Below are 56,791 nucleotides of genomic sequence, written 5' to 3'. Positions count from 1 at the left end.
GCCGTCGGGCACTGGATAGACGGAGACGTGGTGCTTCCACGCCGCGAAATACACCACGTAGTGCCCGTCGAGCGTGATGGTGGGGATACCGTAACTGATCCGGTCCGCGGCTCCGGGCACTGCTGCCAGGGCCCGCCGTCGGATCTCGTGAAGGATGGTTTGCACGTCGCCGGGCTGCGCCGCGATGTAGTCGTCCACCGTGTCAAAGTGCTCTGCCATGCGCTTCCTTCGCTCCGCTCCGTGCCCCGCCGTTCAGCGGGTCTTGGACCCAGCTTGCCCCAGCGCGCATCGCCCCTGCCAGAGGGCATCGAAGCGAGGTTCGGGCCGACTCCGACCCTCGCTCACATATGTCGGGTTTTGGCCGGACGCTCGCTCACATATATGGGGTTTTGGCCGGACGCTCGCTCACTTGATCTGATGGAACGTTATGGACGGTGGCGAGTTTGCCCGACCATTCGCGATTCCTCGATGCGAGAATGGGGGAGGCACCGCGGTTTTGCAGGCGGGTCCACCACCAGTGCTAATACAGCGGGGCGCCGTGCTAACTCCGGCCGCCTGCGCGAACCACTACGAACGGACAAGCGATGACGTCAGCATCAGAATCCCAGACCCTGAGTAAACCCGCGCCTCGTTTCGCGTCAATTGGCTCTCCATACTTTGGCATCATGCTGGCATGCATGGCTGTCGTCCTGATCCTGTCCAACATTGGCGCTGCCAAAGGCGTCGTCTTCGGTCCGATCATCACCGATGGCGGATTCTTCCTCTTTCCGCTTGCCTACATTCTTGGCGATGTGATGAGCGAGATTTATGGATTCAAGGTTGCCCGTAAAGCAATCATCACCTCGTTCGCACTGTCAGCATTCGCGTCGCTCTGCTACTGGATCATCATCGCGCTCCCCGGTTTCAATGACGATTACGGCAATGCCAAGCAGGCTGCCATCGAAGGCGCACTGGGACCGGTTCCCCAGATCGTCCTTGCTTCACTTCTCGCGTTCCTGGCCGGCCAAACGATCAACTCCTTGATCCTGGTCAAGATGAAGGCCCGTTCGGGTGAGAGAACCCTCTGGGCCCGGCTCATGGGTTCATCCGGGGTGGGCGAATTCGTGGACACGCTCATCTTCTGCAGCATCGCGGCCTCGGTCATTGGCATTACGGACTTCGGAAGCTTCGTCAATTACGTGCTGGTTGGCTTCGTGTACAAGGTCGGTGTCCAATACATCCTCGTGCCCGTGACGTCCTTGGTCATTGGCTGGATCAAGAAGCGCGAGCCTAGCTACTGGGCCTGAGCAGGTAATCCGGGAGGCGGGCCGCATATGTGAGCGCGCGTCGGGTCGGGAGGGCATTTATGTGAGCGAGCGTCGGGCCGGGATGCGGTATATGTGAGCGAGCGTCGTCCGTCGGCTCAGGGGAACCGCAGGGAAGTCCGGTAGTTTCAGAGGATGAAGCTGGGAAAAGCCGTGCTGACGGCCGAGAATCTTGTTGCAGGCTATGGCGAGCATGCAGTGTGCGGACCGCTCGACGTCGAGGTTTTCCCCGGGCAGGTGCTCGGGATGGTGGGCGAAAACGGTGCCGGCAAGTCCACCCTGCTGCGCACCATGATTGGCGCGCAGGCCGCCATAGAGGGCGATGCGCACGTGCTTGGCTTGATGCCGGACGACCGCTCGGCCCTCTTTCGCAGCAAGGTCTCGGTGCTGCTGGATGAGGATGCCTACTTCGATTCACTCACCGTTCGCGAGCACCTTTCCTTGGTGGCCCGTGGGCATGGCCTCACCAACCCCGATGCGGCTGTGGAGGAAGAGATTGGCTTTTTCGAGCTTCAAACCGTGGCCGATGCATTCCCCGATCAGCTTTCCTCGGGACAGCGCCGGAAGCTCCTCCTGGCCTCGGCATTCATCCGCCCCGTCGAGCTGCTGGTCCTCGACGAACCCGAGCAGCGGCTCGATACCCGCATGCGCGGCCTCCTGGCGCAGCGGATCGCGAAGACTGCCAAGAAGAGTGCCGCCGTCGTCATGGTCACGCACGATGCGGATGTCGCCCAAGCGGCGTGTACCCGGGCGGTAATAGTCGACGACGGCGGTGCGCGCGTGGTAAGTACGGACGAGGCTGTGGCGAGGATTCGCCGGTGAGCATGTCCACTGCTGCCGTAGCGCAGCCGGAGTTCGTGGACTTCGACCCCGAGAGTGCCACGCGAAAGGTCATCCGCCCGCGCGGCCAGTCCTTGCTTTCCAGGCTCAACGAACTGTACATCCAGTTCCTGACGTTCGGCGTCGGCCTGATCTACGCGACAGGCCTCCTCAACGGGCTCACTGCCGCAGCAGAGCATGGCTTCGGCGGCCATCTGATTTCGGCCAGTTACGGCGTCGTCCCTGTTGAGTACGGTCTGCTTGTTGGGTTCGGGCTCTTGGCTCTCGCGGCCTATTGGGTGGCGGGCAGGCTCGGGCCACTGGCGATCACGGCGAATCAGCGGCACTGGTGGTACTCACTGGCTATCGACCGCGAGCCGCTTCTAGCCCGAGGATTGCGCCGCGCAGTCTGGGCTGCCGCCGTCGTCGGAGCCCTCACCACCATTCCGATAGCAGTCATCAGCGGCTCGACCGCAATGGTGTTTGCCGGGCGCGTCTTGGCAGGGGCGCTGACCGGTACGGCTATTCTCGCGTTGGCCGCGTTCGCCCAGACGCGTTCACGGGCATCGGCCGGGCAAGGCAGACCGATAAACTGGCTGCTGGCGATCGCCTCGGCGGCCCTCGGCGCGATGCTGTTCGGGACACTGCAGGGGAACTGGATCTTCGCGGTCGCCCCTGCTGTCGCTTTGGTTGCCGCGGCGCTCGGCATGCGCAACAAGCTGTCCAGCGTCCGCACGACTTCGCTGCTCAAGGCCGGGTCCGCGAGGGGACATGTCCAGGCTGCGCTGACGCTGATGGACACGGGGGAGCTCAGCGCCTCGCTGTCCAGCGGCGGCAAACGCAGCCGGGTCAAGCTCCCGGGGACGCCCAGCACCGCCGCGGGCGCGCTCTTCCATGCGGAGGCTACCGTGCTCGCCCGGCAGCCCGGGCGGCTGTGGCGCTGGGGCCTGGGTCTCGCCGTCGTTCCCTTGACTGGGCTGGTCCGGACGTTCGATTCGCCCGTCATCCTGCTTCCGGTGCTGCTTGCCGCTGCGATATTCTCCTCCACTGCGGCGGCCGGGCCGCTTTGGCAATTGCGCATGGCCCCGAGTCTCGACGCCCTCCTTCCGATTTCCAGGACAGCTTCGCGCTGGGTCCACGTCGCACTTCCGGTGGTGCTGATGGGGTTATGGACGACGGCGGCTGCCGGATTCTTCGTGCTGGCAGGCGGATTCCGGGTGGAACTCCTCGTCCTGGGTGCGGCGGCGGGAGGCGGTTTGGGCGCGGGGATGCTTCGACGCGCATTCCGCCAGCAGGAAGACCTGACCAAGCTGGTGTACCTCATGCAGCTCGGTCGGAGTGGACCCGCCATGCTCGGAACCAGGATCCGGGGCTACGTGCTGTGCCTCTTCGCCCTGGTGCCCTTGGCCTTGGGCATGCTCTTCAACGCCCCGGAAGTCCTGGTGACGCCCGCCGTCGTGCTCAACGTGGTGCTCCTGGTGATCGGCGTGACGACCGCGGACCGTCCCTGAGGCGCCCCTTGGCGCGAGCTCGGCGGGAGGCGGGGACCGACGAGACCCTACGAGTAGTACCGTCCCAGCGTCTCGGCCTTGAACTCGAAGAAGTCCCCGGATTCGATGGCTAAGCGGGCATCGTCCACCATCTTCACCACGAAGCGCTCGTTGTGGATGGAGATGAGCGTGGCCGAGACCATCTCGTGGGCCTTGTACAGGTGGTGGATGTACGCCCGGGAATAGTTGGCGCAGGTATAGCAGTCGCAACCATCCTGCAGCGGCCCGAAATCCGCCTTGTAGCGCGCTCCGGACAGGTTGTACCGGCCGGACGGAGTGTAAAAGGCCGAGTTGCGGGCCACCCGGGTGGGGGAGACGCAGTCGAAGGTGTCGGCGCCGTTTTCGATGGCCGTGAAGATGTCGTCCGGCTCGGAGATGCCAAGGAGGTGCCGGGGCTTGTTCTCGGGAAGTTCCTCGTTGCACCAACGCACAATGGTGCCGAGGTTCTCCTTCTCCAAGGCGCCGCCGATGCCGAAACCGTCAAACGGCATCCCGCCAAGGTCCCGGCAGGCCTTGCGGCGAAGATCCTCGTACTGCGCCCCCTGGATGACGCCGAACAGGGCTTGGTACGGCTTGCCCGCCCGGGAGGCTGTCAGCCGCTCATGCTCCACCACGCAACGCTCGGCCCAGCGACGCGTCCGCTCCAGGGATTCCTCTTGGTAGCCACGGGAGTTCTGCAGGGTGGTCAGCTCGTCGAAAGCGAACATGATGTCGGCGCCGATCTGGTGCTGCACCCGCATCGAGATTTCGGGCGAGAAGCGGTGCCGGTCCCCGTTCAAGTGCGACTTGAACCAGACGCCGTCCTCGTCCACATGGGCCAGCCGCTCCTTGCCCGGGGCCACGGCGTCGTCCGGACCGGACGTGTCCACGGAGGTCATGTCGATGACCTTCTTGAACCCCGAGCCGAGGCTCATGACCTGGAATCCGCCCGAGTCGGTGAACGTGGGCCCGTCCCAGTTCATGAACGCGCCGAGCCCTCCCGCCGCGTCCAGGATCTCCGGTCCCGGCTGCAGGTACAGGTGGTACGCGTTGGCCAGCAAAGCCTGCGCGCCGAGCGCCTTCATGGATTCGGGCAGCACGGCTTTAACAGTGGCTTTCGTCCCGACAGCGATGAATGCAGGCGTCTGGATCTGGCCGTGCGGCGTGGTGATAGTGCCGGTTCTGCCCAGGAACTCGCCCCGCTCGCCGACGCCGTGACGGCTGCCGCCGTCGGCGTTCAAAAAGCCCGACGACGGCCGGCGCGTTTCGCTGAGCCGCGCACCCACCTCGAAGGAAAACGCGGACTGCTGGGCAGTTGCGAGCGTGGACGGATCGGACTCGGGGCTAGACCCGGATTGAGGCACGGAGGAATCGGCTGGCACCGTTACAGTCTGCCAGCCCCGGAGCATGAATCGTCAGTGCGAATGCACCTCTGTGGGGTAGTTCTCAGCCTTCCAGCCGTCCCAGTGGGAGCGAATCGAGTCCAGGCTGGCCGCCCCTAGGTCGTAGGTAGAAGCGATGACGATAGTGCCGCCGTCGGGCCTTTTCTCCGGAATCACCGGCTGGTCAGCCACAATCAGCAGCCCATCACCATGCTCCGCATAACTGTGCACGGTGAGGCCCACCTGATGGTTGCTCCGGAACCAGACCTTGCCGGAGAGGGCCTCGCCCGTGGGCAGCGTCAGCGAGTATTCCTGCCCGGGAGCCGGGACCTCGGCCAGGCCGAGTTTCTGGATGCCTGAGCCGCGGCCGCCCGGCAGGGAAACGAAATGCGTGCGCCGGTGCCCGTGTGGATGATGTTCGAGGGCGAAGCGGAGTTGGTGCAGGAACGTCAGCCAGCCTTGGGTGATGTCCTCGTCCCACGCGGCCCATTCGGAATCGTGGTCCAAGGCTGCCCGCGTCACGCGTACCTCGGTGCCTCCGCTGACCGGGGTGAGCTCGAAGACGTCCCCGCCGTTCACGGTGAGGCTGGTGTGGTCGGGGCCCTCGACCACGTTGGTGGTGAAGTAGATCTGGTTGATTTCGTCGCCAAGCTCATCGGCCTCCCAGCCGTGCCACTGAGCCACGAGCGACGGTTCGCGCAGCGAAGTCCAAACTTGCTGCGCGTCGGCATTTACAACAACGCTCAGATTGTTCGTCATGGCCCGAATCTACCGCCGTTGGAGCGAACGCGACAGGTCTTGCGGAATCCTCGGAGAGCGCCTAAGCCCGCACTGCCTCGAGTTCGTTCGCGATCCGGTGATCGAGTTCCCCGAGGCCGATGGTGTTTGAACCGCCGTGCGCGCGCAGGAACAGCAGGGCTTCGAGCCGAAGCAGCCGCCATTCGCGCTCGGCGTCGCGGTTGCCGTTGTCGATGGAGCGGAAGATTTCCTTGTCGTACAGGTTCGGTTCGTTGAGCCCGCGCTGCCGGACTTTGGCGGCGATCCGGGCCTTGAACGGGTCTGTCTCCACAGTGTCCGGCGCCTGAAGGAGCTGATCGTAGACTTCGGCGCGTTTCGTTTGGCCGAGCTCACGGCAAATGAAGCTGGAAAGCGCGAGGGAACGTTCAACCGACATCCACCGGTCCCGGTTTCCGTCGTAGGGGAGCACGTTGAGGATATCGGCCACCGCGAGGGCGTGGTCGGGATCGCGCAGCTCGATGAAAAGATCGTGGGCCAGATCGCTCAGATCCCGAAGGCAGCTTCCCGACTTCGTGTTGATGCCCTTCACTAGGCGTTCGCTCAGCACCGCGACCCCATTCCTGCCAGGGTGCGTTTCGGCGGCGGCAGCCACGATGTTCTCGGGAGAGTCCGTCGCTTCCGGGATCAGCGCGAGCTGCGGGGGACCCGGCGCGCTCGGTCCGCTCACGGTGGGTGCCACCGCGGGCAAAGGAGGTACGACGACGGCGGGAGCCCCCTCCTCGGGCACGTCACCGCCGTCGGAGGTCACGACGTCGGGCGCGTCACCGGCGTCGGGGATACCGGCGTCGGGCGCGTCACTCGTGTCCGGCTCCGTCAGCGGGGCCGGACCTTCGGCGAGCGGCGTGTCGACGTCGTCCGGGATGGCGGCCGCTTCGCCCACCGGGACGCTGGATCCGATAGCGATCCGCACGCTCCCGCCGTCGAGCGTGGTCACGAGGATGAGCGCGGGCACGCCGAAATCGTCGCGTTCGAGCCCGATGTGCGTGATTTGCTCCGCGGGACCATCCCCAGGGAGGAAGAGGTAGTCCCCGATTTGCAGGGACCCAGCCTGCTTTTCACGGTACTGCTGGTCGGCCGGGCTGTGAGTCATCGGAAGTCCTTTGGTTCTCTTGGGGTCCGCCCAACAGTCTATAAAACCCCACCGGGCAAATCGGGGAGGTGGCTACTACCCGCCGCTTCTGTCAGCGCTGCTGCTACTGTCCGACGCCTGCGAAAGCCAGAGCCTGGCGCACCAGATTGCCGCGGCCACCGCTGAATTCCTGCTGCACGTCGTCGCTGAGGATCTCCTGAGGAGTCATCCACGTCAGCTCGAGGGCGTCCTGGCGAGGTTCGCACTCGCCTGTGACTGGGATGACGTAAACGAGGGACACGGCGTGTTGGCGGTCGTCCGTGAAGCCGGTCTGCGACGGCGCCGGGAAGTATTCGGCCACGGTGAACGGCACGGGACTGACGGGCAACTGCGGGAAGGCCAGCGGCCCGAGGTCCTTTTCCATGTGCCGCAAGAGCGCGGCCCGGATCGTTTCGCGGTACAGGACGCGGCCGGACACGAAGGAACGGACCATGGTGCCGTCGGCGTCGCCCTGCAGAAGGGTACCTACCTCGTTGACGAATCCGAGCGGATCGAGACGCACGGGAACCGCCTCCACGTAAACCATGGGGAGGCGGCCGCGGGCTTCGAAGAGGTCTTCATCGGAAAGCCAGCCGGAGTACGGGTCAGGGGTACGAACACTCATGGTTAAGTTCTACCCCATCCCATGCCGTTCCATGCCGTACGAATCAGACAGCCAGGATTGCGTCGAGCCCAAACCGGGAACGCTCGCTCAATTCTGGTGTCCAATCGGGCGACGCTCGCTCACCTATATGGGCAAAATCGGCATCCCTCGCTCAGATGATCTGAGCGAGCGTTTCCGGAAAGGCCGATATATGTGAGCGAGCGTCGGGGTAAGGCCGATATAGGTGAGCGAGCGTCGGGGTAAGGGCCCATATAGGTGAGCGAGGGTTGGGCATGTAGTCGGTGGGCTTTCGCCACAGCCTAGCTGGCACCAGAATGGGGCCATGGCTGTTGAACTTGAAGAACTGATCGTCAAAGATGCTGCCGAGTGGCGGTCCTGGCTCGAAAAGAACGGCGCCGATAGCCCTGGCGTGTGGCTCGTGCTGCACAAGAAGGGCGGCAACGTGACGGAACTCGATTACGCCGCTGCCCTGGATGAGGCGCTTTGTTTCGGCTGGATCGACGGCCAAGGCAGAAGGCGCGACGACGAGAGCGTCTTCCAACGCATGACCCGCCGCGGCCCCAAAAGCCCATGGTCCAAGCGGAACGTGGGGCACATTGCCCGTTTGGAAGCCGAGGGCAAGATGACTCCGGCCGGATGGGCCGCCGTCGACGGCGCCAAGGCGGACGGGCGTTGGGAAGCTGCCTATGTGGGCCAAGCGGACGCGGAAGTCCCGGAGGACCTCGCTGCCGCCATCGCCGCCGTTCCCGAGGCCCAAGCGATGTTCGATGTGCTGACCGCGGTCAATCGCTATTCCCTGATCTACCGCACCAACTCGGTGAAGAAGGCGGAAACGCGGGCCAGGAAGATCGCTGGCTTTGTTGAGATGTTGGCGCGGCAGGAGACGCCGTATCCGCAGAAGAAAAAGCCCGCGGTAGCAGAGTAGGACCTATTCAGGCTTCTCGGCGGACAGAGCGACGATCCAGCCTGGAGTGTCCTCACCGAGCCGCTTGTCGAGCAAGACCCTGGCCTTGGCAGCGGCGATCTGCACCTTGCGGTCCTCGGCACTCACCGAGGCGGGACGCTGCGAGGGGACGACAGCGCGGGTTTCGGACGCCGTGGCGGCTGCCATGAGCGCGTCGTCGGTGCCTACTTTGAGGAGCGCGAGTTCCTCCCGCGACGCGAGTTCGCTGTGGCCCAGAATTTCGATGGCCTTTTGGCCCATTTCGGCCTCGGAGCGGCTACGGGACAGGGACGCGTCGAGGGCCCATTGAGCGCGGCGCCACCACTCGGACCTGTCATCCGCCCGCGCCTTCTGCCGCAGGGACAGGAGGCCCACGATCGCGGCAACGATCGCCGCTACAAGGACAGCGAGCGGGCTGAGCGCGCCAACGATCTGCCACCATTCCGGCGGCCCACCGACCACAGTGACGGGTATCGGACTCGGGATCGGGTTCACAGCTCCAGACTAGGCCCCGGCACTGACAATTACTGGACGCGCGCGGCGGCTTCCAGCACCATCCATGCCTGCAGTTGGGTGGAGAGTTCGACGGCGGTGCCCACCGGATACGTCTCGGCCGCCGGACGCTGCGGTTCCGTCGAGAAGACGAGCCAGCCGTCGTCGTCGTACTTTCCGGAAGTCCCTTTGGCAGCGTGTGTACGCACCATCCGCCCCGCCCACAGCGCGCCCGCGGTATCGAGCACCATCTGGCGGGCGGTGGCGCGGGTGGCCGCGGGCAGCCGCACGTCTCCGGCGGCGAGGGCGAGGTAGCGGACGAGGATCCCGGCAAAGAGTCCGCCGTCGCCGGCGCCCTCGCCGCGAAGAACGAGCCTCCCCTGAGTGTCAGGCTCACGGACGGTCAGATGCTCAGCCACCGAGCCCACCAACGCGGCCGCGGGTGCCAGGTTCGCTTCTCCACCCAACTCCAACAAGGCGCCGAGCACCGGGCCTTGGTTGTAGGTGTAGACCTGTTCAGCGAGGACGAGCTTGCCTTCCTTGATCCAGGCGCCATCGAGGTATAGGCCGCGGGTGGATTCGAAGAGTGTGGCGTCGAGCCAGTCCAGGAGCCCTTGGGCCCGCTCCCGCTTCCCGGTCCGGGCGAAATACAAGGCCACCGGCGCAGTGGCCGGGGCGTTCTTGAAATCACGCTTCGTGCTCCAGAAGGTGCCGCCGCCCATGTCGTCCGTGGAGGCCGATTCGAACTGCGGAGAGAGGCTTTTCTGCATCCGGGCGTTGCGTCGTCGGCCAGGCTTCTGCGCCCGCCCGGCCAAGGAATCCAAGCGCAGGACGGCGAGGGCGAGCCACGCCATGTCGTCGTAGTAGCTGTTGACGTAGCGCAGGAAGTTGCGCAGCCGGATGCTGGCGACCACGCGTGAAGCGAGCTCGCCGGCGCTCGGGCGATCACCGCCGTCGAACCTTGATCCCGAGCCCAGCTCGCGCAACCCCGCGTCAACGAGGCAATCGACGTAGTGCGCCTGCCACCAGTAGTTCCACGGCTGAAACGGAGAATGGTTGGACGGCCGGACCGACGCCGCGAGGTGCGTTCCGGGGAGGAAGAGGAGGCGCCGTCCGAAATGCCGGGTGACCGAACGCGCGGCGTGGTCGGCTCGTGCGGCCCAGTCCGGAGTTCCGGAGGTGCCGGGCTGGGCATCGGGGGCGGACATGGTGACAGCCTAACGCGGGCCCGCTTGGCCGCAGGCCCTCCGGCAGTGCACAATCAAAGTGATTCAGTTAACATGCATTAACGGATTTTGGTTCTGCATCGAGGAGGATGGATGGACATCAAGGGCGCAGTTGCGTTGATAACCGGCGGGGCTTCGGGTTTGGGGGCCGCAACCGCAAGGCGATTGCTCGACGCCGGAGCGTCGGTAGTGCTGCTTGACCTCCACTCCTCTCTCGGCGAGTCCCTCGTTGCCGAGCTCAATGCCTCGGGAGCCGACGGAAGGGCCGTGTTCGTCCCCGCCGACGTCACGAACGAAGAACAAGTGCAGGCCGCCGTCGACGCCGCCGTCGCGCTGGGTCCCTTCCGGATCCTGGTCAACTGCGCCGGCGTAGCAACCCCGGGCAAAGTGCTCGGCAAGGACGGCGTGCTGCCGCTGGAGAACTTCAACAGGGTCATCCAGATCAACCTCGTGGGCACCTTCAACGTGATCCGCCTGTCTGCGGCCGCAATGGCCCGGAACGAGCCTGCGTCTACAGAGCTTGGTGGCGAGGAACGCGGCGTCATCATCAACACGGCCTCCGTGGCGGCTTTCGATGGGCAGATCGGGCAGCCTGCGTATGCCGCATCCAAGGGTGCTGTGGCCGCGATGACGTTGCCCTTGGCCCGTGAATTTGCGCGCTCGCTAGTACGTGTCATGGCCATCGCGCCGGGCATCTTCGAAACCCCCATGTTGGCCGGCTTGCCCGAGGACGCCCAGCTTTCCCTGGGCCAGCAGGTACCGCACCCCGCCCGACTTGGCCGTCCCGCCGAGTACGCCAACCTTGTGGCGCACATTGTGGAAAACGCCATGCTCAACGGCGAAACCATCCGCCTCGACGGCGCTATCCGGATGGCACCCAAGTGAGCCAGACGCACAAGCTGGCGGCCGCCTTCGAACATTCGGCCGGTTCTCTGCCCGACTTGCCTGGGGCGGACTTTTTCGACTTCGAATCTCTCCTCAGCGTCCAGGAACAGCGTAAGCTCAACGAACTCCGGGAATTCCTGGCCACGGAAATTGCCCCATATGCCAAGGACTGGTGGGACAAGGCCGAGTTCCCTGCGCACATCCTGCCCAAGCTTGCGGCCCTTCGCTTGAGCACCCCCACGCACCGCGGTTACAGCAACCTGTTCGCAGGGCTCGTGATCGCGGAAATGACCCGCGTGGACACCTCCATTGCGACGTTCTTCATGGTCCACCACGACCTTTTCATCGAGGCGCTTTACGAGTTCGGCTCCAAGGACCAGCAGGACCGCTACCTGGACGACGCCTCCAATCTGCGGACCACCGGAGCTTTTGCGCTCACGGAACCGGATCACGGTTCCGACGTGGCCGGTGGCCTGCAGACGGTGGCCCGCCGGGTCACCGGAGGAGTCGACGACGGCGGCGACTACTGGGTGCTGAACGGCGCCAAGCGTTGGATCGGCAACGGGACGTTTTGCGACCATGTACTGGTCTGGGCGCGGGACGAAGTCGACGGCGCTATTCGCGGCTTCATTGTGGACGGCACGCTGCCCGGGGTGACCCGCACCAAGATCGAGAACAAGATCGCCCTCCGCACCGTGCAAAACGCCGACATTGTCCTCAAGGACGTCCGGATCGCGGAGGCGGATCGTTTTTCCGGAATCAACAGCTTCGCCGACACCAACCACCTGCTGCGTGGATCGAGGCTCATGGTCGCTTGGCAGGCCGTAGGGCAGCAGTTGGCGGCGTTCGACGTCGCCCGGAAGTACGCGCTCGAACGGCAGCAGTTCGGCCGCCCGCTCGCAAAGTTCCAGCTCATCCAGCAGCAATTGGTGGACATGCTCGGAAATGCCGTGGCCAGCATGGGCATGATGGTGCGCATCGCACAGCTGCAGGAGGACATCTACACGGACAGCAAGGGAGTGCGGCACGGCGGAGCCCAAATGTCCCAGGTGGCCCTGGCCAAGGCTTACTGCAGCGCCCGGATGCGCGAAACGGTGGCCATGGGCCGGTCCATCCTGGGCGGGAACGGCATCGTGACCGATTACCGGATGGCCAAGATCTTTGCCGATGCCGAGGCGATCTACACCTACGAAGGATCGTTCGAGATCAACTCGCTCATCGTGGGCCGGGCCGTGACAGGGGTTTCCGCGATCGTTTGAGGGGCGCGCGGGACCTCGCTGAGACCGGGACCGCGGCGCCGGTCCGGGCCGGGCGCGCTGCCGAGCGAGCCATACCGGAGCTTGTTTCCCGTACCGGAGCTTGAAGCGCGGCGATGGGAAACAAGCCCCGGTCTGAGCCTGGGGCCTCAACCCCCGGACAATTGGTCCTCGAGATTGAAGATTTCCGTGAGCTGGACGAATCCTTGGTCGGGTGCCCGTGCGTCGTCTTCGAATAGCAGTGCCATTTCCGCCTGCCAGCGGGCATTCACATCAGTCAGCGCCATACGGGCCCGCGCCGCATCGAAATCGTCGCATTCCACGTAGCCCACCAGCAGCCCGTCGTCGGCCAGGAACAACGAATAGTTGTTCCAGCCGGCTGCCTTGAGTTCACGGAGCATCTCCGGCCACACAGCCGCATGGCGGCGCCGGTACTCGGGAATCCGGCTGGGTTTGACCGAGGAACGGAAACAGACGCGCATGTGGATTCTCCTATTTTCATGAATCGTTTCATTCGATGAGCGCAAGGTCGTTGCAAATCGCGCGGCTTACCGGGTGCCGGCCCGGAGCTGGCGGTATTCCTCGCGGGGAACCGGCGTCGCGTCCGGCGTGCCCAGCTGATTGAGGGGGATGCGGTACGTTTCCCGCGCCGACCAGGCGGCCACAGCGCCGATGATACAGATTCCGAAGCAGATGGACCCGATGATGAGCGGTACATTCGCGGACCCCGGTGGGGCGATCGCCGTGAAGATACTCGGAAGGAACGCGGTGATGACGAGGCCGATGTTCTGCGAGATGGCGAATCCCGTGACGCGGGTGCGGGCGGGGAAGAGCTCCTGGAAATAGCTGGCGAACGTTGCATTCCAGACCTGATAGAGCGTGCCCCACATGAGGATCGAGAGGATGATCGTGAGCAGTACATTGTTCTGGCTGACTGCGTACAGGTACGCGTAAGCCAGCACGCCGGAGCTCAACGAGCCGAAGATCATCAATGGCCGGCGGCCGAACCGGTCCGACAGATCTCCGAACAACGGGATGAGGGCCAGTGCGACGACGTTGGCCAGGACCGGGATCCAGAGGTAGACGGTGGTGCTCATGCCGACGCCGTATCCCGGCTGGGTAGCGTATGCCGCACCGAAGACTGCCACGGTGACTCCGACGACGTTGACCAGGGTCATGCAGACTGCGCGCAGCACGTCGAGACCGCTTTCCCGCAGCACGCGGACGATCGGCATCTTCGGGATCTCTTGGTGCGCCTTTTCTTCGGTGAAGATGGGGGTTTCTTCAACCCGGCGGCGGATTATGTACCCGGCGAACACCACGAGGGCGCTGAGGAGGAACGGAATGCGCCAGCCCCAGGATTTGAACGATTCACTGGAGAGCATGGCAGAGAGCGGAAGAAAGACCGCGGCGGCGATAATCTGTCCGGCCTGGGTGCCCTGGAGCGCGAAGCTTGCGTAGAACCCCCGACGGCCGAAAGGCGCATGCTCCACGATCATGGCGCTGGCGCCGCTCAGTTCGCCCGCCACGGCAAAGCCCTGGATGAGCCGGACGGCAACCAGCAAGACGGGTGCCAGAAGGCCGACCTGACCGTAAGTGGGCAACAGTGCGACGGCGAAGGTCGACGCGCCCATCATCAGCATGGCCAGGACCAAAACGTTCTTCCGGCCATGCTTGTCGCCCCACTGTCCGAGGACGAATGCACCAATCGGGCGGGCAACGTAGCCCACGGCGTACGTGCCAAGCGAAGCGATCAGCGCCACGGTCGGATTTCCGGCGGGGAAGAAAACGCCGGGAAAGACCAATGCAGCGGCCTGTGCATAGATGAACCAGTCGTAGTACTCGAGGGCGCTGCCGATCCAGCCGCTGGCTGCCGCTTTCCTCGTGGTGCTGGACTGTCGCGGTTCGATTGAACTTCGCTGCCTACTCGCGTCGATCTTCATATTGTCCTCCTTTGGACAAGTCGTTGGGGCCACTGGAAGGGCCTTCCCGTCTTTGGGTGTGGTTTCCAGTAGGAGGGCGGCGCCATCGCAAGGATCGGACTGAACTTCCGCTTGGTATGCGCTTTCCCATCTGGTAAGCGCTTTCCATAAGACACCCGCGCGGCCCCGCTGTCAAGGTTAAGTTGTTGTGCAGGTCACAATGGCGGGGGACTCTCGGCCCGGCGCGATCGTGCCATCCGTGGAGCCGCCGCGAACCTGTTTCCTACGTAGGATCGCAGCGGCCGCCGCGAACCCCAGGAACTAGGTCGAACCCGTGCTCCTGCGGAGGGTGACGCTGCCCGCGACGGCCGCCGGACCGCCGTCGTCGGAAAGGGTCGCAATGGTTGCCAGCCGTCCGATTTCCTCCAGCGGCAGGCTCACGGTGGAGAGCGCCGGCCGGAAGTCCCGGAGCCATTGGATGTCGTCGAATCCTGCGAGGCTCGCGTTGTGGGGGATCCTGAGCCCCTGGTCCCTCAACGCGGCTGCCACCCCGATGGCCATGACATCGTTGGTCGCGAAAATGCACAAGCGCTGTTCCGGTACCGGCTGGCCGGAGGCCTTGATCCGCCAGGCAAGCTCAATACCGGCGTCGAAGCCGCCGTTCCGGTTGAACGGGACGTGCACAACATCCGCGGCTGGCTGCCCGGCGTCGGACAAGCCTCGTTGGAATCCCGTGACGCGCTCATCCGAAGTGGTCAGCCCCTCTGGACCGGCCACAATGACGAACGGCCCTTTGTGGGTGCGCGCCAGATCCCGCGCCAGATCCCGCGCAAGTTGTTCGTTCGGGACGGCGATCGTGCGGTAGCTGTCCGTTTCGGCCACGCCCAAAATCGCTTGCCCTACGACGCCCACGCGCCCGCCGTTGCGGCAGTAGCGGTCCAGTTCGGCGGCTAGCTCGGTGTTCGCGCGGGCGTCTTCGGAGCGTGTTGATCGCGATCCTGCGATGACGATCGACTCTGCCCGCCGTGCAGCGAAGGCGGCGACGGCGTCCTTCTCCTCGGCGGGTGTGCCGTTGGTGGTGGCGAGCAGCACCATGCGGCGCTCCTGCCTTGCTGCGGCCTGGACGCCTTGCGCTATGGCGGAAAAATATGGGTCCGCGATGTCATGGACGATCAGGCCAATGAGCCCCGTGCTGGATTTCGCCAACGCCTGGGCCTGGGCGTTCGCGATGTAGCCCAGGGTGTCGGCCGCCTGCCGGACGCGCTCGGCGATTTCCGGGGCGGGCGTCCTCGCGGAACCATTGAGCACCCGGGAGGCGGTGGCGGGGGAGACGCCGGCCAGTTTGGCCACTTCGGACAGCGTGCTTGCAGTCACGGACAACTCCTCTTCAAAGCCTCAGTCTCGGGCACTTCCAGCGACATCCGATTATTGCAGTCCTAACTGGCCTTGGGAAAGCGATTGCCAGGCCCGTGGTGGCGTGTCATCATGAATGCATTGGGAATGCGCTTTCCCACCTCATTACTTTCCACCTGAAGAAGGACTCATGGGCTACGAAACAAAGACGATCCGAATCGCCATGAACGGCATCACCGGGCGGATGGGTTACCGCCAGCACTTGCTGCGTTCCATCCTCCCCATCCGCGACGCCGGGGGCTTCACCTTGGCAGACGGGACCCGCGTCCAGGTCGAACCGATCCTGGTCGGCCGCAACGAGGCCAAGATCCGCGAACTCGCCGAACTCCACAAGGTTTCCGAGTGGTCCACCGACCTGGACGCCGTCATCAACGACCCCACCGTCGACGTCGTTTTCGATGCGTCGATGACGAGCCTCCGCGCGGCGACGCTGAAGAAGGCCATGCGCGCCGGAAAGCACATCTTCACCGAAAAGCCGACGGCGGAGACACTCGAGGAAGCCATCGAGCTGGCCCGCATCGGCAAGGAATCCGGCGTCACGGCCGGCGTGGTGCACGACAAGCTGTACCTGCCCGGCCTGGTCAAGCTGCGCCGCCTCGTGGACGAAGGCTTCTTCGGCCGCATCCTCTCGATCCGCGGAGAATTCGGCTATTGGGTGTTCGAAGGCGACGTCCAGGCAGCGCAGCGCCCGTCCTGGAACTACCGCAAGGAGGACGGCGGCGGAATGACAACGGACATGTTCTGCCACTGGAACTATGTCCTTGAAGGCATCATCGGCAAGGTCAAGAGCGTCAACGCCAAGACCGCCACCCACATCCCGACCCGCTGGGACGAGCAGGGCAAGGAATACAAGGCCACGGCCGACGACGCTTCCTACGGCATCTTCGAGCTCGAGACCCCGGGCGGGGACGACGTGGTCGGGCAGATCAACTCCTCCTGGGCGGTCCGCGTCTACCGCGACGAACTCGTGGAGTTCCAGATCGACGGCACGCATGGCTCCGCCGTCGCGGGCTTGAACAAGTGCGTCGCGCAGCAGCGCGCCCACACGCCCAAGCCCGTCTGGAACCCGGACCTGCCCGTCACGGAGTCCTTCCGCAGCCAGTGGCAGGAAGTTCCCGCGAACGCCGATCTGGACAACGGCTTCAAGTTGCAGTGGGAAGAATTCCTGCGCGACGTCGTCGCCGGCCGGGAACACCGCTTCGGGCTGCTTTCCGCCGCCCGCGGCGTGCAGCTCGCCGAACTCGGCCTGCAGTCCTCGGACGAGCGCCGCACCATCGACATCCCGGAGATCGTGCTCTGATGACCACTCTTCTTCTTCCAAACCACGACGGCGGGACCCGCCTCTACAAGGTGCAGCCGGCCACGTCGTGGGCCAGGCCGACGGCGGCTTTGACGTCCCGGCGCGCCTACGCCGCGGCGCACGTGATCCCCGAAGCGACGGCCGACAACACCCCTGGTGCCCCCGCGCGCTTGGACTGGGACGCCACGATGGCGTACCGGCACGAGCTGTGGTCCTACGGCCTGGGTGTTGCCGACGCCATGGACACGGCACAGCGCGGCATGGGCCTGGACTGGGCCGCCACCCAGCAGCTCATCAAGCGAACCGGCGTCGAAGCGGCTTCCGTGGTGGCGTCCGGCAACGTGGCTACCGCCGGGAAGACCGTCAGGGACCTCGTCTCCTGCGGTGCCGGAACCGACCAGCTGGACCTGGACTCCGTCCCCGAGGGGCCCGCCGGAATCAAGGCCGTGCTGGACGCGTACCGCGAGCAGATCGCCGTCGTTGGCGAAGCCGGACCGAAGGTCATCATCATGGCGTCCCGGGCGCTGGCCAAGGTGGCAGTAAGCCCTGAGGACTATCTGCGGGTCTACTCCACGCTTCTCAGCGAGGTGGACCAGCCCGTCATCCTGCACTGGCTCGGGACCATGTTCGACCCCGCCCTGGCCGGCTATTGGGGATCGGACGACGTCGCCGAAGCAACGGAAACCTTCCTTGGCCTGATCCGGGACCACGCGGACAAAGTGGACGGAGTGAAGGTCTCGCTGCTCGACGCTTCGCATGAAGTTGCCCTGCGCGCAGCCCTTCCGGAGGGTGTCCGCCTGTACACCGGCGACGATTTCAACTACCCGGAACTTATCGACGGCGACGGCGCCCACCACTCGGACGCGTTGTTGGGCATCTTCGCCGCGATCTATCCTGCCGCTTCGGTCGCGCTGCAGAAGTACGACGCCGGCGACGCCGCGCACGCGCGTGCCATCCTGGACTCCACCCGCGAACTGGGCAAGCACATCTTCAGCGCCCCCACGTTCTACTACAAGACCGGGATCGCGTTCATGTCCTGGCTCAACGGCAAGCAGCCCGGCTTCCAGATGGTCGGGGGGCTGCATTCCGGCCGCTCCGTGGTCCACCTTGCACGCACCTTCGAACTCGCCGACCAAGCCGGGCTCCTGAGCGATCCGGCGCTGGCCGCCTTCCGCATGTCCGACTACCTCCGCATCAATGGAGTGGGCGCATGAGCGACTTTTTGCGATTGTCCGACTTTTCCAGATTGTCACTGAACAGCGCCACCACCAAGAAATGGACGCTCACCGAGGCTGTGGACGGTTGCGTCCGTGCCGGGATCCCGGCGATCGGGCCGTGGCGGGACATCGTCGCCGACACTGGTCTGGACAAAGCGGCCAAGCTGATCAAGGACGCCGGACTTCGTGTCTCGTCCCTCTGCCGCGGCGGCTTCCTCACAGCGGCCGACGCCGAAGGGCAGGCAGCCGCTTTGGCGGATAACCGTGCAGCCGTCCTCGAAGCCGTCGCGCTGGATACGCAGGAGCTGTTCCTGGTGGTCGGCGGACTCGCCCCGGGAGAGAAGGACGTCGTCGCGGCCCGCCAGCGCGTGGCCGACCGCCTTGAGGACCTGGTGCCCTTCGCCGTCGAACACGGGGTCCGGCTCGTGCTCGAACCCCTGCACCCGATGTACGCAGCGGACCGGGCTCTCATCTCGACCCTCGGCCAGGCGCTCGACCTCGCCGCACCCTACGACACGAGGGCGGTCGGCGTCGCCGTCGACACCTTCCATGTGTGGTGGGATCCGGAGCTGAAGAAGCAGATCCAGCGGGCCGGCCGGGAAAACCGGATCGCTTCCTACCAGGTGTGCGATTTCAACGTCCCCATCGCCGCCGACGCGCTGCTCTCGCGCGGCATGATGGGCGACGGCGTGATCGACTTCGCGACGATCGGCGCCTGGGTGCGCGACGCCGGCTACACGGGCGACATCGAAGTGGAGATCTTCAACCGGGACATCTGGGACGCCGACGGCGATTCGGTCCTGGAAACCATGAAGCAGCGCTACGCGGAACTCGTGCTGCCGTACGCCTAACGGCACGGCGGCGGTCTGAAGGGCGGGGCACATTGCGTGCCCCGCCCTTTCAGTGTGCCTATCCCGTGGCGGAGACCCGCCCGGCCACCAGTTTTGCAACCTCGCCCGGAGACAGCCTGCCGTCGACGATCCACACCGTGAAGGTGCGGACCAGGGAGTCGCCTGCTGCAAGCTCCACTGACCGGTCCCAGGCGAGGGCCGAACCCACTGCGGGGTAATCCGCCATCCGGACGAACCAGGGATCCTGCGCCGCAGCCGGAGCTGCGAACACCAGGGTGGCAGGGCCATCAGGAAAGTCCGCTGCCCAGGCCAGCCACGGTGACGCCGAGCCGTGGACTTCGGGCTCCCCACGACTTTCCGCTGTGAAGACTTCTGCCCCGGCGCACGCAGGCAAGCGCCAGAAGAAACCGCCGTAGCCGCTTCCGAGGGCGCCGTTTGAGCCGGGGCCGCCCAGTGAGGAGTCGACGACGGCGGTCAGTTCGGTTCTTAGCTCCAGTTGCCATGTGCGGTGGTCGAGCTGCCGGGAGCGGGTGGTGCGGCGTTCGCGGAGAAGTTCGGCGCCGTCCGGTGCCTGCCAGCTCAATTCCTGCTCCAGCAAGCTGGGCGCGTGAGTTGCGGAGACTTCAACGATGCGCCCATGGTCTTGGCGTTCTTCGTAACGGCCGGCAGCTCGGACGTACGTTTTGCCGCCCCAGAAATTGGTCCCGTTCACATCTTGCAAGGCGAATCCCGCGCCAAGGTGCCAGGGATGGTCCGCCGGGAGGTGATCGGTGACGGTGACTCCGGCGAGTGTGCGGACCGGGTGCAGATAGGGCCGCGGGGAGAGCCTCGCGGCCAGACCGGTGCCGCTCTGCAGGGTTGCCAAGACGACGGCGCCACCCGGCCCGGTTTCATCGGGCATGCTCAAAACCGTGTTTCCTGCGTCGACGGCCGGCCGCGCCCAAGGCAAGCCGAGTTCGCTGAAGGTGGCGTGCGCCGCCGTCGCGCGTTCCAGGGCGTCTTCGATTCCGTCGATCACGGCACGGGCGGCGTCACCGTCGCCCTCCCAAGTGACGTATCGCCCAGGGATCAGCGCCGGAGACTCTGCGGTGCGGATCGCCTCGAGGACCTGCATGAAGGCGCCGCTGTCCGCGAGGGGACTGATCAGCGGCGCCGCGGGGCCCGGCGTCGAGCGCTGCTGGTGACCATGTTCCAGCAGGTCTTCAGTGAGGTCTACCCGGCCGTATACCGTTTCGCGCTCCCCGGCGGCAGAGCTGACCGTGAGGCGGTCTTCGGTGTAGTGGAACACCGCCGTGCCTTCGCTGCCCTGCAGGGTGATGTACGGTTCCACGGACTCGGCGGCGCAGAGAGTGAGCGCACACGTGATGGGCAGGCCCGCGGCGGTGCGGATCCGGATCACCGAGGTGTCGTCGGATTCGATGTCGTTGGCTCTGTACAAGTCGGTTTCCACGGAGGCAAGATCGTCCACCGTCCGCGCCCCGGCGATCCTCAGGGCGGTGGCGATGGCGTGTGCCAAGGGGTTGGTTGCCACTCCGTCCACGACGTCGATGCCGTCCAGGCTGCGTCTGCCCGCCCAGCGCGAGCGTTTGTAATAGGCACGGTCACGCACCCAACGCCCGGTGGCCGAGATGCCCAGGAGCGTGCCGATCTCTCCCGCCGCAAGCAGTTCCTCAATGGCCGGGAGGGCCCGGGATCCGAGGCTTTGGAAGCCGACCTGGACGCTTCTGCCGGCCGCGGTGGCGGCTTCCTGCAGCTGATTGAAGTCGGCGAGGGAAGCCACTGGAGGCTTCTCAAGGTACAAATCGGCGTGGGGGAGCGTCGTGAGGGCGAGTTGCGCGTGCGTCTGGATAGGGGTGGCCACAATGACCAGGTCCAGCGCGGAGGTTCCCGCCAGGAGTTCGTCCAAGGTGCTGAATACCTCGGTTCCGGGCGGGAGGGCGCCGGGGGCAGGCGGATTCGGATCCGCGACGGCAACAAGGCGGACGACGCCGTTGGCCTGAAGCCTTTCGAGGTTCTGCAGGTGGTGCGCGCCGAAGCCGTGGACGCCAATAAGGGCCACCCTACTGGGCTCATGGCCGGGCTGTTTGTATTCTGCCGGGACGGGCGTGGACAGGGTGCCCATGGCTCTCCTCATCTGTCCCCGGAAGGCGGGGTAGCTGACGTCGGTGTCGGTTCAAAGGCGCTTGGTAAGCGCTTTCCAAGAAGAGTGTACCTTGGGCCGGGGGGAGATGTAACGCCCTGCGTTTAGACGATCCGGCCGGCCGGCAGTTTCTCCCCGGCCTCGACCGCGACGTCGATCGAATTTCCCGCCACGGGCATGGGGCATGTGCCATATGGGGTGAAAGCGCTCGGGTAGTTGATGGCGCGGTTGAAGTCGAGGACCACGGAACCGTCGGGCCGGGGGCGCGAGACGGCCAGCTTGCGCCATTCGTCCGTGGTGTTGCCGTTCGTCTCGTCGTGGAAGGTCACGGTGAGGGCTCCGAGCTTCTCGGCCTCGGCGTGCAGGCGGATCTCGTGGGGAAGTCCGGGCGCCCGGAAAACCACCTCGCCTACCGATCGGTGCACCCCATCCACCAAAGGATTGGCTGTCCCGATCGGCACATCCACGGGCTCGGGGTACGCCTCGAAGCGGCCTTCAAGCACCCAGTCCGGGTTGTATTCAAAGGTGGGAACGGCGTCGAACTCCGTCAACACCGGCGAGGAGTTGTCCCTCGTGCGGATGGCGTACTTGTCCGCGCGCATGGCCAGTTCCACCACAACCTCCGTGCCATCCGCGCCGCCGAACTGCACCCACATGAGCGATTCCTCGTCCTGGAGGGTGGCCGAAATCGTGCCGTCCACGGGAGCTCCCGTCTCCACGAGCGTGAGTCCGTCCGCCGCGCTCGCGGTGAGTGTCGCCGTCGTGCCGTCCGTAGACCAAAGCCCGGGGACGAGCTCGACGGCGGCAGGTTCGGATTCGAGCCACTGGAAGGAGGTGAGGCTCAGCCAGCCGTGGTCCGCCGCGAGCGCTGTGTTGCGGCCGGTGCGGAAACGCTGCCAACGTTCCAGCTGGGCGTTGCTTGCGGGGGCTGTTGCGCTCATGGTTCCTCCAGCGGCTTGGGCGGTGTTCGTTGGCTTAACCATGCACCCGTCGCCACCATTCCCGGAACCCAACTAACTAGCAGTAGATGTCGTCTTGACGGCTCATAACGACAACAACTGCTAGTCAGTTGGGCGGCCCGAGGCGGCCAGGGCGCGCAGGCGGAACCTGCGACAACATTTGAGACGGATTGCCACCCGTGTAAGGGCTGCGGGTAGGATTCCTTTGGAAATATTAGTAATCCGGCTCACAGTATCCAGCGCAGTGTACGGGCCACACCCAACGCCAGAAGGTATTTTTCATGGTTGACACTGCACATCTCAGCACCGACCTTGCCGCGGAACTGCGGGCCGATGTCCGCCGCGTCTCCACGCTTCTCGGAGAGTCGTTGGTCCGCCAGCATGGCCCCGAACTGCTTCAGCTCGTCGAGCAGGTGCGCCTGCTCACCAAGGAATCCAAGGAAGCCGCCCGCGGCGGCGCCGACGCCACAGGCCCGTGGAGCGCGCACGACGTCGTCGCCCAGGTCCGTGAGTTGCTCGCCTCATTGCCCCTTGAGGAAGCCACCGAGCTAGTCCGCGCCTTCGCCTTCTATTTCCACCTCGCCAACGCCGCCGAGCAAGTGCACCGCGTCCGCGGACTGCGCACCCGCCAGGAAAAGGACGGCTGGTTGGCCAAAGCAGTGGCAGAGATCGCCGATGAGGCCGGAACCCAGGCCCTGCAGGACGTCGTCAACGAGCTGGACGTTCGCCCGATTTTCACTGCGCACCCCACCGAGGCTTCGCGCCGTTCAGTTCTGGACAAGATCCGCAAGCTCTCGGACGTCCTGGCCGAATCCACCGTTGAGGGCACGGCCGCCCGCCGTCGCCAGGATCGCCAGCTCGCGGAGATCATCGACCAGATGTGGCAGACGGATGAATTGCGCCAAGTCCGCCCCACTCCGGTGGACGAGGCCCGTAATGCCATCTACTACCTGAGCAGCATCCTGACCGACGCCATGCCGGAAATGCTCACGGACCTTACCGAACTGCTGGGGGAGCACGGTGTTGTCCTGCCCGCGCAGAACGCCCCCATCCGCTTCGGTTCCTGGATCGGCGGAGACCGCGACGGCAACCCGAACGTCACCGCCTCCGTCACCCGCGAAATCCTGCAGCTTCAGAACCAGCATGCCGTGCGGATCAGCATCTCGATGATCGACGAACTGATTTCGGTCCTCTCCAACTCCACGGCCCTGGTGGACGCGGAAGAGGACCTCCTGGACTCGATCGCCGTCGACCTCAAGAACCTACCCGGCCTGGACAAGCGCATCCTTGAGCTGAACGCTCAGGAGCCGTATCGCCTCAAACTGACGTGTATCAAGGCCAAGCTCATCAACACGGGCCGCCGCGTGGCTGCGTCCACATACCACGAACCCGGCCGCGACTACGCCTCCACCTCGGAGTTGTTGGCTGAACTGGAACTGCTGGAAGCCTCGCTGCGGAAGCACTCGGCTGTGCTCGTGGCCGACGGCGCCCTGGCCCGGGTCCGCCGCGCGATCGCTTCCTTCGGGCTGCACTTGGCGACCCTCGACATTCGCGAGCATGCCGACTACCACCACGACGCCGTCGGGCAGTTGGTGGACCGGATCGGCGTCGGGACCCCCTACGGCGAGTTGAGCCGCGCCGAACGCTTCGAGCGGCTGAGCGCGGAGCTGGCTTCGCGCCGCCCGCTGTCCGGCCACCCCATCAAGCTCGACGGCGACGGCGACCGCACCTACGACGTCTTCCGCAGCATCCGCCACGCCCTCCAGACATACGGGCCCGACGTCGTCGAGACCTACATCATCTCCATGACGCGCGGCGCGGACGATGTCCTGGCTGCCGCGGTGCTGGCCCGCGAAGCAGGGCTGATCGAGCTGTTCGGCGCGGCTCCGTATGCCAAGATCGGTTTCGCCCCGCTCCTGGAGACCGTCGAAGAGCTGCGGGCCTCGGCCGAAATCGTTGACTTGCTGCTCTCCGATCCCTCCTACCGCGAGCTCGTACGGCTGCGTGGCGATGTCCAGGAGATCATGCTGGGCTACTCGGACTCCAACAAGGAATCCGGCGTCATGACCAGCCAATGGGAGATCCACAAGACCCAGCGCAAGCTGCGCGACGTCGCCGCCAAGCACGGCGTGAACGTCCGGCTGTTCCATGGCCGCGGCGGTTCCGTGGGCCGTGGTGGCGGGCCCACCTACGACGCCATCATGGCCCAGCCGAACGGCGTGCTTGAAGGCGCGATCAAGTTCACCGAACAGGGCGAAGTCATCTCGGACAAGTACTCCCTGCCGGAACTCGCCCGCGAAAACCTTGAGCTGTCCCTGGCCGCCGTGATGCAGGGGTCCGCGCTGCACCGCACCCCGCGCACCTCCGACGACGAGCGTGAGCGCTACGGACACGTCATGGAGATCATTTCCGACGCCGCGTTTGCCCAGTACCGTTCACTGATCGACGATCCGGACCTGCCGGCGTACTTCCTTGCCTCGACGCCTGTGGAGCAACTCGGATCCCTGAACATCGGCTCGCGGCCCTCCAAACGCCCGGACTCCGGTGCCGGACTGGGTGGGTTGCGAGCCATTCCGTGGGTCTTTGGTTGGACGCAGTCGCGGCAGATCGTTCCGGGGTGGTTCGGCGTGGGCTCAGGGCTGAAGGCAGCTCGCGAGGCAGGCAACACCGCCGAGCTTGCAGAGATGATGAAGCGCTGGCACTTCTTCCAGTCCGTGATTTCCAACGTGGAGATGACCTTGGCCAAGACGGACATGGACATCGCAGGGCATTATGTGTCCTCCTTGGTTCCTGAAGAGTTGCATCACTTGTTCAAGGCAATCCGGGCTGAGTACGACCTCACGGTTGCCGAAGTGGAACTCCTGAGCGGGGAAACCGAGCTCCTGGAAGCCCAGCCGACGCTCAAGCGTTCCCTCGAAATCCGCGACCAGTACCTCGACCCCATCAGCTACCTGCAGGTGGAGTTGTTGCGCCGCGTCCGTGAAGCTTCCATTTCCGGTGCCGAGATCGACGAACGCCTTCAGAGGGCCATGCTGATCACGGTCAATGGCGTGGCCGCAGGCCTCCGCAACACTGGATAGCTCGCACTTCCCTTCCCTCCGACCCTCGCTCACTTATGTGGGTCTTTTGGCGCACGCTCGCTCACATCATGTGAGCGAGCGTGCGGCCGGGAGGGCTTGTTTGTGAGCGAGCGTTGGGCCCCTCCGACCCTCGCTCACCTATATGGGTCTTTTTCCCGACGCTCGCTCACATCATGTGAGCCGGCGTTTCCGGGGGGAGCGCCACAGGTGAGCGAGCGTTTAGGGTGGAGGGATGCCGTCGTTCCAGACCAAGTTGAAGATCACCGGGCTCAAGCCGGGCAATCCGCCGGAGTCGGTTATGGCCGCAGCCCTTGAGGCCCTGGAAACGCGTCATCATGTCGAATCCAATCAGCTCGACATTGTTGGTGGCGTCGCCCAAATCAGCCTCCGCTTCCTGGTGGAGCCGCGCGACTACCCGGGCGAGAACAACGAGGCCCGCGCGTCGGCAGCCATGATGCGCGACGCCGTCGAACGCGTAGCGCTCACAGGGAACCTTTACGTGCTGCGCCGCAAACGGGGGAAATGGTCGCCGGTTTGAGCCCGACGCCGGGACGCGCCTAAAGGTGCGGCGGCTCGCCCGGCTCGTCCACCGGCGAACGGTCGCCCCGGCGACGCGTGACGATCACGCCCACCACGACGCCGATCACCAACCCCACGCCGACGCCGATCAGTGAGCTCGCCCAGAACGGAAGCTTCGTCGTCGAGCCCGCAAAGTAACCCAACCCGGCTTGCCACGTGGCCCACAACAGGCCGCCCAAGCCGGCGCAGAGACTGAAGCCGCGGGAGGAAACCTCGGCGATCCCGGAAGCGGCCGACGCAGCAAGCCGCCCACCAGGGATGAACCGGGCACCGATAATCGCGCCGTAGGTGGAGGAGCGCCCGGCCCTGGCGATGGCCCGGTGGATGCCCTGATGGACTTTGCGGCCCCAGGCCCAGCGGTCAAGGACGTGGCCCAAGCGGCGCTTGAAGAGCTGGAAAACTATCATGTCGCCCAACCACGACCCGCCGGCGGCCAACAGACCCACCAGCAACAGGTTGACCCGACCCTCAGCGGCCAGCGCGCCACCCGTGATCACCAGCATCTCGGACGGGATGGGCGGGAAGATCGCGTCGCCGACCACCATGGGGATGATCCAGGCGTAGATCGCGGCTCCCCAACCATCGGCGGTGGTGATGTCCATGGGCACAAATTACCCCACTTTGGTGCATCCGACGGAGTGTCGTGCAAGACTGGCGCCATGCGGCTCGAAATCCTGCAGGGTGACATCACCACGCGCGACGTCGACGCGATCGTCAACGCTGCCAACTCGTCTTTGATGGGCGGCGGCGGAGTGGACGGCGCGATCCACCGCGCGGCCGGCCGGGAGCTCCTGAACGCGTGCATGGAGGTGCGAGAGCGATACCCGCACGGACTGCCGGTGGGCCAAGCCGTGGCCACCCCCGGCTTCAAATTGCCTGCCCGATGGGTGATCCACACCGTTGGCCCCAACCGGCACGCAGGCCAGAACGATCCGGAACTGCTGGCTTCGTGTTTCCGCCAGAGCTTGAAGGTGGCCGCTTCCCTCGGGGCGCGTTCTGTTGCGTTCCCCGCAATCAGTGCGGGGGTCTACGGCTGGGACGCGCGCGAGGTCGCCACAGTAGCGCTCGACGTCGTCAGCGGGTTCGACGCCGAACACTCCAGTGGTCTGGAACTCGTCGAATTTGTTCTGTTCAGTGCGGAGACGACGGACGTGTTCCGGAGCGTGTTCGGGGCTTAGGAACAGTGGCGCGCACTTTCGCCCGCGGGGTTAGGCGGACTGCGCCTCAAGCACGGACTTCAGCTGTCCGAGCTGTCCGACTTCCACCTCCATGGTCTTGGTGATCATCGACCCCATGAGCTTCATGAAGCCCTTGGGTTGGAGATCCAAGGTAAAGCGTACGGTTGTGCCGCCGTCGTTGTCGTTCAGCGTGAAGGATCCTGTTGGGCGGGCCGGGCCGGCAATGACCTGGAAATCGAGTCGCTTGCCCGGCTGGGCCGCGGTGATCTCGTAGTCGCCGGCGATCGTGCGGCCACCGGGGCCTGCCATCGTCTGGGAGTACACGGCCCCCTGGTTGCCTGCTTCCCCGCTTGCGAGGGCGACGGTTTTAACTGTCGGACGCCACAGCGTATTGTTCAACCCGTTCGCCAAGAAGGCGTAGACGTCGTTTGCGGGGCGGTTGATCGAGACTTCGTTTTCAGCGTGGGCCATGTGGTTCCTTTTCGCGAGACCGAACTCCGCCCGCGGTCATCGGGCCGGCAAGACTGAGCATATACGCCCGATCCGGCGGGCAACGTGGAACCGAGCCGCTGTTTCCCCGCCCCGCGCTGGATACCGACGCTCGCTCAGATATGTGGGTTTTTGGCCGGGCGCTCGCTCAGATGTGACCCCAAGCTGAACATGTTCCTCATTTTGGTGAGCGAGGGTTTGGGGAAAGGGCGCCACTGGTGAGCGAGGGTTTCGGGAAAGGGCGCCATTGGTGAGCGAGCGTCCCGGGAAAGGGCGCCACAGGTGAGCGAGGGTTTGGAGGGGGCGTCAGGCGGGGTGGGCTTCGCTTAGCTCAAGGCGGCTCCGGTATTCCACGGACTGTTTGCTGATGGGGTCAACGAAGCGGATGCCGCGAGCGAGCAATTGCAGCGGCTTGGAGTAGTCGTCCGGGGCCTTGTCCAGGAGTTCGGGGTAGAACGCGTCGTTCACGATTCCCAGCCCGAGCGAAGCCATGTGCACGCGAAGCTGGTGGGTCTTGCCGGTGTGGGGCTCAAGCCGGTACAGCGCTCGGCGGGCGGCGCCGCCGTCGTGAGCGCCGCCGTCGTGAGCGCCGCCGTCGAACGTTCTCAGCAGCTCAATGCGGGTTTCTGCGTTGGGTTCGCCGTCGATCACCTCGGCGAGGAGGTAGCTGCGGGATTTTGTCATGCGATTGCGCACGACGGCGGGGAATTCGACGGCGGGAAAGCCTGCGGCGGGTGCCGCCGCGGAGACGCACTCGTACTCCTTTTGCACCTGCCGTTTTTCGAAAAGCACCTGGTACTTGCCGCGGGTCTCGGGGTTGGTGGAGAGCAGCAATACGCCGGCGGTCATTCGGTCGAGCCGGTGCATCGGGATGAGGTCCGGCAGGTCCAGCTGGTTCCGGAGCCGGACGAGCGCGGATTCCTGGATGTAGGTTCCGCCCGGAGTGGTGGGCAGGAAGTGGGGCTTGTCGACGACCAGGAGGTGCTCGTCCTGGTGAAGGATTTTGATCTCCACCGGCAGCCGGGTCTCAGGTGGGAGGGTGCGGTAGTACCAAATGAAGGTGTGTTCTTCGAGGGGGGTGCGGCGGTCAAGGGGCGCCCCGCCCTCGCCGACGATTTCACCGGCGTCGAACCTGTCCTCGATGCCCTGGGGGTCGATATGGCCCCAGCGGTGCATCATGTAGTCCATCGCGGTATCCCACGGCCCCTCGTCCGGAAGGCGCAGACGGGTGGCGTTGACGCCGTCGCGCACGGGAAGGGGGGATTGCATCACCGGTCCATTCTACCGGGGCTGCCTCAAGGCCCGTCGTGTCTGGCGCCCCATCGCCTGTAGGTGGCACACCCGCACGCTCAGTACGTTGTGCCGCCTGGCAAAATGACGGGCTTGATGGGCTGTTGGTTGAAGTTGAAGTCGTTCACCAAGTTGCCAAGTTGGGGGTTGTTCTCCCGGACATCCGGCCGGGAATCTGGCCGCCCGTCGGTGGCCGGGTCGAGGCGTTGGCCGTGGAGGAAGTCGTCTTCGATGAACTTGGCGTATGCGTCGTGGCTGAGGATCTGGTGGTCGATGTTGCCCTGTTTGGCGTAGGGGCTGATGACGATTCCAGGGACACGGAGTCCGTAGCCGTTTTGGTCCACGGTGGGCGGGGTGACGTGGTCGTAGAAACCGCCCCAGTCATCCCACGAGAGGAAAATGGCGGTGCTATTCCAGTCCGGGCCCGACATGACGGCATTGATGAGGCCCGTGACGTAGGCCTGCCCGGTGCTGATCAACGCCGGGGGGTGCTCGCTCACGGATCCGGTGGGGTCGATCCAGCTCACGGCAGGCAGCGTGCCCTTCTTGGCGGCGGTATAGAAGTTGGTGAGGGACTGGACGTTGCCTAGCTGGCCGTCCTGCTTCACGGTGTCGAAGTACGGTAGCGGATTCCAAATGCCCGGTGTCTTCGCGTTCTGGGCTACGGGAGCGCAGGATATGGCCGCGTCATCTTGGCAGTCGGGCTCGGTGCCGTTGAAGACGTAGTACGCCCAGGGCACGTTCTGTTTGTGCAACAGGTAGGTCAGATCGGTCCAAGCGTAGTCAGGCGGAGCAAGCAGATTGGCGGCGGCCAGCAGCTTTTGCTTGAGCGCTTCGGGGAAGGTTGCTTTGTCGATCGCGGCCTGGCAAGTCGTGTAGGAATCGGAGCCGGCACAGTTTTGCGTGATGAGTGTGTGCAGTTGCATGGCAATGTCCGGTGTGATCCCGGCAGCAGCGAGTGCATCCTGGCAGGCCTTGTTCTGCAGGCCGGCCCGGCATTTGCCGATGAGGGTGGACTGGATCGAGGTGGTAAAGTCCGGCGGACTGCCCGGATTCTGGAGGGCGTTTACGCAGGATTGTGGATCGCCCGCGCGGCTGCATTTGGCCGACCATTCCGAGACCATGTATAGGTGCTCGGGCAGGCTCCAGGAGGCGTTGGGTTCGAACATGTGGTCCTGCAAGGTGAAGTCCCTGGCATACGCCCAGTAGTTGGGCAGATCACGCGCGTCGTGGTAGCCCATCACGTCGCTTTGGTTGCCGCCCGCGCAGGCTGGGGCGTTCGGTGCGCAGTTGTTCGAGGCTTTCTCGGCCTGGGCGATGAAGCCGTCCATTTTCCCGCCGTCGATGTCCGCCGTGGCATTGCTCTGGCTGTGCGGGCCACCGGAGTTCCGGTCGGAGGGGTCGTAGTACGGTTTCACGCAGGATCCGCTGGCCGGATCGGGAACGCACACCGCGGGGGCACCGTTCTGCACAGGTATGCCGTCCGCTCCGGGGAAGGTGCCAAAGTAGCTGTCGAACGAGCGGTTCTCCTGCATGATGACGATGACATCTTGGATCTTCGAAATCCCTGTATCCACCGCGGACGTGCCGGCCCCAGCCGAGGCTGCAGCGGCGCCGGCGCCGGCGCGAGCCCCTGCCGCGGCGCCGGCCCCACCGCCGGCCCCAGTGCCGGCCGCCACCAACGTCCGGGACCAAAAGGCGCCGAAAAAGACGGTAGCGCCCACAAGTGCGATGACCGCGACGACGGACAAGGCAGCGAGGGCCGGACGCCGCAACGCCCAAGCCCGGATACGCCCTTTGCGACGCCTGAGTGGCCGATCGGCTCCGGACTCAGCGGGCGGACTGTTGAACGTCATCTTGCACCTCGCGGACAGTGATACCCGCAGGGTACTCCTTGGTTGACCGCTGCGGTACAGGCCGGTACGGCGTCCCGCAAGACGGCGCCAGCAACTTTCCGACGAGAAAAAAGTTATTGACAATAAAAGTTGTCGGTAGGCAGAATAGAGGCATGTTGGACATCGAAGTGATCGAGGATCCCGCCGCGGCGGAAGCGTCGCTGGACCCGATCCGCACCCGCATCCTGCAGGAACTGGCCGAGCCCGGTTCCGCCACGCAGCTGGCCGTTAAGGTGGGCCTGCCACGTCAGAAGGTCAACTACCACCTCAAGGCCCTCGAACGGCATGGACTCGTCGAGCTCGTGGAGGAACGGAAGAAGGGCAACGTCACCGAACGCGTTTTGCGCGCGACGGCGGCGTCGTACCTGATCTCGCCGGTGGCACTTGCGTCCGTGGCGCCGGATCCCCGACGCTTCTCGGACCGCTTTTCCGCCTTCTGGCTCCTGGCCCTCGCGGCCCGGACGGTCCAGGAGATGGGCAAACTGATAGGGGGCGCGGCCGCGGCCAAGAAAAAGCTTGCGAGCTTCGCGATCGACGGCGAAATCACCTTCCGATCGGCGTCGGACCGCGCCGCTTTTGCCGAGGAGCTCGGCGTCGCGGTGACGCGGCTTGTGGACAAATACCACGACGGCGGAACCGGTGCTTCGACCGAAACAGCGAGCGGCGCACGCAACCACCGGCTCGTCGTCGTACTCCATCCCGCACTCAAGACAAACACGCAGCACTTTCCAGAAAAGGAACAGGATAATGACTGACAACCGTGAATTCGAAATCGTGGCCGACACCGAACTGCCCGGCACTCCTGAACGGGTCTGGCAGGCTGTCACCCAGGACACCTCGGCGTGGATGTTTCCCACGGATCAGTGGCCGGCCGTGAAAACCGTGGACGAGTACCCCAGCCACCTTGTGACCCGGATGGACGGGCCGGACGGCTGGTTCAACCAGCTGGAGCACGTGCTCGAACCGCTCGACGGCGGCCGGGCCAAGCTGCACTATGTCCACAGCGGCATCTTCGCGGACAACTGGGAGGGGCAGTACGACGGCGCCAGCAAGCACACCGAGTTCTACCTGCACACCCTGGGCCAGTACCTTCAGTACTTTGACGGCAAGCCCGTGGTCTTCACGGATATCCAGGGCCCTGCGGCCTCGCAGACACCCGACGGTTTCGTGCAACTGAAGAAGGCCCTCGGCGTGGACGGCGTTGCGCAGGGTTCGACGGTTGAGGTGGACGTCGACGGCGTGGGCCGGCTGAGCGGAGAGCTCGACTTCTCCAACCAGCACTTCCTGGGCCTACGGACGGCCGACACGCTCTACCGCTTCTTCGGCCGCAACTCCTTCGGAGCACCCGTGGGCATGACGGTGCACGATTTCAGCGGCAGCAGCGATTCCGAATTGACCGCGAAGGCCTGGGGTGGGTTCCTGGAGAAGGTGTACGCCTAGAACTGCGACTCGCAAAAAGCTGGCCGACACGCAGATGGTCTGACGACTACGGAATTCCGGAGTCCTCAGGCCGTCTGCGCGTCGCACGGCAATTCGGGCGTCATTGCCAGCCTCGCGCCACGGCACCCAACGCCGCGTCGTAGATCCCTTCCCAATCGGTTCCGGGTTCTTCCATGTTCGCCAACTCCAGGCTGACCAGTCCGTGGACCTGTCCCCAGATGGACATGGCGATCATCGTGGCCTCGGCGGCGCGGACGGTCCCCGCTTTCTGCGCGGCGGTCACCGCCTCCATGAGGGGAAGCATGGCTTCCGAGGCGACTGCCGGCGTCGGGCTGCAGTCCACATAGCTGGCAAGTGCGCCACCAAACATGAGCCGGTACAAGGCCGGGTGTTCCAGTGCCCAGGAACGGTAGGCGAGCCCCAAGCCTCGGAGCCCACCGCTTTCGGCGAGCCGTTGCGAGTCGCCGAACGAGCGGAATCCGTCGTCGACGGCGGCCGTCAGCAATTGCGCCTTGCCGCCGAAAAGTGAGTAGACCGCCGTGGTTGAGGTCTGGGCGGCCGCGGCAACGTCGCGGAGAGTGACCCGCGCGGGGCCATCCCGGTCAACGAGTTCGGCCGTCACCTGAAGAAGCCGCTGCCGGACGAGCTGGTCATGAACGATGGGTCTTGCCATGCCTCCAAGTGTTTCATAACATTGTTTCGTAACAACGTTATTAAACTCAATGAGCGGAACTTGAGCTACCGTTCCCAGACCGAAGGATTCACATGGCACAGGAAATCTTCCCGGGACGCTTCACGGCGGACACTGGGCGCGAGTCGGTGACCGTTTTCCTCATCGGAATGCGGGCCAACCGTTGGTGGAAGATCGGCAAAGTGGCGCGCGTGGCATCGGCAATGCCCACCATGCTTCGCCATCTCGCAGCACATCCCGAGTCCGGAATGCTCGGCTGCGAACAGTGGTTCGGGCGTACCACCATGCTCCTCAGCTATTGGGAGAGCCCCGAGCATCTGAGGCGATTTGCGGCGGACAGGGACTCGCCGCATTTGGGGCCGTGGCGACGTTTCATGAAAGAAGTCTCGGGAAGCGGTGACATTGGCGTGTGGCACGAAACCTATCAGGTGCCGGCGTCGGGAATTGAGGCGGTCTACAACGGCATGCCGCAGTTTGGCCTGGCCAAAGCAACCTCGCATGTCCCGGTCGGTCCGGGCACCAACACTGCCAAGCAGCGCATGGGTGCCGGGCAACCCAACTGACTCGCATTTGTTGTCGTTCTGAGGGCTCGAAACGACAACAAATGCGAGCCAGTTGGGTGGGGGAGGGGCGACGGCGACGGCGGGACTTAGGCGACCGCGGCTGGCTCCTTGGGCGCTTTCAAGGTCCTCCTGAGTTGCGGCGATGCGTCGATCCGGGCTTGGGCATCTCGCAGTGCCAGCACCGCCGTCTCGAGCTGGGCCGGCGCTAGCGTGTACGGGACGCGCATGAAGTGCTCAAAAGCTCCGCCGACGCCGAAGCGAGGGCCTGCCGCCAATCGCACGCCGAAGTCCGGGGCGACGACGGTGAGCGCGGTACTCGACGGCGTGGGCAACCTGCACCAAGCAGTCAGCCCGCCGCGCGGCCGTTCCACGTGCCAATCAGGCAGGTGCTCGGCCAGTAGTCCGAGGAGCGCTTCCCGGTTCCGCCGCAGCTCGGCAAGCCTGGCGTCCAGCGGTTCGGTGAAGGCCCGGAGCAGCCGAGCCGCCGCCAATTGCTCGACGACGGGCCCGCCCAGGTCCATCGTCGTCCGGGTCTGCACGAAGCGGCTGATCAGGTCCTCTTCAGCACGGATCCACCCGGTCCGGAGCCCCGCCCAATGGGACTTGCTGAGCGAACCGATAGTCACCACCGCCGGACTGAACGCCGCGAGCGGCGAGGTGCTGACGGCGTCGAGGTTTAGCTCCCGCAGCGTCTCGTCCACCACGATGACAGTGCCCGTCCCTGCCGCCTCGCGGACCAGGCGGCGGCGCTGGAGGTTGGACATGATCCGCCCTGTGGGGTTGTGGAAGTCCGGCACGAGGTAGGCCATGGCCGGGCGTTGATGGCGCATCGCCGCCACCATGCCGTCGATATCCCAGCCGCCCGACGTAGGCTCCACTCCACCGCCCGACGTCGGCTCCGCGGCAGGCGGCATCGGCACCGGAACCGTGCGGGAGCCCGAAGCGCGGATTGCGTCGAGCGCGTTGGGGTAGCTGGGATGCTCTACGAGGACCTTCTGTTGCCGCCCGGCGAGGGTCCTCAGGATGATGTTCAGCGCGTGCTGGGCCCCGGAAGTCACCAGTATCTGCGCGGCCGTGGTGGGGACGCCGGCTACCGTGTAGCGGTCCGCGATGGCTTCCCGGAGCGGCGGGAGGCCTACCGCGTCGTAGCCAAAACCGGGCAACAGTGCCGGGAGGTCAATCAACGCATCGGCGAAAGCCCGGTGCACCACCTCACCCGTGGCCGGCAACGAAGCATAGGCGAGATCAAGAATCCCATCCGGAACGGCCAGTCCCGGTCCGCTGACGGGAACTGTCCGGTGCGGAATGCCCGTTCGGCCCCGGCTGCCCTGGCCACCGCTCAGGAATCCTTGCTCGCGCAAGCTGGCGTACGCGGCGGTGACAGTGGTCCGGCTGACGCCCAGGGTGACGGCAAGCGCGCGCTCACTGGGCAGCGCGACATCGAGCGGGATACGCCCGTCCATGACCAAAAGGCGCACGACGTCGGCAAGCTCGCGATAGGCGGGAGCGGCGCCGGTGTTCCACGGACCGAGGAGACGCGCCATGGCTGTGGGGTTCAGGGATCCGGGCATAAGACCAGTATTGCAAACTGGCTATGGAAAGCAATGCCAGTTTTCGGGAGCATTGTTTCATGATGACCCGCAGAATCACCCAGCTCCTGATCGGCCTCGCGATGTATGGGATCTCCCTGGCTATGTTCATCCGGGCCGGCCTTGGCCTGGATCCCTGGGATGTGTTCCACCAGGGCGTCTCGGGGAAGATCGGGTGGAGCATCGGCACCGTCGTGGTGGTTGTCAGCTTCCTGGTCCTTCTCCTCTGGATCCCGCTGCGGCAGATGCCCGGCTTCGGAACCCTCGCCAACGCCGTGCTGGTGGGTGTCTTCGCGGACATCGGCCTGGCCCTTATCCCTGCGTTCTCGCACCTGGGTGGCCAGATCGCCATGCTCGCCGGCGCCGTGGTCCTCAACGGCATCGCCTCAGCTTGCTACATAGGCGCACGCCTCGGCCCGGGCGCCCGCGACGGACTCATGACGGGACTTGCCCGCCGCACTGGCTGGTCGGTGCGCTTGTCCCGGACGTTGATCGAGGTTGTTGTGCTTGGCGTGGGCTGGCTGCTTGGCGGATCCGTCGGCGCGGGAACTGTTGTCTATGCCTTGGCCATCGGACCCCTGGTGCAGTTGTTGTTGCCTCTGTTCACGGTTCCGGAAAAGGCCCGTCAGACTGCCCCTGAAGCGGTTCCGGCCGTTCCGTGACGCGGGTTCTTCCTGGCGACTCGCTGATTTCCTGACGCCCTCGGAATTCCGGGGGCGTCAGGAAATTTCCGCAGCGTCAGCCGGGCGATTTGGGCTGGCACTCCGGGCAGAAGTAGATGGTCCGGTCTTCCAACCCCGACGCCGGTCCCAGCACTCCACGACGGATGGGCGTACGGCAGCGAAGGCATGGCTGGTTCTCCCGCCCGTACACCCAGTATCCGGAGCGGGGCGTTCCCCGGACTCCAGGGAACGCGGTGCCGCGCGTGATCCTTGGTCCCGGACCCAGATTGGCTTCGAGCAGGACCTTGGCGTCCGCGAGCATCCCCGCCAGATCCTTCACAGCAGATACCGGAGCGGCTGGATGCACCCCGGCCAGGAAACACGCCTCGCAACGGTAGATATTGCCGATACCGGCAAGGTTCCGCTGGTCCAACAGCGCGACGCCGACCGGTGTGTCCGGCGCGGCCCGGAGCCGACGAACGGCCTCTTCCGCGTCCCAGTCGGGCCCGAGCAGGTCCGGGCCGAGGTGCCCTACCACCCGGGACTCGTCCGGGGTCGGGATCACTTCCAGGATTCCCAAGGAGAAGCCGACGACGTCGGCCGTCGCCGTGCGGAGGACGCACCTGGCCGTGTGGCCGGGTTTCCTCCACCGGCCACCGGGGGCATAGACCTGCCAGCTTCCCTCCATTTTCAAGTGCGAATGGACGGTCAGCCCTCGCCGGGGTGGTCCGGCCTCCGGCGAACCACCCGCCCCGGCGCCCCGAGCGTCCGCCGAACCACCCGCCGCCGAGCCGGGCCCCGCGGAACCACCGTCCGCCGGCTCCAACAAGCGCATAAGTAAGTGCTTTCCCCGCGGCACCACCTCGGACACGGTCCATCCGGCCAAGTTAAGCGTGGCAAACCTGGGTACCCGGAAGTCCGAGGAGACAAGTTTCTGTCCAGCGAGGGCCTTGTGCAACTCCGCGGCGGCCCGCCAGATCGAGTCGCCCTCAGGCACGGATCCCCAAACCCTTCGGCGTGGAGTACGCCCCGGCAGCCGCAAGGGCAGAAGCCACAGGGGTGTCCAAGAGGTCATGGCCATTGACTTTCTCCATGATCAATTTGTCCACTGCCCCCCGGCGCACGACTCCCACAAGCGCCGCAGCGGCAGCCGCCAGGACGGCGTCGTCATGGCTGAAGGTCAGCAAGGTCTTCCCGCCGCGTTCGACGTACAAAACCAAAGCGCCGTCGACCATCACCACCAGGGCTCCTGCTTTCCGCCCAGGACGGTGACCCGATCCGGCGTCGACGGCCAGCGCGGGCCACGGGAGGGCCGCACCGTACGGGTTGGCGGGATCCGTTGCGGCAAGGGCCAAAGCGAAAGGCTCGGCTTTGGCGAGTTGGGCATCTTCGGTGAAGGAACGCAAACGGTCCACAGTCGCCGGCACTGCAAACTGGGCGGCTCCGAGGTGCTCGATGAAGTAGCCGCGGCGGCAGCGTCCGGCTTCTTCGAGGCGCGCGAGGACTTTGTACATCAGCCCGAACCCGCCCACGATGTTCTCCACCATGACGGAGCCGCGGGTCACTACGCCGTACCTGTCGAGGAGGAGTTCGGCGGTGCCACGCGCATGGATAGTGGGGTCTAGCTCAGGAGCCGGCAACGCCGACCAGCGGCCAACGGCCAGCGGGGGAGTCGGAGCTGTTCCGGTGACCGAGCCGTAGCGGCCGCCCGTGAGTCCCGGCGACCCCATCAAGCCCGTGCCATGCGAGCGGCCGAGCCTGCTCATGCGCAGGGATCTTGCCCGCGGCGGCCGGGCTGGCTGCTTGTGCGCCGTGCGGCCGCCGGCAATCATCGCGCGGACAGGGGCGAAGGTATCGCCAGTGATGCGGCCAGCCCAGACAAGATCCCACAGGGCAGCCACCACGGCGTCGTCGCTGAGGACAGCATCCATGCCGCCCGCAACCTCGGTGAGTTGCCGGAAGAAATAGGCGCCCCCACCGCTCTGCAGGTACTCCAGAAGGCGGAGCTGGGCATCGCCGGGCTCGAAATCAGGGTCCGGGTTGAGCGTCAGTTCCGCGGCTTCGGCCACATGGAGGCTGATCCACCCGTCGTTGCCCGGCAACGAGCCGGCCCCGGACCACAAGACTTCGCCAGCGGCCATGAGCTCGTCCAACATGGCCGGCTGGTAGTCCGAGATCCGGCTGGCCAGCACCAAAGGCTCCCACGCCGACGCCGGAACAGGCACGCCGGAGAGCTGATCGACGGCAGTCATGATGCCGTCGAGCCCTCGCAGTGCCGGGGCGCCGCTGCCTCCAGAAGAACCAGGGCGGCCGGCAGAGGGCGCGGACACGTTTTGCCAAGAGGGCAGGAACCTGCCGTACGCGGCAGCATCCACCGGCTCCACTTCGGCGCGCAGAGCGGCCAGCGAACGACGCCGGAGCTTGCGCAGCACTTCGGAATCGCACCATTCGCTGCTCGGCGGAACAGCCTGGAGTTCCGGTTCCGCAAAGGGTTCGGTCCCCTCATTGGGAACGGTGTCCGGCACACTCGGGTGCGGTCGGAACTCGCCCTCCACCACGCGGCCGTCCGCCGCCAGGCGTTTGAGCGCAGTGCTTACGACGGCGACACCCAGTCCCAGCCTCGCAGCGGCTTCCTCGGCCGTGAAGGGTCCGTGGGTTCGTGCGTAACTGGAGACGAGGTCCCCGAGTGGATCGTGGACGGGTTCGATGAAGGCGAGCGGCACCCCCATGGGCAGCGGAACGCCGATGGCGTCCCGGAGCCGGGCGGCGTCCTCGATGGCGGCGAATCGTTCCACACCGCTGAGGGTCACCGTGAGGGCGCGGTTGGCCTTGCGCAGCGCAGCCAGATGCGATGCGGCCAGATGCGCTCCGGAGGCCCGATGCGACTCGACCACCAGTTGCGATGCCGTCGGATCCGGGGAACCATCCGTGGAAGGCTCCACTCCTTCGGGCTGCAATCGGGCAGCCACTTCTTCGACGCTCAAGGGGCCCAGCAGGCGCAGCAAGTCCGCGACTCCCTCCATGCCGCGGACTTGCCGATCCGGCGCCAGCCGCTGGAGTTCGAGCTCGGTGGCCTCAATGACCTTGGCGTCCAGGAGTTCGCGCAGTTCCACCCTGCCCAGGAGCTCGTTCAGGAGCGTGGAGTCGAGGGCCAAAGCCGCGGCCCTGCGTTCGGCGAGCGGGGAATCGCCTTCGTACAGGTACTGGGCCACGTACCCAAAGAGCAGCGACTTGGCGAACGGGGATGGCTGCTGCGTGGTGGTCTGTACCAAGCGCAGTTCCCGGCGTTCGATCGAGGCGGCAATGTCTTTCAACGCGGGGAGGTCGTAGACATCCTGCAAACACTCGCGCACGGTTTCGAGGACGATGGGGAATGAAGGGTATTTCTTGGCGACATCCAGCAATTGCGCCGAGCGTTGCCGTTGCTGCCAGAGCGGCTGCCTTTTCGCAGGATTCTGCCGCGGCAACAACAAAGCGCGCGCGGCACACTCGCGGAAGCGGGAGGCGAACAAGGCACTTCCGCCAACCTCCGCCGTCACGATCTGCTCAAGTTCCTCCGGATCGAACAGGAAAAGCTCAGCCCCCGGAGGCTCGTCTTCCATCATCGGCACCCGCAGCACGATGCCGTCGTCGGCGGCCATAGCGGAACCGTCCAGGCCGTAGCGCTGCTGAAGGCGCTGCCCGACGGCGAGTGCCCACGGTGCGTGGACCGGCATGCCGAAGGGGCTGTGCAGCACCACGCGCCAGTCGCCGAGTTCGTCATGGAACCGTTCGACCACGAGCGTCCGGTCATTGGGGACCACTTCCGTGGCCTGCTTCTGTTCGCCCAGATACTGGAGCAGGTTGCCGGCGGCGTAGTCGTCCAGCCCGCTGGCCTTGCAGCGTTCCAGCGCGGGACCTTGATCGGAAGCGGAGAGCTCGCGCACGAATGCTCCGAGGGCGCGGCCGAGATCCACCGGCCGGCCCAGGGAATCGCCCTTCCAGAAAGGGAGTTTTCCGGGCTGCCCGAAGGCGGGCGAGACGAGGACACGGTCGTGGGTGATGTCTTCGATTTTCCAGCTGGTGGCACCCAAGGCGAAGATGTCCCCGACGCGTGATTCGTAGACCATTTCCTCGTCGAGCTCGCCGACGCGCCGGCCGCCTTTGGCAGCGCGCGACGCCGGACTGGGCTCCTGTGCGGACGCCCCACCGGCCTGGCCGGAACCAGAACCGGAGCCGGAACCCTCGCTCTCGGTGCCGATGATGTACACGCCGAAGAGCCCGCGGTCCGGGATGGTGCCGCCTGAGGTCACGGCAAGGCGCTGTGCTCCCGGCCGGCCTTCGATGGTGCCCGCATTCCGGTCCCAGATGATGCGCGGCCGGAGTTCGGCGAATTCGTCCGAAGGATACCGTCCGGCCAGGAGGTCCAGGGTGGCTTCGAAAGCTGAGCGGGGCAAAGTGGCGAAAGGAGCGGAGCGGCGCACGGTGGCGAACCATTCCTCGACATCGATGCTTCCCAGCGCGGTGGCGGCGACCGTTTGTTGGGCCAGGATGTCCAAGGGATTGGCTGGAACATGGAGGCGTTCGATCTTGCCGCTCAGCATGCGCTCCACGGTGATCGCGGTGTGGACGAGGTCTGCCCGATGCTTGGGGAAGAGTACGCCTTCGGAAATCTCACCCACTTGGTGTCCCGCGCGGCCAACCCGTTGCAGCCCGCTCGCCACCGACGGCGGCGACTCGACCTGGACAACAAGGTCCACCGCGCCCATATCGATGCCCAGTTCCAGGGAAGACGTGGCTACAACGCACCGCAGCCGGCCGGACTTGAGGTCGTCCTCGATGAGTGCCCGCTGGTCCTTGGATACGGAACCGTGATGCGCGCGGGCCAGGACCGGATCGGCGCCGCTCGTGCTTCCAGCTTGGGCCATCATGTGCGCGGGGGTCGCCGTCGAGGACGGCAGCCCCGAGAACGGCCCCGAGTCCACCACTGAATCCGCCGGGAGAGAGAACACATCCACCGCCATGAGTTGGCGTTCCGCGTAGATCTCGTTCAGCCGGGCTGTGAGTCGCTCCGCGAGGCGCCGGGAGTTGGCGAACACAATGGTGGATTGCTTCGACAGGACAAGATCAACGATCTTCTCCTCAACATGCGGCCAAATGGACGCTTGAGGTTGCAATCCGGAGGCCGGCCCGGAGTCGAAGGCACCCGCAGCTCCCGCCAGGTCGGACATGTCCTCCACAGGAACGCTGACGCTGAGGTTCCAGTTCTTGCGCGACGGCGGTGCGACGATTTCCACGGGTGCCGAACCGGCGAGGAACTGTGCGACGAGCTCGCGCGGCTCCACGGTGGCCGAGAGGCCGATCCGCTGGGCGGGTTTCGGCAGCAACGCATCAAGCCGTTCCAATGACACCGCGAGGTGCGCGCCACGCTTGGTGCCTGCAACTGCGTGGACCTCGTCGACGATTACGGTGTCCACCTCGCTGAGCGTCTCCCGGGCTTTGGACGTCAGCATGAGGAACAAGGACTCGGGCGTGGTGATGAGGATGTCGGGCGGGTGGCTGAGCAGCGCGCGGCGGTCCGCCGTCGTCGTATCTCCGGAGCGGACCCCGACGCTCACCAAGGGGGCCGGCAGCCCGAGCCGTTTGGCGGTCTGCGTGATGCCGATCAGCGGCGAGCGGAGGTTCCGTTCAACGTCCACGCCGAGTGCCTTGAGGGGTGAGATGTACAGGACGCGGGTCTTGCGCTTGGGAGCTTTGGCACGTGCGGGTGGGTCCTCAAGACCCGGAAGGGCGTCCGCGGAAGCAACCGGGGACACGGACAAGAGCCGGTCCAGCGCCCACAGGAATGCCGCGAGAGTCTTGCCGGAACCCGTGGGTGCCACCACGAGGGCGTGCGATCCCGAAGAAATGGCCTTCCACGCACCGTCCTGGGCAGGTGTGGGCGCGGAGAAAGCACCGAGGAACCACTCGCGCGTGGCACGGCTGAAGCGGTCCATGGCCGTACGGCCAGGACCGCCCGGTAGCTTCTGCTCCTGCATTCCTCCATCATGCCTCACGGCACCGACACAATAAGGTTCAGGGCTAGACCGCCTACCCCGCCTGGAACGCCTGGACGCTCAGGAGGTTGATATTGGTGTTGCTGCAGGCCGTGCGTTGCTGCGGGATGAACAGCGAGGCAGTGTCCTCCGGTGGGTAGACCCGGAAGCCCGCGGCAGGTGCCTGGGTGCATTCGGGGTAGTTGCCGGCCTGGGTGTAGCGGAGTTGGGCGAAACCGGCCTTCCCCGGAGCAAGGACCACTTCCGTCACAGGCTGGGTGTCGTCGCGCGCGGCGGCCGCGCCGATCGGATCGCCCGTGGGTCCGGACGTGAGTGAGACGCCCGGGAAGCCATTGAGGACACAGGGTTGCGTACCGGAGTTGGTGAGGATGAGTTTCATGTAGACGCTGCCTGCCGCTCCACCCCCGGTGGAGTCGACAGAAGCCGTCAGCGAGCCGGCTTTGCAGAGGGCGACGCCGGATGCCGTCGTCCCGGAGCTCGATGGTGTGGCGCTACCGCTTGAAGTCGGAGTGCTCGAGGCCGAGGGTGACGACGAGGCCGAAGCCGTGTCGCTGGGCGTGGCTGTGCCCGAGGGTTGGACTTGGCTTTGGGCGCAGCTGGAGAGCAGGAATAACGAGGTTGCTGCCATTGTGAGCAGGAGACCGTTCTTGACTCGCATATTCGTCATGCGCACAGCATTTCGTCGTCATTTGCCGGAGTCAACTACGGCGCGGCAGCGTCGCCGGATTGGCGTCCGGATCGTAATGTTCCGGACGCCGACCCAGCGGACTCGTTACTTGGACACTGAAGCCTTGGCGGAACGGCTGCGGAAGAAGGCCGCGCCGCCCAGCCCCAGCCCGGCCACCCCTGCGATCAGGCCGGCCCAGCTGCGTGCCTGCGAGCCGTCGTCGGTAACGGAAGCTGCTTGCTCTGTGGAGATTGAAGCAGCCATGTGACCACCAGCCGCGGCGGTTTCCGCGGCTGTGACGGCCACCGACGGAGCCGGAGCCTTCAGCGAGTGCGGGTCCTGGCCGTCCTTCGGGATTTCAGCCCAGTTTGTTTGCCCTTGCTCGCAGTTCTGGAGCGTCGGGAAGTAGAGGGTCTTGCCGGCGGTGTCGGGCAGCTTCACGGACAGGACCAGAGCGTCGCGCAAGTGCGGGTCCAGCGGGGCCTTGGCCGTGTAGACGATCTGGCTGGTGCGCTTGGTGATGGATGTGCCGTCGGCCAGTTTCTTGGGTTCGGGCAGGGTCTGCGTCCCCTTCTCGACCGTCCAGTTGGGGTTCACCGTGGGCGTGGCGTCCGTCAGTTCCTCGGGGAGGTTGATGGTCAGCTTGGTGGTGCCCGAGGTGTCGCAGCCGTGCGGGACGCCGAAGGTCAGTAGCGCGTACGAGTTGGCGGTGGTCTTGTCCGGGTTGATGGAGACGTGGGCGGATGCGCCTGCGAGCCCGGCCATCATCAGTGCGGCGGTGCCGCCCGCGATTGCGGTAGCGGAGAGGGCACGGCGGAGTGAGGACTTGTTCATGGTTGTTGCCTTTCAACGGGCGCGCGAAAGCGCGCCAAAGTGCGGGGGATGTGCCCGTCACCAGTTGAAGGCGGTGCCGGGCGGAGTCAGGAGGGTACGACGACGGCGGGCGGGCCGCGTCTGCTGTCTTGCCTGAGGTTCCGCCACGGGCGGGGGATGAATACCGGAGGTGCGCTGAACGCAACAGCTCCGCTACCGGCGTCGGGCCTGAAGATCAGTCGGAGGAGCTGTAGGAGGGGACGAAGCCAAGCCTCGAGCTGCCACAGTGCCTGCTCGCCCTTGGCCAGGAGCAATGCCGAAGCGGCAGTGGCGAGGGCGTGCCCGGTCAGCATCAACCAGCTGAGGGGAGTGTCGACCTCGTGAAAATGTACTGTTTCAGCGCCCAGCGGCGGGGAGAGGTGTTCGGCCGCCAAGTGGTGTGCCGGTGAACCCGGAGCCGGAACGGTAAGCGGGCCGAACGCCGTGAAGGCTTCGTGCAGGACCAGCTGGCCGGCTCCCAGAAGCGCGGCGATGGCCGGGAATCCGAGCTTGAACCGGGTGGCAAGAGTCGTGACGAGCCCGGTCAATGCGAGGACGGCCAGCAATACCGGTGCCACGGGAAGCGCGCCGCCGGAGAGGACGTGGGCCCCTGCCGCGAGGGCCACAATGGCGATAGCCAGAGCGCCCGAACGCATGGCATGGAAGGGTGTCCGGGCATGCGATGCGCGCACGGGTTCCTCCCTCGGTAGCGTTCAAGCGGATGGTTGACCGTCCAGTTCCGGCTGGTCAACCTGGATATTCTATCGGTGGTTCGTGACCGGGCCGCTGTCGGATGGGTCAGGTGACGGGCCCGGTTCGAAATTGTCTTCCATCGTAAGAACCAGGGCGAGCGCCGGGATCACACACTGGATGACCGCCGGGGGAACGGTGTAGTGGGTGTCCACGTCGACGAGGCCAAGATCGGCGAGGGTGGCGAGCTCGCGGAGCGCCCGGATCGCCTCGAAAGTGGGCAACGCGCTGCCCACCGTTTCGTTCGCTGCCGCACTCTTGAGTTCGTCCACGCTGACGGGCTCCCCACTGGCTCCCTTCAAGAGGACCCTGGCCAAGGTTGCATTATCCCGGGGACCTTTTTCCCCCATGCTGCCGGAATCCATCACTGCACTTGCAAGGAATACCGTGAGGAACTCACGCCGGATCTGAAGCCTCGAGTCGAGGTCCTGGGAGTGCCACGATTCGGCGCCAGCGCCAGGTACCGCACGCGTCGAACCGATCGACAGGATACGGGTGCCGACCATGGCAGCCCAGATATCGCTTAGTACGGGAACTTCGTGCATGGAGCCGGCTTCAAATGACTCAGGATCGACTTCGCCCTCGACTTCGGCCGCGCCCTGGCCCTCCGGGAGAGGCCGTTTCCCGGTCTTTTTCCCTCTGGCTTTCACTCCTACCGCTCCGGCCGCACCTTCAATGTCTTTCAGCCGGAGCACGCCCGTGCTGGTGACGTCCTTTCCGGATCCCAGCCACTCCAGCAAACGTCCGGTCAACTGGAGGACCGGGAGTTCCTGGAACGCCCGGTCCTGCTCTTCGTCGGAGAGCTCCGGGATATCGCCTGGAAGATCCAATTCCCCGTCAGCTTCTTCGTTGAGGAGCATATGGAGGACGAAGTAGTCCTCCTCGGTTCCCGACCAGCGGCCCGTTTCAAAGAGGAATTCAGCATAAAGGTGCAAGTAATCGAAGATCTCGACAAGCGCCTCATCGCTGTCAGCCACGTCAGGCATCCCGGCAAGGGCAAGGGCTGCATCGTCCAAGCTGTCAGGGTCGAACCTGGTTGCGGAGCTTTCCTCGCTGATCGCGTGGCTCGCCGAGATGAAGAGTTTGACGATGTGCAGACACCTTAAGGCGTCTTCGGCGTCACTGAATCCTTCGTACCAATGAACGAATTCCGGGGTGAGGGAGTCGACTACGCGATGGTTGAGGACCAACTGCAAAGGCATTTTGGGGGCCGAAGGCACTGCCTTGAGGTGCCCGCCGCGGGCCTTTGGCTTTTTCGTCTTCCGGCTCATGGCCGCTCCTTCGCTTCCCGGGCGCACAACTACCGCACTGACGTTACCCGAATCAATACGCGGGTTTGGAAATCAGGCAGTTATTGCTGGACCGCCCTCCGACGGCTTGCCGGCTTGGCCTTTGTCGGACGGACCCTCGCTCTTTGGCCCCTTGCCCGCGGATTCCGGCGCGGATTCCGGCGCGGCTTCCGAATATCTGCGTGCCGCCCGCGAGCCGGCGATGGTGCTTGCCCCGATGCTGATGAGGGCGCCAAGGATCATGGCGGCCGCTTCTCCCGGTTCCAGCAGGTGCAATTGGGAGCCGATGGTGGCGGCTGCAACCGGTACTCCCAATTGGGACGAGGCCAGTACTGCGAGCGGCAGGGGCTGGCCGAGGGCCCGGATGCTTCCGTGCACCAGCAATGTTCCAAAGCCAAGGCAGATCCCGAGGAGGATCATTCTCGGGCTGCCCGCGAGGGTCCGCAGGTCGAGCGATGCGCCCAGCCAGACGAAGAACACCGGCCCCAGGAAACCATCGCTCACGGCGAAGAGCTGGTGCGCCAGGCGACGGGGTTCGCCCACCGCGGAGACCACCAGACCGAAGGAGAACCCGGCCAGCATGATGGAGACGTGGCCAAGGACCGCGAGCCCTGAAAGCGCGAACAGCAAGGCCAGCTGGATCCGTAGTTCTAAGGCGAACTTCCGGTCTTCGGAGATGTCGTGCAACCTTCCGCGGTTGCCGCTGTTCTCCAGCCAGCGAAGCACAAAAAACAGGACCAGCGCGCAAGCCGCGACGACGGCTGCCCCGACCGCCGCTCGGCCGGCGTTCGGCGGGTCAACGGCTAACGGAAGCGCCACAATGCAAGCGATATCAGCGATCGCCACTTGCGCCGTCGTCGTCAGGACCTTCGGCCCTGTCAGCCGAAGGGAGTCGACGATCGGCAAGACCAACGCTGCTGAGGAGGACGCGAGCAGAACGATGTAGAGGGGAGCATGTCCGGTGCCGAAGGCTAAAGCGATGACGACTCCGACGACGGCGGCCAGCACCGCCGCGATGCCGGCGCGCAGTGCGCCGCTACCCAGTGCGGGACGGATGGCCTTGTCCCGTACGGGGACATGCGTCCCGGCGACGAACATGATGAGGGCGAATCCGACGTCGGCCACGAACGTGAACGTCGGATCCGAGGAGTCCACCAGGCCGAGACCCGTGCGTCCGATGACGATGCCCGCCAGCAACTGTCCCAGCACAACCGGAAGGTGCCATTTCCGGGGGAGCGCGAGCAACGGTCCGAGGAGCGCGACCGCGGCGATCAGCGAAAGCTGAAAGAACGACACACGTTCCTCCTTCTACCGGCGTTGCGGTTGGTTAGCGGCGGTCACCGGGGCGCATCAGCCAGTTTCAGGGGAATGTCGGTGTTTTCGTTCGTGTAGTAGCTTGCGCACACCCGGTGATAGCCATCGGCCACTTGCGCAGGAATGCCCCGGGCAAGGTCGCCCTTGACCATGAGGATAGGCGAGAGCCTCTTGCCCTCCTTGATCTTCTTCAAGTCCGAGGCGACGTGGGCGTTGTCCTCGGGCAACAGCGCCAGCCGCGCGGCACGGAGGATGTCCTTGGCCTTGCGGTGCTGGATGGGCGCATCCTTGAGCGCCGCGACCACGGAGGCAACGACGTCGTCTGATTCCAACAGGGACAAATAGTCCGCCGCGCTCGGATAGTCCTGGTCCTCGGGCTGCGCCAACCAGCGGACTTCGTCTTTGTTGTCATCAGGCATGCGTTGTGCTCCTTGGCCAGCGGTAACGGCTTGCAAACGTAGGGGGCGCCGGACGCGGGACCTTGGAGAGGTCCGTGCCGGGACGTCGTCGTCGTAATTCAAGGGCGAGACTCTCCTGACCGCGCGCCATCGCCCAATGGTGATTCGCGGCAAAAGCGGGCTTGAGCAGCCAGCTTAGCCGCCGGAGCAGCGGTTTCGAGGTGCTGACCCGCCAATCATAGGTGACCACCGTTTCCGGTCCGTCCTGTTCGAAAGTCCAGCGCCCGGTACCGCTCAGGTCACCGCTCGCTGCGATCGCGAAACCTCTCTCGGTGATGGGTTCGGTGACAGTGAACCTCCAGCGAAGCGTGTACGGCAGCCAGCCTTTCGAGTGCAGCGAGAAGGCTTTTCCGGTCCCGTCCGCATTTCCCGGATCCAGCGGAACAACCCTCAAATACACCGAAGGCCACCAGTGGGGCAGTGTTCCGGCGTCGCCCAAAATATCCACGACTTCGCGCGGGGTCCCCGCGACGCGCCACACTGTGAGGAACTCGTAGTCGGCGTTGCTCTTGGAAATGCCGCCCATTGCTGCCTCCACGGCGCGGATGGATAGTGGACTCACAGTACTCATGCCGTTGCACACGGTCAACGGCCCGGCTTCGGTGTGCCCGCGGGCCGGTTACTCCCGGACGGTCACCGTCAGCCGTTGGATGTCATTGTTTCCCATGCCTTGATAGTTCCACTCCGGCGCCTCCGGCTGGGTCTGCCCGGTGGAATCCGTCGCGCGGCATGCCAGCTCGTGGGAACCGGGCGTTGCGATCCACGTGAACGTCCATCCACGCCACGCATGCCGGCCGGTCGGAGCTTGAAGTTGGGCCTCCTCCCAGGCCCCGTCCACACAGACTTCAACGCTATCTACGGTTCCTTTCCCGGACCAGGCCCGGCCGCTCAGCTGGACAGGTCCGGCGTCGACAGTGCGTTGCCTCGTGAAGAAATCGGGGACGCCTGGGGGAGCCATGAGGGAGCGGACTTTGATCCGCTGAACGGGTTCGCCCGGATCGTCTGCGTCTTGGGTGTAGCGGTAGGAGTCGAGCTGTTGGTAACCGTCGAAGCTGTGGTCTATTGCCTCGATGGATTGCAGCCATTTGACGCTCGTCATCCCGTACCAGCCCGGAACGAGCAGCCGGACAGGGTAGCCATGCTGCGGTGGCAGGGCTTGGCCGTTCACCTCATAGGCGAGCAGGACGTCGTCGGACATTGCTTCCGCGAGCGTCAGGCTGCGCGCGTATTGATGCTCCACACCGCCTTGGATCCCGCGGTCCGCGCCCGTGAAGACGAGTTCGACGGCGTCGGGGGAGACGCCCGCGTCGAGCAGCAACGGAGCGAGCGGGGTACCGGTCCATTCGGCGGTGCCCACTCCACCCTGGTCCCATGGTTGACTCACAGGCCGCGGTTCCAGCCGCGAGCGGCCGTTGCCGGCGCACTCCATCGTGACGGCTTGAGTGCGGCGCTCGCGGTGCTGGAGGTCAGGCAGGGTGTATTCGTGCGGATGGTCTACGAGTCCGCCGATATTCAGCCGCCACGAGACGGGATCGATCTGGGGGACGTCGAAATGGACCAGGAGATAGTGCATGCCCAGCGGTGTGACGGGCCATCGGAGCATCTCCAACGGCATGGCGTGGTTGCGCGAAGCCAGTTGCAGTTCTTCGCGGGTGATGGGACCGGTTGTTGGAGTGGCCGGTGTGGTTGGTTCTGTCGGAGCAGCAGGGGCGGTGGGGGCCGGGGTGGCAACAGCGGCGCCTTCCGCTGTGCGGCGGGTGTTGACGCTCATGATCCCAGTATGGCCGCCCGTGGCGGTGGTGTCACTGATAGTTTGAGTCCTAAACAACCTCAGGAGTCCGTTGATGGCGCGCCCGCTCAAACCCTTGATCTCCATCGATGCCGTGGTCACGGCCGCCCTGGAACTCATTGATGAGACCGGCGATTTTAGCCTCCCCAAACTCGCCGCGCGGATCGGTGTCAGCCAGTCCTCCATCTACAACCACGTGTCGGGACGGGAAGAGATCCTGGAACTGGTCCGGGGCCGCATTACCGAAGGCGAGCCGTTGCCTCTCGACGTGGCTCCCGGTGCCGAGGCCAGTTGGGAGGATGTGCTGCGGTCCGAGATCCGCACCTACCGGGAAAACTTCGCCCGGCATCCGCGTGCGGCCCCGCTCATGGTGATGCAGACCGTCCGGAACCCCCACGTCATCGCCCTTTATGAGCGCATGGCTTCTGCCCTGGAGGATGCTGGCTTTCGGGGCCCTGAGGTTGCCTCGACCCTCGCCATGATTGACAGTTTCGCCATTGGCGCGGCGCTCGACCTGGCCGCTCCGGGCAGTGTTTGGGATGTGGCACCGGGCACCGACTCCGCGCTGGGACGTGCCGTAGAGGGAGCATCGGAACTCACCGACCGGGCCGAAACGGCTTTCGAGTTCGGGCTTGAGGTCCTCATGGACGGCCTGCGCTTGCGGGCAAGGCCGGATGGGGCGTTGACCAGGCAGGATCCCGCGTAGTCAAGGGAAGTTTCCGCCCGGGCTTGTGCTCGACGAGGTTGCTCGCCATACTAAACGAAAGCCTTTCGTTTAGTGATTAAGGAACCCCCAGTGACCACCTTGCCGCGCACCCTGTACCGAAACGCCAAGATCTTCACCGCAGCCGGGCCTGCTGCTGCCGAGGCCATGATTGTTGAGGGAGAGCGACTGGCTTTTGTTGGCAGCGAGCCCGAGGCGCTTCGGATGGCGGTTCCGGCCGCCGTCGTGGATTTGGGTGGTGCCTTTGTGCTCCCGGGCTTCATCGACGCGCACACGCACATCGTGATGATGGGCCAGACCATGCAGAAGGTTGCCTTGCGCGACGCCGCCAACCTCGAGGAGATCCAGCTCCGCCTCAAGGAAGCCGCCGCCGCAAATCCGGAGGCTCCGCGCATCCTGGGCACCAGCTGGCTGTTCTCGGCCATCCCGGGCGGTGCGCCGACCGCGGCGATGATTGACGCCGTCGTGCCCGACCGCCCGGTGTACCTGGACGCGAACGATCTCCACTCCATGTGGGTCAACACCGCTGCGCTGGCGGAGATGGGCATCGACAAGGACACACCGGACACGCTGGGCGGCAGGATCCTGCGCGATCCGGAAACGGGCGAGGCAACCGGGCTGTTGGAAGAAACCGCGATGCATGAGTACGCGTGGCCGAAATTGGCTTCCATGACAACCGATGAGCAGCGCGACGAGCACTTGGCTGCGGCATTCGAGCACTACTTGTCCACAGGTGTGACGAGCGGAATCGACATGGCGCTGGTCGAAGACGAGCTTGGCGCGATGCGTCGTGCGCTGGCGAGGGGAAACGGAACGCTGCCCCTACGTGTCAACGCCCACTGGCTGGTTGCTCCTACCGGAAACCATGAAGAAAACCTTGCCCAGGTGGCTCGCGCGGCGGAGCTGGCCCGCGAGGTGAATTCGCCGTGGCTGAGGGTGATCGGCATCAAGATCATCGCGGATGGAGTTATTGACGGCTGTACCGCAGCCATGAAGGAACCGTATGCGGACGGCAGCAACGCGGAGCTGATCTGGCAGCCCGAGTTCCTCAATCCGGTGGTAGCCGCCGCCGATGCCGAGGGTCTCCAGGTAGCCATTCACGCGATCGGCGACCTCGCATCCGAAGTAGCCCTTGACGCCTTGGAATACGCCAACGAGGTGAACGGGCCCAGGGATCGACGGCACAGGATTGAACACATGGAAACCGTGACGGCGGAGAGCATCCAGCGCCTGGCAAGGCTGGGTGTGGTGGCTTCCATGCAGCCCGTCCACGCGGATCCGGCTGTGCAGAAGAACTGGCGTGCCATGCTGGGCGACGATCGCGTCGACCGCGCCTACCCGTGGACGGAATTCACCGACGCCGGCGCCACCCTGGCCCTGGGCTCGGATGCTCCCACCGCCCCGCACCAGCCGCTGCCCAACATGTTCGTCGCGACCACCCGGAAGTCCGCCTTGGACGCGAGCCTGCCGGCGAACCTGCCGAAATACGCCCTGGACCTCGCCGACGCACTCAGCCATGCCACCCGCGATGCGGCCTACTCCTGCCGCCGGGAGGCTGAGCTGGGTACGCTCGCCACCGGAATGATGGCGGACTTTGTGGTACTGGACACGGACCCGTTCGACGCCGGACTGGACTCCCTGCTGACGGCGTCAGTCGCGCTCACTGTGGTGGGCGGGGAAGTGCGGTACCGGGGGTAGGGGGCCGGGGCTCCGGGTCCGACGTCGGGCTATGGGGCCGTCGGGCTGTGGTGCCGTCGGCCTGCGGGCCGTTGGGAAAGTATTCTTCATTGAGTTGGTCTTTGGTGCTCGCGCTCCTGGACTGAGACAAATGAAAGAAGGAGAGCCTCCGTGAAGATCCGTGCCCCACGACTCGACGTGAGTGGCGTTCTCCTAGTTTGGGCCTTGATATTCGGGCTGTGGCAGCCTTTTGTATGGTGGCGGGGGATTGTCGCTGCCGTATGTTTGATCTTCGCGCTGTGGGGTTTTCTTGCTTGGTACCGGCGTCGTCCTGCGCGGGGACGTTAGCGCACTCTTTTCAGGGCGGCTGGCGGTTATCTGTTTTTGAGGAAGATTGCCATGACGATGATGCCGCCGATGATATCCAGCACGGCAAGGACCTTTCCGGCAGTTGCCTTGACCCCGGCCGCTTCGGCCCGCCGGGCCATAATGAACGCTACGGCCCCCGCAGCAATGCCGAACAGGAACAGCCCGACGATGCCGATGATGATGGATGCACGGCGGTACTTCTGTCCCTGCCGAAGGTGGAACTCGGCCATGTCCGGCTCCGTCTGGCCATTTTGCTGCGGCATCGTTTCGTTTTGAAGGTTGTTCGAGTCGGTCACGTATTCCCCCTGAAGATTTTGGGCACTGTTCAGTGCAAATGAATGAAGCTTACGCTGCGGATCGGGTTCTTTCGCGCATTCTTGTGGTGGTCCTCCGTTCGTCACAATCAGACCCCTTGATCAGCCTCTTGCCGATCTAATCAATTAGGATGTAGTTTTCTCTCAGCATTCCGTGCTTTGGGGGAACGGTCTATTTTTTTGGGGATCCCGCGCACTTCCTTCTCGTAAAAGTGGTCCCGTGGGATCTCGTCCTTCATTGCTGTTGCGCGCTTTTTGCGGTTTGTCGGTCGTTGCGGGTCTTCTGACGGCGCCTGGCGCTGCGTGGGCGGGGCCACCGCCCGCGGGCCTCGGCGCCGGAATCACGGGCCCGGTCACGGAAAGCGTGGCCAGGACGCAGGCGTCCCAGAATAAGACCGATGTCGTGGTCGACGCCCTGACCACCCCGACCGAGCAGACCGTGGCGCACCCTGACGGGACGTTCACGCGGACGGTGACCGCCGAGCCGGTCCGGATGCAGTCCGGCGGTGGCTGGCAGGATATTTCCACTGACTTGGTCCAGGCCACCGTCAACGGAGCCTGTCAAGTTGTTTGTGTAGGAGGACCGTTGTCTTAGTTGTTCAGGTAGGGCCTAAGCCGGTCGGGGTAGTTCAGGATAAGGATCCCCGGGGCTTCGTTCCATCCTGGGGTGAAGGTGCCTTCGATGAGCTTGTGGACGGTTTTGGAGCGGTTGTCGCGGGTCTTGCTGTCCATCTTGGCCCGTTCGCTGGCGCGTTTGTCCTCGATGTTGCAGATGGCGAGCCAGAGTAGCTTTACCGCTGCCTGGTCGTTGGGGAAGTGCCCGCGGTTCTTGATGATCTTGCGCAGTTGGTAGTTCAGCGACTCGATCGCGTTGGTCGTATAGATGATGCGTCTGAGTGGTGGCGGGAACGCCAGGAACGGTGTGAATTTCTCCCAGCTGTTGCGCCAGGTTCGGACCGTTGCCGGGTATTTCCGTCCCAGATCGGAGGCCTCGAACTCGTCCAAGGCGTCTTGGGCGGCGTCGGCCGTCGGGGCGGTGTAAACCGGGCGCAACGCGGCGGCGACCTTTTTGCGGTCCTGGTAGCCGATGAAGCGCATCGAGGCCCGGATCAGATGCACGACGCAGGTTTGCACGGTGGCTTCTGGCCACGTTGCCGCGACGGCTTCGGGGAAGCCGGTGAGCCCGTCGCAGCAAACGATGAGGACGTCCCTGACGCCGCGGTTGGCCAGTTCAGCGCAGACCCCGGCCCAGAACTTCGCTCCCTCGGCGGCCTCGACCCAGATGCCCAGGACGTGCTTGATGCCGTCCATGTCCACGCCGACGGCGATGTGCGCGGCGCGGTTCTGGACCTGATGGCCGTCCCGGACCTTGATGATGATCGCATCCAGATAGAGAATCGGGTACAGCGGGTCCAGCGGACGCTTCTGCCATTCCAGCACCTCTTCGAGGACCTCATCGGTGATCTTGGAGATGGTCTCTCGTGAGAGTTCGGTGCCCAAGGTCGATTCCAGATGGTGGGCGATGTCCCGGATCGTCATGCCGCCGGCGTACAGACTCACGATCATGTCATCCAGGCCTCCGGTGCGGCGGGAACCCTTGGGAACCAAGCGCGGAGTGAACGAGCCATCACGGTCCCGTGGGATGGCCAGATCCACGTCACCGGCCGAGGTACCCAGGGTTTTGGGATAGGACCCGTTGCGCGAGTTCGGAAGGAAACGCCCGACCGGGTCACCCTTGTCATATCCCAGGTGTCCCGACAACTCGGCCTGCAGCCCGCGTTCCAGGGAGGCTTTGATCAGCTGCTGGATGAAGCCATCCTTGCCATCGAGCTCCAGCTGACCGGAATCAATCTGCGCCATCAGCTCATCAAAGGCACCAGATGCCTTGAACGCATCCATGCTGCCGGCAGCCGCGGCCCGCACAGCCAATTCCTCCGGAGTCACTTCACGGGGTTCAGTCATGGCCACAATGATTCTCCAATCACCTAGCGACTACAGCCCTCCCACACAAACAATCTGACACCCTCGTATCCGCGTCCGTGACCGCCTCGGACGGCACGACCATCACCGACTCGCCATGGTTTGTCGGCACGGCAGTTGAAACCCAAAAATTCCTGGGCGAGACCGGCCCGCAGCTGAGCACCACCATCACCACCCCCTGGGCCGCAGGCAGCGCGACCGCCACCGGATCAGGGACCGGTTCTCCGACAGCCCGGCACACCGGTACAGCCTCGGTGAAGAAGATCATTGCCAGCAGCCCCGGAAACGGCACCCGCACCACCACCACGTCCAACACCATCGACGGCCTCGGCCGGGTTACCTCCGTGTCCGATTCGGGGGAGACCGGCGTAACCCCCGGCAGTTGCACAGTGACCGCTTACGCGGACAGCACCGGCGCAGAAAGCACCGGCGCGAACCTGCTGTCCCTGCCTGCCACCACCACGACCTACGCAGGGCCCTGCGCCGCGAACGGCGCACCAGCCGGGAACATCCTCACCGCCGCGCAGACACTCTATGACTCTTCCATGGCCGCCACCCCCGGCGCGCCCGGGTACCAGGCCCCGACCCTGGGCAACCCGGCCCGCACCGACACGGCCACCGCCGTCAACGGCACGACCGTCACGACCTGGAAAACCGGACCCACCCTGGCCTATGACCCTCTGGGCCGGACCGTGACTTCCACGGACAACACCACCGGGACGGCCCGCACCACCTCCACTGCCTACACCCCGGCGACCGGTCTGCCCGCCTCGGTGACGACGACCAACCCGCTGGGCTGGACCACCACCACCGCCTTCGAAGCCATCCGGGGCAACAAAACCACCGCTACGGATGAGAACGGGAACGTCACCAGCTACCGGTACGACGCTTCCGGACGGGTCACCGGGGTCTGGGACCCCATGCGTCCGCAGGCCACCAACACTGCCCCGACCCAGGCCACGGCTTACACGATCTCCCAGAATGCACCTTCATCAATCCAGCGCACCAACATCAACGGCAACGGCCAACCGATCTCCAGCTACGAGATCTACGACGGGCTCGGCAGGATCCGCCAGACCCAGAAACTCTCACCCGGCGGGGGCACCATCGCCACCGACACCTTCTACAACTCCTTCGGCGCCAAACAACTCGTCAACAACGACTACTACTACACCACCAGCCCCGGGACCACCCTCATGATCCCCAACGTGGGCGTATCCTCCTCGGACCAGTACGACTACGACGCCGCCGGGCGCCTCATCACCGACACCGCCCTCACCAACGGCAACCAGACGCTCTGGACCACCAACACCAGCTACACCGGCGCCGACACGAGCACGACCACCGGGCCGGGAAGCGAATCCGCGGCCACCACTATCGTGAACGCCAGCGGCAAAACCGTGTCCCGGTTGCTCTACCACGGCACCACACCCACCGGCACCCCGGACACCACCAGCTACAGCTACGACGCCCTGGCCCAGATGACCTCCATGACGGACACCGCCGGCAACCAATGGACCTGGACCCTGGACGCCGCCGGCCGCCAAATATCGGCCACCGACCCCGACACCGGAACCACAACCACCAGCTACGACCCATCCGGCCGTATTGCGACGACCACGGATGCCGCAGGCAGCCTGATCAGCTACAGCTATGACGCCCTGGACAGGACCATCAGCACCAGCATCACCCCGCAAGGCGGCACCGCGCACACCCTCACCACGAGTACCTTCGACGCCGAGAAGAAGGGCCACCCCAGCACCACCACCCGGTACAACGGTCCCAACTACGACCAGCCCGTTACCACGGCCGTGTCCGGATACAACGCCGCCTACCAGCCCGGCACGACCACCACGACACTGCCGGGCGGCCTGGCTGGTTACGCCGGGGACTACACAACCACACGCACCTACACCACGACCGGTCAGGTGAAGAACCAGACCACGCCCGCGCTGGGCGGTCTAGCAGCCGAAACAACGTTCAACGGCTACGACGAGTTCGAAAACCCGTCTTCCGTTTCCGCCGGCTCTGACACCATTGCCGGCGGGACCCAGTACAACAATCTGAACCAGATCGCCGCCTTCCAGCAATACGACCCCAACTATGCAAGTCCCACGGCCGACACCACCGGGCTGAACCAGCTCACCTTCACCTGGGACGCGACCACCGGGCGCCTGGCCAACCAGTCCGCGTCCAACCGTGCCAAAGGTGTCCTCGCCGACCTGGGCACCACCAACTACAGCTACACGCCCTCGGGCAAGCTCAGCGCCAGGGAACAGTGGTTCCCGTCGCGGCCTGGGCAACCGGATGACTACCAGTGCTACAACTACGACTACGCCTCCCGGCTCGCCTCGGTCTGGACCGCGGCCGCGAAGAACTGCACCACCGCCCCCACGCCGGACTCGACGTCGGCCGCGGGGCTTGGCGGCCCGGCACCCTATGCCCAGGCTTACAGCTACACCCCGGCCGGGGACCGCTCCCAGGTCAAACGCTTCGATGCCACCGGGAAACTCGCCACCACCGAAAACTACAACTACCCCGGCAACCCCACCGATCCGGGTGTCTTCTCACCCCAGACCCCGTTCCGGCAGTTGGACACCCGTAACGGCCGCGGCGGCACCAACGGTCCCGTCGGCGCCGGGCAGACCGTGAACCTGAAAGTCACCGGCCGCGGAGGGATCCCCACCAGCGGCGTCTCCGCCGTAGCCCTGAACATCACGGTCACCTCCACGACCTCGTTCGGGAACATCACCGCCTACGCCGGAGGAACACCGCAACCGGGCACCTCGAACGTGAACTAGGGACTGCCCCCGGTTTTGTTGACTCCTTGACCTAGCGAGCTGGTGCTCGTGGAAGGATGTTGACCATGCCGACGGCTTATGGGGCGGAGTTCCGCCAGGATGTTATTGATGTGGCCCGCAAGGGCGAGGCGCCGCTGGCGCAGATTG

50 protein-coding genes (1 of these 50 cut by a window edge) are annotated in these 56,791 nt (G+C 65.1%); 20 read left to right on the top strand and 30 right to left on the bottom strand.

Features of this window, described 5'->3' with window-relative positions:
* On the bottom strand, window positions 1-219 hold the 5' portion of the coding sequence (locus AC1DJW_RS20900) for an iron chaperone (RefSeq protein ID WP_390281774.1). Its footprint begins 144 nt before the window's first position; only the first 219 of its 363 coding nucleotides appear in the window; it begins with the start codon at window positions 217-219; its stop codon lies beyond the left edge, outside the window.
* Window positions 220-584: 365 nt separating this feature from the next.
* Between AC1DJW_RS20900 and AC1DJW_RS20895 the strand changes: the two genes are divergently transcribed.
* From AC1DJW_RS20895 to AC1DJW_RS20885, 3 genes are all read left to right on the top strand, one after another.
* Entirely contained in the window at window positions 585-1,286 is a 702-nt protein-coding gene (locus tag AC1DJW_RS20895; RefSeq protein ID WP_078106703.1) for a queuosine precursor transporter, read from the top strand.
* 153 nt (window positions 1,287-1,439) lie between these two features.
* A complete protein-coding gene (locus tag AC1DJW_RS20890) occupies window positions 1,440-2,126 on the top strand; it encodes an ABC transporter ATP-binding protein (protein WP_476902385.1) in 687 nt (228 codons plus the stop codon).
* A 2-nt stretch (window positions 2,127-2,128) separates the two neighbouring features.
* Window positions 2,129-3,634, top strand: coding sequence for a DUF6297 family protein (locus AC1DJW_RS20885; protein ID WP_476902393.1), 1,506 nt, complete (start codon window positions 2,129-2,131; stop codon window positions 3,632-3,634).
* A gap of 47 nt (window positions 3,635-3,681) precedes the next feature.
* Here the strand turns inward: AC1DJW_RS20885 and tgt are convergent, their stop codons facing one another.
* From tgt to AC1DJW_RS20865, 4 genes are all read right to left on the bottom strand, one after another.
* Entirely contained in the window at window positions 3,682-5,016 is a 1,335-nt protein-coding gene (gene tgt / locus AC1DJW_RS20880; RefSeq protein WP_476902392.1) for a tRNA guanosine(34) transglycosylase Tgt, read from the bottom strand.
* Window positions 5,017-5,067: 51 nt separating this feature from the next.
* Window positions 5,068-5,793: an SRPBCC family protein gene (locus AC1DJW_RS20875; RefSeq protein WP_284753098.1), complete on the bottom strand. Its 726-nt coding sequence runs from the start codon at window positions 5,791-5,793 to the stop codon at window positions 5,068-5,070.
* 61 nt (window positions 5,794-5,854) lie between these two features.
* On the bottom strand, window positions 5,855-6,922 hold the full coding sequence (locus tag AC1DJW_RS20870; protein ID WP_459341660.1) for a DUF6707 family protein: 1,068 nt from the start codon (window positions 6,920-6,922) through the stop codon (window positions 5,855-5,857).
* A 103-nt stretch (window positions 6,923-7,025) separates the two neighbouring features.
* Complete coding sequence (locus AC1DJW_RS20865) at window positions 7,026-7,565, bottom strand: NUDIX hydrolase family protein (protein WP_059388553.1); 540 nt, start codon at window positions 7,563-7,565, stop codon at window positions 7,026-7,028.
* Window positions 7,566-7,887: 322 nt separating this feature from the next.
* Here AC1DJW_RS20865 and AC1DJW_RS20860 point away from each other — a divergent pair, with 322 nt between their 5' ends.
* Window positions 7,888-8,490: a YdeI/OmpD-associated family protein gene (locus AC1DJW_RS20860; RefSeq protein ID WP_476902384.1), complete on the top strand. Its 603-nt coding sequence runs from the start codon at window positions 7,888-7,890 to the stop codon at window positions 8,488-8,490.
* A gap of 3 nt (window positions 8,491-8,493) precedes the next feature.
* On the opposite strand, the gene AC1DJW_RS20855 is transcribed toward AC1DJW_RS20860, so the two are convergent.
* Together AC1DJW_RS20855 and AC1DJW_RS20850 are read right to left on the bottom strand one after the other, a co-directional pair.
* Window positions 8,494-9,003 carry a hypothetical protein gene (locus AC1DJW_RS20855; protein WP_476902383.1) on the bottom strand — a complete coding sequence of 170 codons (510 nt, stop codon included), beginning with the start codon at window positions 9,001-9,003 and terminating at the stop codon, window positions 8,494-8,496.
* Between the two features lie 29 nt (window positions 9,004-9,032).
* Window positions 9,033-10,208 (bottom strand): glycoside hydrolase family 76 protein, encoded by a 1,176-nt coding sequence (locus AC1DJW_RS20850; RefSeq protein ID WP_476902382.1) that lies wholly within the window; start codon window positions 10,206-10,208, stop codon window positions 9,033-9,035.
* Window positions 10,209-10,319: 111 nt separating this feature from the next.
* On the opposite strand from AC1DJW_RS20850, the gene AC1DJW_RS20845 reads away from it, so the two are divergent.
* Together AC1DJW_RS20845 and AC1DJW_RS20840 are read left to right on the top strand one after the other, a co-directional pair.
* Window positions 10,320-11,111 carry an SDR family NAD(P)-dependent oxidoreductase gene (locus tag AC1DJW_RS20845; RefSeq protein ID WP_476902381.1) on the top strand — a complete coding sequence of 264 codons (792 nt, stop codon included), beginning with the start codon at window positions 10,320-10,322 and terminating at the stop codon, window positions 11,109-11,111.
* The gene (locus tag AC1DJW_RS20840) at window positions 11,108-12,370 is read left to right on the top strand and encodes an acyl-CoA dehydrogenase family protein (RefSeq protein ID WP_390281795.1); all 1,263 of its coding nucleotides are present in this window, start codon (window positions 11,108-11,110) and stop codon (window positions 12,368-12,370) included. The genes AC1DJW_RS20845 and AC1DJW_RS20840 overlap by 4 nt, the downstream gene beginning before the upstream one ends.
* Before the next feature lie 146 nt (window positions 12,371-12,516).
* Here the strand turns inward: AC1DJW_RS20840 and AC1DJW_RS20835 are convergent, their stop codons facing one another.
* The 3 genes from AC1DJW_RS20835 to AC1DJW_RS20825 form a co-directional block, all read right to left on the bottom strand.
* On the bottom strand, window positions 12,517-12,849 hold the full coding sequence (locus AC1DJW_RS20835) for an L-rhamnose mutarotase (protein ID WP_284753107.1): 333 nt from the start codon (window positions 12,847-12,849) through the stop codon (window positions 12,517-12,519).
* A gap of 66 nt (window positions 12,850-12,915) precedes the next feature.
* Window positions 12,916-14,310 carry an MFS transporter gene (locus AC1DJW_RS20830; RefSeq protein WP_390281797.1) on the bottom strand — a complete coding sequence of 465 codons (1,395 nt, stop codon included), beginning with the start codon at window positions 14,308-14,310 and terminating at the stop codon, window positions 12,916-12,918.
* Window positions 14,311-14,610: 300 nt separating this feature from the next.
* The gene (locus AC1DJW_RS20825; RefSeq protein ID WP_459341667.1) at window positions 14,611-15,663 is read right to left on the bottom strand and encodes a LacI family DNA-binding transcriptional regulator; all 1,053 of its coding nucleotides are present in this window, start codon (window positions 15,661-15,663) and stop codon (window positions 14,611-14,613) included.
* A 169-nt stretch (window positions 15,664-15,832) separates the two neighbouring features.
* Between AC1DJW_RS20825 and AC1DJW_RS20820 the strand changes: the two genes are divergently transcribed.
* The 3 genes from AC1DJW_RS20820 to AC1DJW_RS20810 are packed head-to-tail and all read left to right on the top strand — an operon-like array spanning window position 15,833 to window position 19,070.
* Complete coding sequence (locus tag AC1DJW_RS20820) at window positions 15,833-17,002, top strand: Gfo/Idh/MocA family protein (RefSeq protein WP_390281801.1); 1,170 nt, start codon at window positions 15,833-15,835, stop codon at window positions 17,000-17,002.
* Window positions 17,002-18,216 (top strand): dihydrodipicolinate synthase family protein, encoded by a 1,215-nt coding sequence (locus tag AC1DJW_RS20815; RefSeq protein ID WP_476902380.1) that lies wholly within the window; start codon window positions 17,002-17,004, stop codon window positions 18,214-18,216. Before AC1DJW_RS20820 ends, AC1DJW_RS20815 begins: the two co-directional genes overlap by 1 nt.
* A gap of 14 nt (window positions 18,217-18,230) precedes the next feature.
* Window positions 18,231-19,070, top strand: a complete 840-nt coding sequence (locus AC1DJW_RS20810) for a sugar phosphate isomerase/epimerase family protein (RefSeq protein ID WP_284753262.1) — start codon at window positions 18,231-18,233, stop codon at window positions 19,068-19,070.
* A 58-nt stretch (window positions 19,071-19,128) separates the two neighbouring features.
* Here the strand turns inward: AC1DJW_RS20810 and AC1DJW_RS20805 are convergent, their stop codons facing one another.
* Window positions 19,129-21,192 (bottom strand): DUF6807 family protein, encoded by a 2,064-nt coding sequence (locus AC1DJW_RS20805; RefSeq protein WP_476902379.1) that lies wholly within the window; start codon window positions 21,190-21,192, stop codon window positions 19,129-19,131.
* Between the two features lie 122 nt (window positions 21,193-21,314).
* The gene (locus AC1DJW_RS20800) at window positions 21,315-22,151 is read right to left on the bottom strand and encodes a DUF1684 domain-containing protein (protein ID WP_476902378.1); all 837 of its coding nucleotides are present in this window, start codon (window positions 22,149-22,151) and stop codon (window positions 21,315-21,317) included.
* A gap of 299 nt (window positions 22,152-22,450) precedes the next feature.
* On the opposite strand from AC1DJW_RS20800, the gene ppc reads away from it, so the two are divergent.
* Window positions 22,451-25,249, top strand: coding sequence for a phosphoenolpyruvate carboxylase (gene ppc, locus AC1DJW_RS20795; RefSeq protein ID WP_390281809.1), 2,799 nt, complete (start codon window positions 22,451-22,453; stop codon window positions 25,247-25,249).
* Window positions 25,250-25,481: 232 nt separating this feature from the next.
* Window positions 25,482-25,787 carry a hypothetical protein gene (locus AC1DJW_RS20790; RefSeq protein WP_390281332.1) on the top strand — a complete coding sequence of 102 codons (306 nt, stop codon included), beginning with the start codon at window positions 25,482-25,484 and terminating at the stop codon, window positions 25,785-25,787.
* Between the two features lie 19 nt (window positions 25,788-25,806).
* On the opposite strand, the gene AC1DJW_RS20785 is transcribed toward AC1DJW_RS20790, so the two are convergent.
* Complete coding sequence (locus AC1DJW_RS20785; RefSeq protein ID WP_390281330.1) at window positions 25,807-26,430, bottom strand: DedA family protein; 624 nt, start codon at window positions 26,428-26,430, stop codon at window positions 25,807-25,809.
* A gap of 57 nt (window positions 26,431-26,487) precedes the next feature.
* Here AC1DJW_RS20785 and AC1DJW_RS20780 point away from each other — a divergent pair, with 57 nt between their 5' ends.
* The gene (locus AC1DJW_RS20780) at window positions 26,488-27,006 is read left to right on the top strand and encodes an O-acetyl-ADP-ribose deacetylase (protein WP_284753123.1); all 519 of its coding nucleotides are present in this window, start codon (window positions 26,488-26,490) and stop codon (window positions 27,004-27,006) included.
* A 30-nt stretch (window positions 27,007-27,036) separates the two neighbouring features.
* Here AC1DJW_RS20780 and AC1DJW_RS20775 read toward each other — a convergent pair whose 3' ends face one another.
* The 3 genes from AC1DJW_RS20775 to AC1DJW_RS20765 form a co-directional block, all read right to left on the bottom strand.
* Window positions 27,037-27,477: an SRPBCC family protein gene (locus AC1DJW_RS20775; RefSeq protein ID WP_476902377.1), complete on the bottom strand. Its 441-nt coding sequence runs from the start codon at window positions 27,475-27,477 to the stop codon at window positions 27,037-27,039.
* A gap of 324 nt (window positions 27,478-27,801) precedes the next feature.
* On the bottom strand, window positions 27,802-28,764 hold the full coding sequence (locus AC1DJW_RS20770; RefSeq protein ID WP_476902391.1) for an RluA family pseudouridine synthase: 963 nt from the start codon (window positions 28,762-28,764) through the stop codon (window positions 27,802-27,804).
* A gap of 80 nt (window positions 28,765-28,844) precedes the next feature.
* The gene (locus AC1DJW_RS20765) at window positions 28,845-30,641 is read right to left on the bottom strand and encodes an alkaline phosphatase family protein (RefSeq protein WP_476902376.1); all 1,797 of its coding nucleotides are present in this window, start codon (window positions 30,639-30,641) and stop codon (window positions 28,845-28,847) included.
* A gap of 152 nt (window positions 30,642-30,793) precedes the next feature.
* Between AC1DJW_RS20765 and AC1DJW_RS20760 the strand changes: the two genes are divergently transcribed.
* Entirely contained in the window at window positions 30,794-31,435 is a 642-nt protein-coding gene (locus AC1DJW_RS20760) for an ArsR/SmtB family transcription factor (protein WP_476902375.1), read from the top strand.
* The gene (locus tag AC1DJW_RS20755; protein ID WP_390281323.1) at window positions 31,428-32,120 is read left to right on the top strand and encodes an SRPBCC family protein; all 693 of its coding nucleotides are present in this window, start codon (window positions 31,428-31,430) and stop codon (window positions 32,118-32,120) included. Before AC1DJW_RS20760 ends, AC1DJW_RS20755 begins: the two co-directional genes overlap by 8 nt.
* A 100-nt stretch (window positions 32,121-32,220) precedes the next feature.
* Here AC1DJW_RS20755 and AC1DJW_RS20750 read toward each other — a convergent pair whose 3' ends face one another.
* Window positions 32,221-32,793 carry a TetR-like C-terminal domain-containing protein gene (locus AC1DJW_RS20750; RefSeq protein WP_476902374.1) on the bottom strand — a complete coding sequence of 191 codons (573 nt, stop codon included), beginning with the start codon at window positions 32,791-32,793 and terminating at the stop codon, window positions 32,221-32,223.
* Between the two features lie 92 nt (window positions 32,794-32,885).
* On the opposite strand from AC1DJW_RS20750, the gene AC1DJW_RS20745 reads away from it, so the two are divergent.
* A complete protein-coding gene (locus AC1DJW_RS20745; protein WP_390281321.1) occupies window positions 32,886-33,374 on the top strand; it encodes a DUF4188 domain-containing protein in 489 nt (162 codons plus the stop codon).
* A gap of 86 nt (window positions 33,375-33,460) precedes the next feature.
* On the opposite strand, the gene yczR is transcribed toward AC1DJW_RS20745, so the two are convergent.
* Window positions 33,461-34,945, bottom strand: coding sequence for a MocR-like transcription factor YczR (yczR, locus tag AC1DJW_RS20740; protein WP_476902373.1), 1,485 nt, complete (start codon window positions 34,943-34,945; stop codon window positions 33,461-33,463).
* Between the two features lie 59 nt (window positions 34,946-35,004).
* Between yczR and yczE the strand changes: the two genes are divergently transcribed.
* On the top strand, window positions 35,005-35,625 hold the full coding sequence (gene yczE / locus AC1DJW_RS20735; RefSeq protein ID WP_390281317.1) for a membrane protein YczE: 621 nt from the start codon (window positions 35,005-35,007) through the stop codon (window positions 35,623-35,625).
* 76 nt (window positions 35,626-35,701) lie between these two features.
* Here the strand turns inward: yczE and AC1DJW_RS20730 are convergent, their stop codons facing one another.
* The 10 genes from AC1DJW_RS20730 to AC1DJW_RS20685 all read right to left on the bottom strand — a co-directional run bounded on the left by AC1DJW_RS20730 (window position 35,702) and on the right by AC1DJW_RS20685 (window position 48,761).
* Complete coding sequence (locus tag AC1DJW_RS20730) at window positions 35,702-36,622, bottom strand: Fpg/Nei family DNA glycosylase (protein WP_476902372.1); 921 nt, start codon at window positions 36,620-36,622, stop codon at window positions 35,702-35,704.
* The gene (locus tag AC1DJW_RS20725) at window positions 36,615-41,642 is read right to left on the bottom strand and encodes a DNA glycosylase AlkZ-like family protein (protein WP_476902371.1); all 5,028 of its coding nucleotides are present in this window, start codon (window positions 41,640-41,642) and stop codon (window positions 36,615-36,617) included. The genes AC1DJW_RS20730 and AC1DJW_RS20725 overlap by 8 nt, the downstream gene beginning before the upstream one ends.
* 52 nt (window positions 41,643-41,694) lie before the next feature.
* Entirely contained in the window at window positions 41,695-42,327 is a 633-nt protein-coding gene (locus AC1DJW_RS20720; RefSeq protein ID WP_284753133.1) for a DUF4232 domain-containing protein, read from the bottom strand.
* Window positions 42,328-42,432: 105 nt separating this feature from the next.
* Window positions 42,433-43,161: a YcnI family copper-binding membrane protein gene (locus AC1DJW_RS20715; protein ID WP_476902370.1), complete on the bottom strand. Its 729-nt coding sequence runs from the start codon at window positions 43,159-43,161 to the stop codon at window positions 42,433-42,435.
* Between the two features lie 86 nt (window positions 43,162-43,247).
* Window positions 43,248-43,871, bottom strand: coding sequence for a hypothetical protein (locus AC1DJW_RS20710; RefSeq protein ID WP_390281308.1), 624 nt, complete (start codon window positions 43,869-43,871; stop codon window positions 43,248-43,250).
* Window positions 43,872-43,940: 69 nt separating this feature from the next.
* Window positions 43,941-45,200, bottom strand: coding sequence for a hypothetical protein (locus AC1DJW_RS20705; protein WP_476902369.1), 1,260 nt, complete (start codon window positions 45,198-45,200; stop codon window positions 43,941-43,943).
* A 72-nt stretch (window positions 45,201-45,272) separates the two neighbouring features.
* Window positions 45,273-46,514 (bottom strand): cation:proton antiporter, encoded by a 1,242-nt coding sequence (locus AC1DJW_RS20700; protein ID WP_476902368.1) that lies wholly within the window; start codon window positions 46,512-46,514, stop codon window positions 45,273-45,275.
* Window positions 46,515-46,555: 41 nt separating this feature from the next.
* A complete protein-coding gene (locus AC1DJW_RS20695; protein WP_284753137.1) occupies window positions 46,556-46,951 on the bottom strand; it encodes a hypothetical protein in 396 nt (131 codons plus the stop codon).
* Complete coding sequence (locus AC1DJW_RS20690) at window positions 46,944-47,516, bottom strand: SRPBCC family protein (RefSeq protein ID WP_476902390.1); 573 nt, start codon at window positions 47,514-47,516, stop codon at window positions 46,944-46,946. Before AC1DJW_RS20690 ends, AC1DJW_RS20695 begins: the two co-directional genes overlap by 8 nt.
* A 93-nt stretch (window positions 47,517-47,609) precedes the next feature.
* Entirely contained in the window at window positions 47,610-48,761 is a 1,152-nt protein-coding gene (locus AC1DJW_RS20685; protein ID WP_390281302.1) for a sulfite oxidase, read from the bottom strand.
* Between the two features lie 73 nt (window positions 48,762-48,834).
* Here AC1DJW_RS20685 and AC1DJW_RS20680 point away from each other — a divergent pair, with 73 nt between their 5' ends.
* Together AC1DJW_RS20680 and AC1DJW_RS20675 are read left to right on the top strand one after the other, a co-directional pair.
* Window positions 48,835-49,485 carry a TetR/AcrR family transcriptional regulator C-terminal domain-containing protein gene (locus tag AC1DJW_RS20680; RefSeq protein WP_390281300.1) on the top strand — a complete coding sequence of 217 codons (651 nt, stop codon included), beginning with the start codon at window positions 48,835-48,837 and terminating at the stop codon, window positions 49,483-49,485.
* Between the two features lie 90 nt (window positions 49,486-49,575).
* Entirely contained in the window at window positions 49,576-51,201 is a 1,626-nt protein-coding gene (locus AC1DJW_RS20675; protein ID WP_476902367.1) for an amidohydrolase, read from the top strand.
* 353 nt (window positions 51,202-51,554) lie between these two features.
* Here AC1DJW_RS20675 and AC1DJW_RS20670 read toward each other — a convergent pair whose 3' ends face one another.
* Window positions 51,555-51,950, bottom strand: coding sequence for a hypothetical protein (locus AC1DJW_RS20670; RefSeq protein WP_476902366.1), 396 nt, complete (start codon window positions 51,948-51,950; stop codon window positions 51,555-51,557).
* A 133-nt stretch (window positions 51,951-52,083) separates the two neighbouring features.
* Between AC1DJW_RS20670 and AC1DJW_RS20665 the strand changes: the two genes are divergently transcribed.
* Entirely contained in the window at window positions 52,084-52,458 is a 375-nt protein-coding gene (locus AC1DJW_RS20665) for a hypothetical protein (protein ID WP_476902365.1), read from the top strand.
* Here the strand turns inward: AC1DJW_RS20665 and AC1DJW_RS20660 are convergent.
* A complete protein-coding gene (locus AC1DJW_RS20660) occupies window positions 52,455-53,762 on the bottom strand; it encodes an IS256 family transposase (RefSeq protein ID WP_476902389.1) in 1,308 nt (435 codons plus the stop codon). The genes AC1DJW_RS20665 and AC1DJW_RS20660 overlap by 4 nt on opposite strands.
* Before the next feature lie 140 nt (window positions 53,763-53,902).
* On the opposite strand from AC1DJW_RS20660, the gene AC1DJW_RS20655 reads away from it, so the two are divergent.
* Window positions 53,903-56,644, top strand: a complete 2,742-nt coding sequence (locus AC1DJW_RS20655) for a hypothetical protein (protein ID WP_476902364.1) — start codon at window positions 53,903-53,905, stop codon at window positions 56,642-56,644.
* Window positions 56,645-56,791 lie beyond the last annotated feature (147 nt).

Source organism: Arthrobacter sp. 05L417, from assembly GCF_056397865.1.
This window is presented reverse-complemented; position numbering and strand designations above follow the sequence as displayed.

Coding starts and splice junctions, on each gene's coding strand:
- AC1DJW_RS20755 (WP_390281323.1), top strand. CDS start 31,428: ATGACTGACAACCGTGAATTCGAAATCGTGGCCGACACCGAACTGCCC.
- AC1DJW_RS20870 (WP_459341660.1), bottom strand. CDS start 6,922: ATGACTCACAGCCCGGCCGACCAGCAGTACCGTGAAAAGCAGGCTGGG.
- AC1DJW_RS20830 (WP_390281797.1), bottom strand. CDS start 14,310: ATGAAGATCGACGCGAGTAGGCAGCGAAGTTCAATCGAACCGCGACAG.
- AC1DJW_RS20745 (WP_390281321.1), top strand. CDS start 32,886: ATGGCACAGGAAATCTTCCCGGGACGCTTCACGGCGGACACTGGGCGC.
- AC1DJW_RS20720 (WP_284753133.1), bottom strand. CDS start 42,327: ATGACGAATATGCGAGTCAAGAACGGTCTCCTGCTCACAATGGCAGCA.
- AC1DJW_RS20860 (WP_476902384.1), top strand. CDS start 7,888: ATGGCTGTTGAACTTGAAGAACTGATCGTCAAAGATGCTGCCGAGTGG.
- AC1DJW_RS20685 (WP_390281302.1), bottom strand. CDS start 48,761: ATGAGCGTCAACACCCGCCGCACAGCGGAAGGCGCCGCTGTTGCCACC.
- AC1DJW_RS20800 (WP_476902378.1), bottom strand. CDS start 22,151: ATGAGCGCAACAGCCCCCGCAAGCAACGCCCAGCTGGAACGTTGGCAG.
- AC1DJW_RS20805 (WP_476902379.1), bottom strand. CDS start 21,192: ATGGGCACCCTGTCCACGCCCGTCCCGGCAGAATACAAACAGCCCGGC.
- AC1DJW_RS20680 (WP_390281300.1), top strand. CDS start 48,835: ATGGCGCGCCCGCTCAAACCCTTGATCTCCATCGATGCCGTGGTCACG.
- AC1DJW_RS20750 (WP_476902374.1), bottom strand. CDS start 32,793: ATGGCAAGACCCATCGTTCATGACCAGCTCGTCCGGCAGCGGCTTCTT.
- AC1DJW_RS20775 (WP_476902377.1), bottom strand. CDS start 27,477: ATGGCCCACGCTGAAAACGAAGTCTCGATCAACCGCCCCGCAAACGAC.
- AC1DJW_RS20815 (WP_476902380.1), top strand. CDS start 17,002: ATGACCACTCTTCTTCTTCCAAACCACGACGGCGGGACCCGCCTCTAC.
- yczE (WP_390281317.1), top strand. CDS start 35,005: ATGATGACCCGCAGAATCACCCAGCTCCTGATCGGCCTCGCGATGTAT.
- AC1DJW_RS20760 (WP_476902375.1), top strand. CDS start 30,794: ATGTTGGACATCGAAGTGATCGAGGATCCCGCCGCGGCGGAAGCGTCG.
- AC1DJW_RS20895 (WP_078106703.1), top strand. CDS start 585: ATGACGTCAGCATCAGAATCCCAGACCCTGAGTAAACCCGCGCCTCGT.
- AC1DJW_RS20785 (WP_390281330.1), bottom strand. CDS start 26,430: ATGGACATCACCACCGCCGATGGTTGGGGAGCCGCGATCTACGCCTGG.
- AC1DJW_RS20835 (WP_284753107.1), bottom strand. CDS start 12,849: ATGCGCGTCTGTTTCCGTTCCTCGGTCAAACCCAGCCGGATTCCCGAG.
- ppc (WP_390281809.1), top strand. CDS start 22,451: ATGGTTGACACTGCACATCTCAGCACCGACCTTGCCGCGGAACTGCGG.
- AC1DJW_RS20875 (WP_284753098.1), bottom strand. CDS start 5,793: ATGACGAACAATCTGAGCGTTGTTGTAAATGCCGACGCGCAGCAAGTT.
- AC1DJW_RS20845 (WP_476902381.1), top strand. CDS start 10,320: ATGGACATCAAGGGCGCAGTTGCGTTGATAACCGGCGGGGCTTCGGGT.
- AC1DJW_RS20765 (WP_476902376.1), bottom strand. CDS start 30,641: ATGACGTTCAACAGTCCGCCCGCTGAGTCCGGAGCCGATCGGCCACTC.
- AC1DJW_RS20715 (WP_476902370.1), bottom strand. CDS start 43,161: ATGAACAAGTCCTCACTCCGCCGTGCCCTCTCCGCTACCGCAATCGCG.
- AC1DJW_RS20865 (WP_059388553.1), bottom strand. CDS start 7,565: ATGAGTGTTCGTACCCCTGACCCGTACTCCGGCTGGCTTTCCGATGAA.
- AC1DJW_RS20820 (WP_390281801.1), top strand. CDS start 15,833: ATGGGCTACGAAACAAAGACGATCCGAATCGCCATGAACGGCATCACC.
- AC1DJW_RS20725 (WP_476902371.1), bottom strand. CDS start 41,642: ATGCAGGAGCAGAAGCTACCGGGCGGTCCTGGCCGTACGGCCATGGAC.
- AC1DJW_RS20790 (WP_390281332.1), top strand. CDS start 25,482: ATGCCGTCGTTCCAGACCAAGTTGAAGATCACCGGGCTCAAGCCGGGC.
- AC1DJW_RS20890 (WP_476902385.1), top strand. CDS start 1,440: ATGAAGCTGGGAAAAGCCGTGCTGACGGCCGAGAATCTTGTTGCAGGC.
- AC1DJW_RS20705 (WP_476902369.1), bottom strand. CDS start 45,200: ATGAGCCGGAAGACGAAAAAGCCAAAGGCCCGCGGCGGGCACCTCAAG.
- AC1DJW_RS20695 (WP_284753137.1), bottom strand. CDS start 46,951: ATGCCTGATGACAACAAAGACGAAGTCCGCTGGTTGGCGCAGCCCGAG.
- AC1DJW_RS20690 (WP_476902390.1), bottom strand. CDS start 47,516: ATGGGCGGCATTTCCAAGAGCAACGCCGACTACGAGTTCCTCACAGTG.
- AC1DJW_RS20780 (WP_284753123.1), top strand. CDS start 26,488: ATGCGGCTCGAAATCCTGCAGGGTGACATCACCACGCGCGACGTCGAC.
- AC1DJW_RS20660 (WP_476902389.1), bottom strand. CDS start 53,762: ATGGATGCGTTCAAGGCATCTGGTGCCTTTGATGAGCTGATGGCGCAG.
- yczR (WP_476902373.1), bottom strand. CDS start 34,945: ATGCCCGGATCCCTGAACCCCACAGCCATGGCGCGTCTCCTCGGTCCG.
- AC1DJW_RS20770 (WP_476902391.1), bottom strand. CDS start 28,764: ATGCAATCCCCCCTTCCCGTGCGCGACGGCGTCAACGCCACCCGTCTG.
- AC1DJW_RS20850 (WP_476902382.1), bottom strand. CDS start 10,208: ATGTCCGCCCCCGATGCCCAGCCCGGCACCTCCGGAACTCCGGACTGG.
- AC1DJW_RS20885 (WP_476902393.1), top strand. CDS start 2,129: ATGTCCACTGCTGCCGTAGCGCAGCCGGAGTTCGTGGACTTCGACCCC.